General features: G+C 39.9%; 53 protein-coding genes and 1 tRNA gene (1 of these 54 running past the window's edge). 25 read left to right on the top strand and 29 right to left on the bottom strand.

The window, feature by feature from the left end; translation table 11 throughout:
* On the top strand, nucleotides 1–475 hold the 3' portion of the coding sequence (locus QQK00_RS00270) for a PqiC family protein (RefSeq protein ID WP_284215470.1). 116 nt of this gene lie to the left of the window's left edge; the window shows 475 of its 591 coding nt (coding positions 117–591); its start codon lies off the left edge, out of view; its stop codon occupies nucleotides 473–475.
* Nucleotides 476–594: 119 nt separating this feature from the next.
* On the opposite strand, the gene QQK00_RS00265 is transcribed toward QQK00_RS00270, so the two are convergent.
* The 3 genes from QQK00_RS00265 to QQK00_RS00255 form a co-directional block, all read right to left on the bottom strand.
* Nucleotides 595–1,389: a peptidylprolyl isomerase gene (locus tag QQK00_RS00265; RefSeq protein WP_348521131.1), complete on the bottom strand. Its 795-nt coding sequence runs from the start codon at nucleotides 1,387–1,389 to the stop codon at nucleotides 595–597.
* 55 nt (nucleotides 1,390–1,444) lie between these two features.
* Nucleotides 1,445–2,965, bottom strand: a complete 1,521-nt coding sequence (locus QQK00_RS00260; protein WP_284215469.1) for a tryptophan halogenase family protein — start codon at nucleotides 2,963–2,965, stop codon at nucleotides 1,445–1,447.
* A 288-nt stretch (nucleotides 2,966–3,253) separates the two neighbouring features.
* The gene (locus QQK00_RS00255; protein WP_284215468.1) at nucleotides 3,254–3,598 is read right to left on the bottom strand and encodes a SemiSWEET family sugar transporter; all 345 of its coding nucleotides are present in this window, start codon (nucleotides 3,596–3,598) and stop codon (nucleotides 3,254–3,256) included.
* A gap of 160 nt (nucleotides 3,599–3,758) precedes the next feature.
* On the opposite strand from QQK00_RS00255, the gene QQK00_RS00250 reads away from it, so the two are divergent.
* On the top strand, nucleotides 3,759–4,598 hold the full coding sequence (locus QQK00_RS00250; protein WP_284215467.1) for an AraC family transcriptional regulator: 840 nt from the start codon (nucleotides 3,759–3,761) through the stop codon (nucleotides 4,596–4,598).
* 26 nt (nucleotides 4,599–4,624) lie between these two features.
* Here the strand turns inward: QQK00_RS00250 and QQK00_RS00245 are convergent, their stop codons facing one another.
* Nucleotides 4,625–5,971 (bottom strand): hypothetical protein, encoded by a 1,347-nt coding sequence (locus QQK00_RS00245; protein ID WP_284215466.1) that lies wholly within the window; start codon nucleotides 5,969–5,971, stop codon nucleotides 4,625–4,627.
* A gap of 212 nt (nucleotides 5,972–6,183) precedes the next feature.
* Between QQK00_RS00245 and QQK00_RS00240 the strand changes: the two genes are divergently transcribed.
* Complete coding sequence (locus QQK00_RS00240) at nucleotides 6,184–7,404, top strand: glycosyltransferase family 2 protein (protein WP_284215465.1); 1,221 nt, start codon at nucleotides 6,184–6,186, stop codon at nucleotides 7,402–7,404.
* Nucleotides 7,405–7,409: 5 nt separating this feature from the next.
* Here QQK00_RS00240 and QQK00_RS00235 read toward each other — a convergent pair whose 3' ends face one another.
* Nucleotides 7,410–8,015, bottom strand: a complete 606-nt coding sequence (locus QQK00_RS00235) for a thioredoxin family protein (RefSeq protein WP_284215464.1) — start codon at nucleotides 8,013–8,015, stop codon at nucleotides 7,410–7,412.
* A gap of 194 nt (nucleotides 8,016–8,209) precedes the next feature.
* On the opposite strand from QQK00_RS00235, the gene QQK00_RS00230 reads away from it, so the two are divergent.
* The 5 genes from QQK00_RS00230 to QQK00_RS00210 all read left to right on the top strand — a co-directional run bounded on the left by QQK00_RS00230 (nucleotide 8,210) and on the right by QQK00_RS00210 (nucleotide 14,125).
* Nucleotides 8,210–9,244, top strand: coding sequence for an HD domain-containing phosphohydrolase (locus tag QQK00_RS00230; protein WP_284215463.1), 1,035 nt, complete (start codon nucleotides 8,210–8,212; stop codon nucleotides 9,242–9,244).
* Nucleotides 9,237–12,410 (top strand): response regulator, encoded by a 3,174-nt coding sequence (locus tag QQK00_RS00225; protein ID WP_284215462.1) that lies wholly within the window; start codon nucleotides 9,237–9,239, stop codon nucleotides 12,408–12,410. Before QQK00_RS00230 ends, QQK00_RS00225 begins: the two co-directional genes overlap by 8 nt.
* Nucleotides 12,385–12,543 carry a hypothetical protein gene (locus QQK00_RS00220; RefSeq protein WP_284215461.1) on the top strand — a complete coding sequence of 53 codons (159 nt, stop codon included), beginning with the start codon at nucleotides 12,385–12,387 and terminating at the stop codon, nucleotides 12,541–12,543. Before QQK00_RS00225 ends, QQK00_RS00220 begins: the two co-directional genes overlap by 26 nt.
* Nucleotides 12,544–12,782: 239 nt before the next feature.
* Entirely contained in the window at nucleotides 12,783–13,295 is a 513-nt protein-coding gene (locus QQK00_RS00215) for a hypothetical protein (RefSeq protein ID WP_284215460.1), read from the top strand.
* Between the two features lie 551 nt (nucleotides 13,296–13,846).
* On the top strand, nucleotides 13,847–14,125 hold the full coding sequence (locus QQK00_RS00210) for a hypothetical protein (RefSeq protein ID WP_284215459.1): 279 nt from the start codon (nucleotides 13,847–13,849) through the stop codon (nucleotides 14,123–14,125).
* 47 nt (nucleotides 14,126–14,172) lie between these two features.
* Here the strand turns inward: QQK00_RS00210 and QQK00_RS00205 are convergent, their stop codons facing one another.
* From QQK00_RS00205 to QQK00_RS00195, 3 genes are all read right to left on the bottom strand, one after another.
* Complete coding sequence (locus tag QQK00_RS00205; RefSeq protein ID WP_284215458.1) at nucleotides 14,173–14,544, bottom strand: hypothetical protein; 372 nt, start codon at nucleotides 14,542–14,544, stop codon at nucleotides 14,173–14,175.
* A gap of 21 nt (nucleotides 14,545–14,565) precedes the next feature.
* Entirely contained in the window at nucleotides 14,566–15,075 is a 510-nt protein-coding gene (locus tag QQK00_RS00200; protein WP_284215457.1) for a hypothetical protein, read from the bottom strand.
* Nucleotides 15,076–15,308: 233 nt separating this feature from the next.
* A tRNA-Arg gene (locus tag QQK00_RS00195) sits at nucleotides 15,309–15,385 on the bottom strand.
* Nucleotides 15,386–15,642: 257 nt separating this feature from the next.
* On the opposite strand from QQK00_RS00195, the gene QQK00_RS00190 reads away from it, so the two are divergent.
* From QQK00_RS00190 to QQK00_RS00180, 3 genes are read left to right on the top strand one after another with little or no spacing between them, the layout of a single operon-like run.
* Nucleotides 15,643–15,999 (top strand): c-type cytochrome, encoded by a 357-nt coding sequence (locus QQK00_RS00190; protein ID WP_284215510.1) that lies wholly within the window; start codon nucleotides 15,643–15,645, stop codon nucleotides 15,997–15,999.
* Between the two features lie 48 nt (nucleotides 16,000–16,047).
* Nucleotides 16,048–18,642 (top strand): sensor domain-containing phosphodiesterase, encoded by a 2,595-nt coding sequence (locus QQK00_RS00185; protein WP_284215456.1) that lies wholly within the window; start codon nucleotides 16,048–16,050, stop codon nucleotides 18,640–18,642.
* A 34-nt stretch (nucleotides 18,643–18,676) separates the two neighbouring features.
* Nucleotides 18,677–19,789: a phosphorylase family protein gene (locus QQK00_RS00180; RefSeq protein ID WP_284215455.1), complete on the top strand. Its 1,113-nt coding sequence runs from the start codon at nucleotides 18,677–18,679 to the stop codon at nucleotides 19,787–19,789.
* A 34-nt stretch (nucleotides 19,790–19,823) separates the two neighbouring features.
* On the opposite strand, the gene QQK00_RS00175 is transcribed toward QQK00_RS00180, so the two are convergent.
* Nucleotides 19,824–21,251: an adenosine deaminase family protein gene (locus tag QQK00_RS00175; RefSeq protein WP_284215454.1), complete on the bottom strand. Its 1,428-nt coding sequence runs from the start codon at nucleotides 21,249–21,251 to the stop codon at nucleotides 19,824–19,826.
* Between the two features lie 24 nt (nucleotides 21,252–21,275).
* The gene (gene rep, locus QQK00_RS00170) at nucleotides 21,276–23,291 is read right to left on the bottom strand and encodes a DNA helicase Rep (protein ID WP_284215453.1); all 2,016 of its coding nucleotides are present in this window, start codon (nucleotides 23,289–23,291) and stop codon (nucleotides 21,276–21,278) included.
* A gap of 118 nt (nucleotides 23,292–23,409) precedes the next feature.
* On the opposite strand from rep, the gene ubiK reads away from it, so the two are divergent.
* Nucleotides 23,410–23,661, top strand: coding sequence for a ubiquinone biosynthesis accessory factor UbiK (gene ubiK / locus QQK00_RS00165; protein ID WP_284215509.1), 252 nt, complete (start codon nucleotides 23,410–23,412; stop codon nucleotides 23,659–23,661).
* Nucleotides 23,662–23,720: 59 nt separating this feature from the next.
* Here ubiK and ubiA read toward each other — a convergent pair whose 3' ends face one another.
* Nucleotides 23,721–24,608 (bottom strand): 4-hydroxybenzoate octaprenyltransferase, encoded by an 888-nt coding sequence (gene ubiA, locus QQK00_RS00160; protein WP_284215452.1) that lies wholly within the window; start codon nucleotides 24,606–24,608, stop codon nucleotides 23,721–23,723.
* 33 nt (nucleotides 24,609–24,641) lie between these two features.
* Nucleotides 24,642–25,190: a chorismate--pyruvate lyase family protein gene (locus tag QQK00_RS00155; RefSeq protein ID WP_284215451.1), complete on the bottom strand. Its 549-nt coding sequence runs from the start codon at nucleotides 25,188–25,190 to the stop codon at nucleotides 24,642–24,644.
* Between the two features lie 122 nt (nucleotides 25,191–25,312).
* Between QQK00_RS00155 and QQK00_RS00150 the strand changes: the two genes are divergently transcribed.
* Nucleotides 25,313–25,768 carry a flagellar basal body-associated protein FliL gene (locus QQK00_RS00150; RefSeq protein ID WP_284215450.1) on the top strand — a complete coding sequence of 152 codons (456 nt, stop codon included), beginning with the start codon at nucleotides 25,313–25,315 and terminating at the stop codon, nucleotides 25,766–25,768.
* 22 nt (nucleotides 25,769–25,790) lie between these two features.
* On the opposite strand, the gene glpE is transcribed toward QQK00_RS00150, so the two are convergent.
* The 5 genes from glpE to QQK00_RS00125 form a co-directional block, all read right to left on the bottom strand.
* Complete coding sequence (gene glpE / locus QQK00_RS00145) at nucleotides 25,791–26,114, bottom strand: thiosulfate sulfurtransferase GlpE (RefSeq protein ID WP_284215449.1); 324 nt, start codon at nucleotides 26,112–26,114, stop codon at nucleotides 25,791–25,793.
* 15 nt (nucleotides 26,115–26,129) lie between these two features.
* Nucleotides 26,130–27,158: an L-threonine 3-dehydrogenase gene (gene tdh / locus QQK00_RS00140; RefSeq protein ID WP_284215448.1), complete on the bottom strand. Its 1,029-nt coding sequence runs from the start codon at nucleotides 27,156–27,158 to the stop codon at nucleotides 26,130–26,132.
* A complete protein-coding gene (locus QQK00_RS00135; protein ID WP_284215447.1) occupies nucleotides 27,155–28,354 on the bottom strand; it encodes a glycine C-acetyltransferase in 1,200 nt (399 codons plus the stop codon). The genes tdh and QQK00_RS00135 overlap by 4 nt, the downstream gene beginning before the upstream one ends.
* 198 nt (nucleotides 28,355–28,552) lie before the next feature.
* Nucleotides 28,553–29,590, bottom strand: coding sequence for a glycosyltransferase family 9 protein (locus QQK00_RS00130; protein WP_284215446.1), 1,038 nt, complete (start codon nucleotides 29,588–29,590; stop codon nucleotides 28,553–28,555).
* Nucleotides 29,591–29,659: 69 nt separating this feature from the next.
* Nucleotides 29,660–30,742 carry a glycosyltransferase gene (locus QQK00_RS00125; protein WP_284215445.1) on the bottom strand — a complete coding sequence of 361 codons (1,083 nt, stop codon included), beginning with the start codon at nucleotides 30,740–30,742 and terminating at the stop codon, nucleotides 29,660–29,662.
* Between the two features lie 54 nt (nucleotides 30,743–30,796).
* Here QQK00_RS00125 and QQK00_RS00120 point away from each other — a divergent pair, with 54 nt between their 5' ends.
* Nucleotides 30,797–31,531 (top strand): 3-deoxy-D-manno-octulosonic acid kinase, encoded by a 735-nt coding sequence (locus tag QQK00_RS00120; RefSeq protein ID WP_284215444.1) that lies wholly within the window; start codon nucleotides 30,797–30,799, stop codon nucleotides 31,529–31,531.
* Nucleotides 31,532–31,533: 2 nt separating this feature from the next.
* Here QQK00_RS00120 and QQK00_RS00115 read toward each other — a convergent pair whose 3' ends face one another.
* Nucleotides 31,534–32,322 carry a glycosyltransferase family 25 protein gene (locus tag QQK00_RS00115; RefSeq protein ID WP_284215443.1) on the bottom strand — a complete coding sequence of 263 codons (789 nt, stop codon included), beginning with the start codon at nucleotides 32,320–32,322 and terminating at the stop codon, nucleotides 31,534–31,536.
* The gene (locus QQK00_RS00110) at nucleotides 32,312–33,775 is read right to left on the bottom strand and encodes a capsule assembly Wzi family protein (protein WP_284215442.1); all 1,464 of its coding nucleotides are present in this window, start codon (nucleotides 33,773–33,775) and stop codon (nucleotides 32,312–32,314) included. The genes QQK00_RS00115 and QQK00_RS00110 overlap by 11 nt, the downstream gene beginning before the upstream one ends.
* Before the next feature lie 169 nt (nucleotides 33,776–33,944).
* On the opposite strand from QQK00_RS00110, the gene coaD reads away from it, so the two are divergent.
* Nucleotides 33,945–34,439: a pantetheine-phosphate adenylyltransferase gene (gene coaD, locus QQK00_RS00105; RefSeq protein ID WP_284215441.1), complete on the top strand. Its 495-nt coding sequence runs from the start codon at nucleotides 33,945–33,947 to the stop codon at nucleotides 34,437–34,439.
* Between the two features lie 9 nt (nucleotides 34,440–34,448).
* Here coaD and QQK00_RS00100 read toward each other — a convergent pair whose 3' ends face one another.
* The 5 genes from QQK00_RS00100 to rpmB form a co-directional block, all read right to left on the bottom strand.
* Nucleotides 34,449–35,165 (bottom strand): glycosyltransferase family 25 protein, encoded by a 717-nt coding sequence (locus QQK00_RS00100; protein WP_284215440.1) that lies wholly within the window; start codon nucleotides 35,163–35,165, stop codon nucleotides 34,449–34,451.
* A gap of 38 nt (nucleotides 35,166–35,203) precedes the next feature.
* Nucleotides 35,204–36,016, bottom strand: a complete 813-nt coding sequence (mutM, locus tag QQK00_RS00095; protein ID WP_284215439.1) for a bifunctional DNA-formamidopyrimidine glycosylase/DNA-(apurinic or apyrimidinic site) lyase — start codon at nucleotides 36,014–36,016, stop codon at nucleotides 35,204–35,206.
* A 40-nt stretch (nucleotides 36,017–36,056) separates the two neighbouring features.
* Nucleotides 36,057–36,527, bottom strand: coding sequence for a hypothetical protein (locus QQK00_RS00090; protein ID WP_284215438.1), 471 nt, complete (start codon nucleotides 36,525–36,527; stop codon nucleotides 36,057–36,059).
* Nucleotides 36,528–36,663: 136 nt separating this feature from the next.
* Nucleotides 36,664–36,819 (bottom strand): 50S ribosomal protein L33, encoded by a 156-nt coding sequence (rpmG, locus tag QQK00_RS00085; RefSeq protein ID WP_136252789.1) that lies wholly within the window; start codon nucleotides 36,817–36,819, stop codon nucleotides 36,664–36,666.
* An 11-nt stretch (nucleotides 36,820–36,830) separates the two neighbouring features.
* Entirely contained in the window at nucleotides 36,831–37,067 is a 237-nt protein-coding gene (gene rpmB, locus QQK00_RS00080) for a 50S ribosomal protein L28 (protein ID WP_284215437.1), read from the bottom strand.
* A 375-nt stretch (nucleotides 37,068–37,442) separates the two neighbouring features.
* Here rpmB and QQK00_RS00075 point away from each other — a divergent pair, with 375 nt between their 5' ends.
* Entirely contained in the window at nucleotides 37,443–38,102 is a 660-nt protein-coding gene (locus QQK00_RS00075; RefSeq protein WP_284215436.1) for a hypothetical protein, read from the top strand.
* A 93-nt stretch (nucleotides 38,103–38,195) separates the two neighbouring features.
* Here the strand turns inward: QQK00_RS00075 and radC are convergent, their stop codons facing one another.
* A complete protein-coding gene (radC, locus tag QQK00_RS00070) occupies nucleotides 38,196–38,870 on the bottom strand; it encodes a RadC family protein (protein WP_284215435.1) in 675 nt (224 codons plus the stop codon).
* A 79-nt stretch (nucleotides 38,871–38,949) separates the two neighbouring features.
* Here radC and coaBC point away from each other — a divergent pair, with 79 nt between their 5' ends.
* Together coaBC and slmA are read left to right on the top strand one after the other, a co-directional pair.
* Nucleotides 38,950–40,203, top strand: a complete 1,254-nt coding sequence (gene coaBC / locus QQK00_RS00065; protein ID WP_284215434.1) for a bifunctional phosphopantothenoylcysteine decarboxylase/phosphopantothenate--cysteine ligase CoaBC — start codon at nucleotides 38,950–38,952, stop codon at nucleotides 40,201–40,203.
* A 13-nt stretch (nucleotides 40,204–40,216) separates the two neighbouring features.
* Entirely contained in the window at nucleotides 40,217–40,804 is a 588-nt protein-coding gene (slmA, locus tag QQK00_RS00060; protein WP_284215433.1) for a nucleoid occlusion factor SlmA, read from the top strand.
* An 89-nt stretch (nucleotides 40,805–40,893) separates the two neighbouring features.
* Here the strand turns inward: slmA and QQK00_RS00055 are convergent, their stop codons facing one another.
* Entirely contained in the window at nucleotides 40,894–42,552 is a 1,659-nt protein-coding gene (locus tag QQK00_RS00055) for a M28 family metallopeptidase (RefSeq protein ID WP_431307711.1), read from the bottom strand.
* Nucleotides 42,553–42,828: 276 nt separating this feature from the next.
* Between QQK00_RS00055 and QQK00_RS00050 the strand changes: the two genes are divergently transcribed.
* The 7 genes from QQK00_RS00050 to QQK00_RS00020 all read left to right on the top strand — a co-directional run bounded on the left by QQK00_RS00050 (nucleotide 42,829) and on the right by QQK00_RS00020 (nucleotide 52,558).
* A complete protein-coding gene (locus QQK00_RS00050) occupies nucleotides 42,829–43,392 on the top strand; it encodes a TetR/AcrR family transcriptional regulator (protein WP_284215432.1) in 564 nt (187 codons plus the stop codon).
* A gap of 116 nt (nucleotides 43,393–43,508) precedes the next feature.
* Nucleotides 43,509–43,832 (top strand): DUF1820 family protein, encoded by a 324-nt coding sequence (locus QQK00_RS00045; protein WP_284215431.1) that lies wholly within the window; start codon nucleotides 43,509–43,511, stop codon nucleotides 43,830–43,832.
* A gap of 12 nt (nucleotides 43,833–43,844) precedes the next feature.
* Complete coding sequence (locus tag QQK00_RS00040) at nucleotides 43,845–45,623, top strand: DUF885 domain-containing protein (RefSeq protein ID WP_284215430.1); 1,779 nt, start codon at nucleotides 43,845–43,847, stop codon at nucleotides 45,621–45,623.
* Between the two features lie 23 nt (nucleotides 45,624–45,646).
* Nucleotides 45,647–47,050, top strand: a complete 1,404-nt coding sequence (locus QQK00_RS00035; protein WP_284215429.1) for a DUF945 family protein — start codon at nucleotides 45,647–45,649, stop codon at nucleotides 47,048–47,050.
* Nucleotides 47,051–47,239: 189 nt separating this feature from the next.
* On the top strand, nucleotides 47,240–47,956 hold the full coding sequence (gene imuA, locus QQK00_RS00030; protein WP_284215428.1) for a translesion DNA synthesis-associated protein ImuA: 717 nt from the start codon (nucleotides 47,240–47,242) through the stop codon (nucleotides 47,954–47,956).
* A 23-nt stretch (nucleotides 47,957–47,979) separates the two neighbouring features.
* Nucleotides 47,980–49,455 (top strand): Y-family DNA polymerase, encoded by a 1,476-nt coding sequence (locus QQK00_RS00025; protein ID WP_284215427.1) that lies wholly within the window; start codon nucleotides 47,980–47,982, stop codon nucleotides 49,453–49,455.
* Nucleotides 49,439–52,558 (top strand): error-prone DNA polymerase, encoded by a 3,120-nt coding sequence (locus QQK00_RS00020; RefSeq protein ID WP_284215426.1) that lies wholly within the window; start codon nucleotides 49,439–49,441, stop codon nucleotides 52,556–52,558. The genes QQK00_RS00025 and QQK00_RS00020 overlap by 17 nt, the downstream gene beginning before the upstream one ends.
* Nucleotides 52,559–52,577: 19 nt before the next feature.
* Here the strand turns inward: QQK00_RS00020 and QQK00_RS00015 are convergent, their stop codons facing one another.
* The 3 genes from QQK00_RS00015 to QQK00_RS00005 all read right to left on the bottom strand — a co-directional run bounded on the left by QQK00_RS00015 (nucleotide 52,578) and on the right by QQK00_RS00005 (nucleotide 57,502).
* Entirely contained in the window at nucleotides 52,578–54,668 is a 2,091-nt protein-coding gene (locus QQK00_RS00015; RefSeq protein ID WP_284215425.1) for a winged helix-turn-helix domain-containing protein, read from the bottom strand.
* 671 nt (nucleotides 54,669–55,339) lie between these two features.
* Entirely contained in the window at nucleotides 55,340–55,570 is a 231-nt protein-coding gene (locus QQK00_RS00010; protein ID WP_284215424.1) for a calmodulin, read from the bottom strand.
* A 249-nt stretch (nucleotides 55,571–55,819) separates the two neighbouring features.
* On the bottom strand, nucleotides 55,820–57,502 hold the full coding sequence (locus QQK00_RS00005) for an SWIM zinc finger family protein (protein ID WP_284215423.1): 1,683 nt from the start codon (nucleotides 57,500–57,502) through the stop codon (nucleotides 55,820–55,822).
* Between the last annotated feature and the right edge of the window lie 169 nt (nucleotides 57,503–57,671).

Genomic DNA, 57,671 nt, shown 5'->3' with positions numbered 1-57,671 from the left:
TTTTGACGCAAATCCCTTACCACAAACAACTGAGCATGCGAGTAATCTCACTCCGGTTAACATTGCAGCGGTTAAGCTGCCACGCTACTTAAGTGGGGATCATTTAATAATGCAAAGTCAAGATCATAGCTTTGTGCGTGCAAATTATCATAGTTGGGCAGACAACTTAGATGCTGCTATTAAGCGCGCGATAATTAGTGATGTAAACCAAGCAAACAGTAAATTTTATGCCGTAAATAAATGTCAAACTTGCACAAGCATTACAGTACATATTGAACATTTTTATCCAACCGATGGCGGAGACATACTGTTATCGGGTTACACAGAGCAAAACTCAGGGAATTCAGAGAACAAAATAACGCGTTTTTACTACAAAACTGCGCTGGAAAGTGCAGGTTATGCCAATGCAGTTAAGCAAATGCGAAAACAAGTTTCGCTGTTAACTAAGGATGTATTAAAGAGTTTAGACAAGTAACACGAGAGCTTTACGATATTCAATGTTGCTGGCGTATAAAATGAAAAAGCAGGCCACATGTGCCTGCTTGATATCACTTAAATCTTAGCTTTCGTCAAAAGGTCATCGCAATCAACTGTTTATTTGGACAAGCGCCTAAAGTAGGCAATAGAGAATAAAGCAAACAATCCCCAAAACGGCACGCTGCCGCCGCCTGAAGAACCACCAGAGTCACCGCCATTGGATGGCGGAGTTGAAGGCGGGTTTATTCTTGTATTAACAACAGGGTTTACTTCGGGATTAGAATCTTCCGCATCGTTTACGATGATGATGTCTGTAACAATAATGTAATTTTCATTATCAGGTTGTCTACCAGCATTAGCATCAGCTTGAGTATAGTCGCGCACAGGTATTTCATTGAAAACACCTCCGTTCTGTAGAATAGGTAAATTAGCAATTGCATCAACTACAGCCATGCCATCTCCAAGCACTTGCCCAAATACAGTGAAACCACCGTTGTTGGCATCTAAACTAATACTATTATTGTCTAAATTGATAAACCACTGAGATGTTGCACTATTTGGATCACCGTCTAACTTTGCCATCGCAATAGTACCGCGCACATTCGAAAAGCGCGGTTCATTTTGTACAGCTGGATTTGTTTCAATAGCGAGTGGACGCTCTATACTATTCGCCGTAAACCCACCACCTTGAACAACAAACCCAGGCACCGAGCGATGAAAAATGCTATTTACGTAAGTGCCGGAATTTACATAAAGCAGAAAGTTATCGACGGTTTCTGGCGTTTGCTCATCAAAAAGGGCGACATTAATATTACCAAGTACTGTTTGGATTTGTACTTCAGTCGCAAATGCTGCACTGTTGGATAGGCCAATTAAGGCGGCTGATAGTAATAAATTTCTTAGTTTTTTCATTATGTTGTTTACTTCTCTAATAATTGTATAAGTTACGTTTTTATGTAGTGTGTATTCACACAACTGCTTGATTAAAAATGCCTTCATTGATTGGAAAAAAACGTGCGTGCTCTTTTAGCTGCTGTCGTATTTGCTTAAGCGCGTCATCTGCCGCGGCATGTTTTTGCAATTGTTTTGCAGCGCCAGAGGGAAAAACACCAACCCCAGACAATAATACATGCCATGACATCGAAGAATAATATTGCGTAATTTGTTGCCGCTTGAGCTCAGCATCTAAATCGCCCCCTTGACACCACACTTCCATAATTGCCTGCAGTGAATCAGAAATTTTTATGTCATTGCGGCATGCCAACCAATAGTTAGAATTTTGGCGACTATTCGTCAAGTAGTGCAAGACAATGTAATCTCTAATATGCTCAAACACAAGATTGACACCGTCGTTGTAAAAGCCTTGATATTTAGGTGAATAATCCCCCTTTTCGTATTGCTCAATAAATTGTTCGATGCTTAATTGGACAATATGTAAGGCGGTTGCTTCTAGTGGTTCAATAAAACCTTGAGACAAGCCTATCGCCACACAGTTTTTATGCCAGTGCTTAGTGGTGCGGCCCACACGCATCTTGATGTGCCGGGCTGATGCATCAGTCAATATGCTGTCACCAAGACTACGCCGTAATTCGGCTTCCGCGTCGTCAGCAGATTGAAAATCGCTACTATACACATAGCCATTGCCATTGCGCGTAGTCAAGGGAATATCCCAGCGCCAACCGTTGCTCATTGCCGTCGCAACAGTTTGTGGCGAATATTGTGATTTAGGCGCAGAAGGGATAGCTACTGCAGCATCATTATACAAATTGTCTTTAAAAATCGTAAAAGGTACACCGAGTGTTTTTTGAATCAATAAAGCACTAAACCCCGTACAATCTACAAAAATGTCTGCTTCAACCAATCCATTCTTTTTAGTCTCTACATGAGAGATATCACCAGATGGCGCTAATTTCACTTGAGTTACACTGTCGACTATGTGCTTTACACCAAGGCTGGCCGCATGTTTTTTAAGGTATTCGCCCAACTTGGATGCATCAAAATGATAGGCATAAATGGTGTCAGATTTTTGTTTATCCAAGGACAAAGGTAAACGTTTTTGTTTTACCAACTCTGTTTGTAAAAAATAGTCATTTGGATGCGCATTTACTTCGTAACCATGATGGCGCAATGTAGTGACTTGTCTGAAGACGTTAAAGCATTCACCGTCGACACTGCTCAAAAACGGATGGAAATAACTCGTATGCCCCGGAATCGTCGACCAATCAGCAAATGTAATCCCGCCTTTGTAAGTAGCACAGCAAGCCGACATCCATTCACTTTCTTCGATATCCAACGCATCAAAAAATCGCTTAATATATGGTGTAGAGCCTTCACCAACACCTACCGTAGGAATGTCGCTAGATTCTAGTAAGCTAATTTCAAACCCTTTATTTATGAGCTTTTTAGCAAACAAATTTGCTGCCATCCAGCCTGCCGTGCCACCACCGACAATTAGGATTTTTTTTGTCTCACCGTTATTTGTTTGCATTTAGATAGATACCGACTTAACTCATACACCGTTTACGAAACCAAACGCGTGGGCGATTAGTCCATGTCAAAATAATGTTAACAGTTGTCAGAATGGGTGTCAGCTTAATTTCCGCTACAAAACGTAACAATTTGATCACATTTTAATAGGAAGATTCAGTACTGTTGCAGAAAGGGGATTTGCAGATAGAAGTTATAAAGATTGAGGAAGGCTTAAAAATTTGCAGGCCAAATTAAGGCCTGCTTTTTTATGGCATTGTTTATCCGCGTACCATAAATAAGTAGATGGTTAGCTAATACACTCGTGTGTACAACACTTATCTTGCAATGCTAGTGCGCTATCATCCAATTCCTGTGAATTTTCGGTCTTTTTTGTAGCAAAGTCGTTATACAACTTCATCGATAATATACAAGCTGATAACAACAATGTAACCATGTTCGCAACTATCACTGCACTATCTTGTTTAAATATTCCATATGCTAACCAACCAGCAACACCCACTGTAAAAATGCTATACATAGCCAATGACAACGAAGCGGTATCACGTGTTTTGATCACCTGAATAGCTTGTGGCAAAAATGAAAAGGTCGTCAAAAATGCCGATGTAAAACCAAGTATTTCAATAGTTGTCATAATATTCACCTTAATAGTTCATTACTTTCAGTTTTCGCAGAAGGCCTTTTTTATGTTTTAGGCTTCTTCGAAAAGTTGCGGCAAGTTTACGCACATTATTTCCAATTGGTTATGTTTTAAGCTATCATATTTTTTATCCATTACTATCATTTATAATTCCATGCTTACTCAAAATGAATGGTTAGATACACTCGAAATTGGTCCGGAATGTGACGAGCGTTTTGTCGATTGTGACAAAACGCCACAGTTAAGTTTGCTTAAGAGTTCGCTGTCTGGTGTGTCAAACCTTAAAGGAAATTACAAAGTTGCAAGGTCAAATCCACAATGGCATGCCCTTATATATATCATCGACGGTGAATTAGATTTAAAGACAAAGGATGGACATCAAACGGTAAGTAAAAGCCACCTTGTCACCCTGCCCGCACACAAGCCGTTTATTATGGAGTTAAAGGCAAAGCATTTAGACATGGTATGGTTTCACCTAGATGAAGATGACAAATGGAATGCATCGATTAATGGGCGTCCAGACGCAGAATTTTGTGAAGTAAATCAACAGATTTATCATTTACTCAGCATGATTTACTACGAATCTGAAGCCAGTTTGCAACGCCCAGCTTTTGAACATCTAGATGCATATATTGCGAAAAGCTTGCAAGTACACCCAACTCGTTCACAAGAGTCTCAGCGCATTTGGCAGCTCCAGCAAGCACTAGAGCAACGACTGCACTACAATTGGACAGTAGATGCAATGTCAAATATTGCTAACTATTCGCCGCCGCATTTACATCGATTGTTCCAGCAAAATTTTGGGAAAAGCCCACTTCAGTATTTAATACATTTACGTATGGAGCGGGCTAAATATCTATTGACGCAATCTAACTGGTCAATAGAACAAATAGGTGAGCAAGTAGGCTATAGTGACGTGTTTAATTTTTCAAAGCGTTTTAAAAAATCCGTGTCACTTGCGCCGGGGCAATACCGTAAAAAGTTCGCAAATTAAATGCTATTTATTTGAACGTCTTAATCTTAGCTTTCATTGAGTTTTTGTATTTGTGAGTATAAGCGTTTAATCACAGGGCCACCTGCACGTAGCCGTTTGGCTTCGCTAATCAACAACATTGCATTTTTATAATCACCTCGTTGCATTAGCAAACGGGCAGTTTCACGTAAGAAATCAACTCTATCGAACCTTGCCATTTTTCCGAGCTCTTTGTCAGTAAAAAATACGTTCTTTTCTCTGGCTTGTAACACATAATGGCAATCAAACAATTCACATAGTTGTTTGTGGTCTGCGTCATCACTGAACCACGTTTTGGCTAAAATACGCTTTCTTAACCTTTTATACAGTGTGTTCTCTTCACTAATGAATAAGCGCATGATTTCTATCATTTCTGCACTTATCTTTAACGAAGATACACTTTTATTGCATTGCGATGGCTTAAAACACATATCAATTGCAAAGGCAGATTCAAGCTCAGTGATATCCGCTTGAAATTTTTTACACAGTCTGTCATATGCGTCTTCACTGATAAGGCTGTCGGAAGACGACGCGTCATACGTCTGAGCATCTGAAATCCGCTGGAAAAATAAATCTAATCGTAAATTGATACGTTCGTCTTTTTCAGTAAGCACGAGGTTCATCAAACGTTTTAACTTTAGTGCAGCGAGGCAATAGCCGCTATTTATACGAGCGACAAAAGTATCACTTGGGAAACGGGCAGGTTGTATCCCAAGACAGGAGAAAAACTTATGAACAACATTATGCTCAATTTTATCACTGGACAAATAAGGGAAAAGAATAAAGTTTTCTGCAAACAACTGCTGCCAATCAAACAAATGCCGTCCAGATAAAAATGGTTGTACATTTCTTATCGCACGCTCGGCATAGTCATCAATTTTCTTAGTAAAAAAGTGTCGTTTTACCATTTGGTTATACGCAGAAAAGAATGCTTCAACCGGGTGCCTAAAAAAAGCAATAATAATCACATTAAGCCCCTTTGTTGCCTCATGAAGCTCCTCTGGGTTTTGTGATAAGCCCTCACTTGAGAGCAACAAGATTTGATTTTTCTGTTTTGCCTTTATTAATAATGTATTAAGACTTTGTCGAAACGCATCAACGCCATCATCTCTCAGTGTTTTGAATAAGCTTGAGTGCCCCCCAGAAACCCCGTTTTTATCAATGGCATGTTTTGGGTAGCAGTAACTATGCTCAGCCAATACTGCTTTGTTCTCCAAACATAATTTTTGGATGGCGGACGACCCTGTTTTGGGTAAACCTATATGAATAATTACATCTATATTGCGAGACGGGATTGTTCCCATACCTGCGTCGAAATGCCCACTGCGAACTTGAGCTTCCAATTTACCTGACATGTAACACTAACTTATAACGTAGAAGACAATAATCAGCGGAGTATACATGAGAACAATAATGAAGTCTTAAGATGATTAAGCATTGCCCATGTTGTAAAATACACCGTCTTTGGTGTCATATTTTACTTACACCTTACTCAAATTCATTTATATTACCTACATTCATTTTTTGGCACTACACCTTCTGCCGTACTTCATGAGAAATTGCTTAGATGTTGTCTTTGTTTAAGAAAAATAAACCAATAAAAATCAAACTTGTTGCAATTGCAAAAGACGAAGCGGCGTATTTACCTGAATGGATTTACCACCACCTAAAAAGCGATTTCGATTCAGTCGATATATATGTAAACCATACCTCAGATAATACTTGGGAGCTTGCTGAGTGTTTAAAGGATGAATCAAGGGTACAATTTATAGACGGCAACGAATTTTTTTATGAAGGCAATAAAAACCCGCAACGTACCGTTTATGAGCACGCCTACAAATCCATTGATAAGAACATATTCGATTATTTGATGTTTCTAGATATTGACGAATTTTGGGCAAACAAACACAAATTTGTATCCGTAAAAGAACGCCTTAAACAACTGGGACACCCCAAAGTACTTTGCTTAAATTGGTTTAATAAACATAACGAGACGGAATTTTGCGATATATATGACACGCAACAAGTAGGCGCCACGTCTGAATGGGTAAAAACACTGTTTTCAACACACATAAAAGTTAAGCATGTTGAAATACACAATATTAAAACAAACAAGAATCATCATGTGTTAGGGGACGGTAAGTCATGGGAGCTGGCAGATTTTAAAGGACCCGTGGGCTATCTTCCTGAAGACTTGAGAACAGCAATAGCAAGAGATTCATTTATTTTACACCGAATGAATCGTAGCCAAATGGAATATATCTCCTTACTTTCACGTGGCGCTGCGCGACAAAACCAGAAAGGCTTAAATCGGCTGAAAACCAATCGAAGCGGGTATTGTTTCGCGAACAATGAGCAAGAAGTGATTTCCTACCCCGAGGCGGATTGCAAGCAGTATCGACAAGGGCTATTGCAGTTTATTCAGGACAATAAACTCGAAGTGCCATTAAAAACGGCAAGAACATTTATCAAGAAACGTTTTATCGCCACTCTCGACAATATAAAAAATAGTCCAATAGAAGACATCAAATTAATAGAACGAATAACAAAGAACGTGACAATTTGTGAAGTAGTCGCGGCGCGAAAGGAATTCTTGCAGCCGGTAATAAAAGAAAAGAAACACGAAATTGCAGACACGCTTAGACAACTCGCCATATCGATGGAAAAGATTGATACAAAAATTGCCGAAGATTTAATGGCTAAGGCCCTAGAGTATAAACCTTCAGGGCCCATGATAAAACGCAAGTTAGAAGAGTATCGGCGTAAGCTTAACAGCGAACTTGATTAAACCCGTTAAGCAAAATAGTCAGGCGTATTGCCTGCTTTCCATTTAATGTTACACCCCATGGACGGGATCTGATTTTCTTCAATACTGCCGTCAGTTAATAGTTTGTCGAGCGCAGACGCTAAAGCGTCGCCCGACGCTTGCGCTTTTGATGAATCATAATTGCCTGAAGAAATACGATGAGGACGTGAAGCATCAAATTGCCCGCGATAAGCAAGCTTACGAGATGCATTAAACACATATATGTCGGGCGTACACGCGGCATTGTATGCCTTTGCTACCGCTTGAGACTCGTCAAGTAAGTAAGGGAAACTGTAACCACGCAATTCACGTTCTTTTTTCATCGCATCAAAATTATCAGCCGGATACATGTCGACGTCATTGCTGTTTATCGCGACGAAGCCGACGCCCTTGTCTTGGTATTTTTTTGCTAATGCAGATAGGGCGGGTGCGATATGAATGACGTAAGGGCAATGATTGCAAATAAACAATACGACTAGCAATTTGTCTTCATCAAAATCACTCAATGACGTAATACCACCACTAGTATTGGGTAAACAAAAATCAGGGGCCGGACTGTGTAAATCAAGCATGGTAGATTCGGTAAGTGCCATAAAAACTAAAAATCCAATGTATGCGCAATAAGAATGCAGAAAGTATGCTGTAACGGAGCTGCAAAGTCACGCAGCATCATATAAACACGCCTAAATGAACCGTTAGAATGCGTCTTTCTAATATTTTCTACAAATGTAATTTTTTGGTCTACACTTCTTATTACATCGAAAGTAACCAATAGTTGCAAAGCTCAATGGGTAAAGCGACAGTTTTAGTAGTAGATGACACTCCTGACAATATCGAATTAATAAAAAATATTCTTAATCAAGAATATAGAGTAAAGGCCGCGACCAATGGGCAGCAAGCGTTAAAAGTATCCCGTTCAAATAACAAACCCGACATAATATTGCTGGATATTATGATGCCGGATATGAACGGATACGAAGTGTGCAGAAAGCTAAAATCTGACCCTTTAACGATGCATATCCCAGTCATGTTTATCTCTGCAAAAACAGAATTGCAAGACGAAGCCTTAGGTTTTGAACTTGGTGCTGTAGATTACATAACAAAACCGATAAGTCCCATGTTAGTAAAAGCCAGAGTAAGGGCGCAATTGGCACTTGTGAATCAACACCGTGAATTAGAAGTGCTCGTAAAGTCGCGTACGCACGAACTTGAGAAAACCCGTTTAGAAATAATACAAAGACTGGGCATTGCGGCGGCATATAAAGACAACGAAACCGCCTTACACGTGACTAGAATGAGTCTATTTACGAAACTCTTGGCGGAACGATACGGCGCAAACAAGGAATGGGTCGAACTAGTGCATCTAGCAGCCCCCATGCATGACATTGGTAAAATAGGCATTCCTGACAACATATTGCTTAAGCCAGGAAAACTGGATAAAGATGAATGGGAGATCATGAAGCTACACAGTCAGTACGGCGCAAAGATTTTGGGGAATCATGATTTTCCACTGCTTCGTATGGCAACTGATATTGCACTGTATCACCATGAAAAATGGGATGGGTCAGGCTATCCAAAAGGACTCATCGGAGATAGCATTCCTTTAGCAGCAAGAATGGCGGCAATCGCCGATGTATATGATGCCGTAACGACAGCCAGACCATATAAAGAAGCGTGGCCTGAAGATCGCGCAATCAAACTGCTTGAGGATGGCGCGGGAGCGCACTTTGACCCAGAGTTAGTCAAACTATTCTTAAGCTGCCTACCTGATATCCGCAAAGTCCAATCGCAGCACGCAGAAAAGCACTCTGCCCATGAATAACACCTCACAACTCGGTCATCTCGTCCGTGCTTTGGCCCTACTATTAGTGCTCTTTAGTCTGTCGCTAGCCATTGGTGTTGTGATAGACGTTCTTTATGGCGTTCTGTTTTTTTCCGCAAGTATTGCGCTCTACTGCATATATTTATTCAATCAAATTAGACACAAATCTGCGGCGCTTGAATTGAGTGATAGCGACAAAAAAAATCTCTATAGATTACTCAATAAAATTCCCAATGTTTCTTATAGTTGCAGATTGGATGAAAACTGGACAATGCTGTATATCAGTGACTATTTCGAAGATTTAAGCGGCTATCCAATAGGAGACTTTCTTGGTCCAAGTAAACGTAAAAACTATATCGATATCATTCATACAGAAGATAAAGATAAATTTTCTGGAGAAATACTGAAAAGTATTGCCAATAAACAAACATTTTCAGTTGAATATCGAATTCATTGCGCCGATGGCACTATTAAATGGGTTCAAGAGAATGGACAAGCAAGTTTTAATGATGACGATAATACGTCCGTAGAATTATTGCACGGTTCGATATTTGATATTTCAGAACGAATAAGAATCGAGCATCACTATCAACAAATGCTCGAATCAGCGCCTGATAGCATGATCGTTATAGATCAGCATGGAAAGATAGTCTTTGTAAACAATCAAACATGTCGAATGTTTGGGTACAGCATTAGCGAAATGATTGACCAGTCTGTCGATTTGTTACTCCCCCATCGATTTCAACAAAAACATGGTCAGCATATACAAGGTTTTTTCCAAAAACCTAACGCTCGCCAAATGGGCGCTGGCGCGGAGTTGTGGGCCAAGCGTAAAAACAACAAAGAATTTCCTGTTGAAATTAGTTTAAGCCCATTTAGTGGTTTGGATGGGATTTATGTGTCAGCCGCAATACGTGATATCACGCAAAGAAAAGAAATCGAAAAAGAACTTAACATTGTCAAGAATGAAGCAATCGCGGCAAATAGGGCCAAGTCCGACTTTCTTGCCAACATGAGCCACGAGATTAGAACGCCCATGAATGCAATATTAGGAATGAGTCAATTAGCACTAAATACAACGCTTGACGAAAAACAGCGAAATTTTATTGACCGAGTGCATCGCAGTGCAGAATCTCTATTGGGCATCATAAATGACCTACTAGACTTTTCAAAGATAGAAGCAGGCAAGCTAGATGTTGAGGCCGTTCCCTTTCAGCTAGAAGACACTATGGAGCACTTGGCCAATTTAATCGCTTATAAGGCCGAAGAGGCACAAGTTGAGCTCAATTTTTATGTAGATCCCCAAATAAATACTCACTTGATTGGAGACCCTCTTCGTTTAGGGCAGATTCTAGCAAACTTAGGAAATAATGCGGTTAAGTTTACGCAGGCAGGCGGTGAAGTTGTGGTATCTGTCTTTTGTCTGTCAGATACACTAAAAGATACGACCCTACAGTTCGAAGTAACTGATACCGGCATAGGCATCAGCGATGAGCAACAATCTCAGCTTTTTAAATCATTTTCGCAAGCTGATTCATCTACTACCAGAAAATTTGGTGGTACAGGACTCGGTTTAGTTATTTCAAAAAGTTTAGTTGAATTACTAAATGGCGAGATATCACTCAAAAGTAAATTAGGTTTCGGCAGCACATTTCAATTTACACTTACTTTTGACAAGCAGCATGAGGTGCCTACTGAGCAACAGAAAATAATTGAAGATATTAATGACATCCGTGTATTGATCATTGATGACAATGCTACGGCGCGAAAAATTCTTTGCAATACCCTCAACCATTTTAAAATACATGCTGATACTGCAAATGATGGTCGACAAGGACTCGACAAGATTATATCTGCAGACGATACGGCACCCTATGAACTTGTACTGATGGATTGGAGTATGCCGGATATGGACGGTATTAAAACGACAATCGCTATCAATGAACTCGGATTAAACCATACCCCTAAAGTAATAATTGTCACTGCGTTTTGCCGAGATGAATTGGCCCATGAAGCCCGCAACTTGCCAATAGCAAAAATTCTTACTAAACCCATTACGGCATCGTCACTGTTGGATGCAGTACTCGTGGCATTGGATTTTTCTTCTGTACCAAATCAACGTGCACAAAAACGGTCATCACAACTAAATGCAGTGATTGACTCATTACGGAATACTTCTGTACTGCTCGTTGAAGACAATGAAATGAATCAAGTACTAGCAATGGAACTGCTGATATCTAATGGCATTGAGGCCACCCTGGCACGAAATGGTCGAGAAGCAATAAAAATGGTGCAGGAAAACGCGTTTGACTTGGTATTAATGGATTGTCAAATGCCTGTAATGGATGGGATTGAAGCGACACAATACATTCGAAAAACACTTGGGAATACAAATTTACCAATCATTGCTATGACTGCCAACGCTATGATAGGCGATAAAGAAAAAGTGCTTGAAGCAGGGATGAATGATCACATAGCAAAACCAATAAACGTCGATAATATGTTTAACACAATTGCAAAGTGGATTTCGTCTTCTACTCCTAGCGTTTCACCTAAAAAAGAACCAATCAACACGTCGTTCCCTAAAATTCCGGGAATAAACACAAATGCAGGCTTAGCTAGGACAGAACAAAGCGCTGATTTGTATTTAAAGCTGATGCTCAGTTTCAATCAAAGTATTCACGATTTTGAAGCTGATTTTAATGCTTCAAAAGATCGTAAAACGCAAGTGCGCCTTGCACATACCTTGAAAGGCAACGCCGCGAGCATTGGCGCTGACGTGGTTTCAAACAAAGCATTCGCGCTTGAAGAAGCCCTCCAACAAAACATAGATCACACTGGAATCTTGAGCCACTTGCTTAATAGCCTTACGTTGCTAGAAAATGACATTAATCACGCACTCAAAGCTTACGCCAAGCCAGATTCCACAGCACCTACAATTTTAGATAAAGAGCAAACCAATAGGCAATTGAGAAAAATAGAACAACTACTCGATGAATCCGATACAGAAGCGAGTTATCTCTTGAAAGAATTAGCGGCATCAATAGACTGCATTGATCTGCAGTTTAATTTAAAGCGTGCGAGTAAAAAGTTAGAAAAGTATGACTTTGATGCCGCCTTAAAAATATTAAGGAAAGCGATTGCCAATTATTCAGCCTCACATTGAGCATAGGCGAGCACGGTCACCAAAAGTGTTCGATGTTGGCATTAAAACAGATAGAAAATTGGCGTACCTAGTCCTAGAAAGTTCGAACCGTTTGTTTGAAGAATTAGCTAAATGGGAAAGTGTATTAGAGTAGTTTTAACTCTCAAATGTTGAATAGGAATAAGTCTGGATGTTTTTGAAAAAGTGTCATATTTTTTTACAAAAAGAAACTAGGTAATTAAAAAATCATTATGTAGCAGAGTTTTAAATATTGGATCAAAATTTGCTTTAGCTCATCCTTCAATATGGAATGAAGTAATTGGATACAAAATGTTTAAAACGTTGTTATTTTTGATAGTTGGGCTTATGTCCTTTTCATCTTATGCGGGTTTGATGAGGGTTGACATAAATTTTGAAGCTTCTGGCTTCGTTCAGGACAGTCCACTTAATGGACCGAAAATACCCCCTCCAATAGATTTCATATCAGGTTCTTTTAGTTTTTTAATTCAAGATCCTGAGCAACACTTTTCTTTTTTCGTTGCTCACAATGTAACACCAGTTAATTTTGACTTAACTCTTGGGGGAGTAACATTTTCTGCGAGTGATATCGCCATTCAATATAGACTGTTCAGAAATCAGTTTGTTTCGTTTAGTGCAGGTGCAGACCTTGATGGCCCTGGAAACAGAGACCACTCCTCTTCAATTACCTCCGGCACTACTGACTTTTGGATCGGTAACCATAATAATTCTAGTGATTTTTCGTACTGGTTGAGCCATGTCAATGCTCTTTACAGTACCGACAACATAATATTCGACACCCAGATAACTAATGTCGATGAACCGCATATTGGAATGGCGTTTCTATTGCTAAGTATTATGTTTTGCAGAAGGAAGCTTTGTAGGTAGTTAGATTTTAAAAACGCACTGGTTGATGTATTTCAAGCGCAGAAAGGAGTTATTCGCTGTTTTGCGCTTTAATATTCCTCACAGTTTGTATTTAAATCGCCAGCAACATTAAGGCCTACTAAGTTAATCTTGCAACGGTATAAAATTTACACCTAAAAGGCTTCGGACTTAAAAGTTTTTAGAATCAATAAGTTAATTAAAAATAGTTTTCCACCAATTTATGCTGAAAATAAGAATACACAATAAAATCAAAGGATTATAAAAATAGCGCACCAACTCATAGAGAATTCGAACTCTTTGTTTGAAGAACTGGCTTATTGGGAAAATAGTTTGAAATAGAAAATCTGCGACTGCAATATCTAACCAAACAAACTAAATAAGAGGTGTTATGCCTCGCGATATTACCGTTATCTTAGAAAGGAAATCTGATATTGGCTGGCAGTTAGTTTTGTCAATGATAAGGAACGATTATTTCAACAGTGAAAGGCCACAGGAAAACTGGCTTAATAGTTCGATGTATATAAACGAATACTATCCTAAACCTATATACATTGGAATATGATCCAATAGTTTGGGAGCTATTTGGCGTTTGCGGAAGGTTTGCAGAAAGCCTTCGTGGTATACCCCTAGATTGTTGTGAAGAAATAAAAGAGGAGCACAAGTCATTTGGTGATGAAGCTTTTGATGAGCATTGGATAAGTTGTTCAGATTTTATATCTAACGTTAATGAGAGTGGCCGAAAGCCAGCTGAAGCCCATAAGCTAGCAGATTATATTAAGGGGTTAGGCAACTCAGAAGAGACAAGACTAATAATGTGGTTCAGCCAATAGTAATCAAAAATTAAGTAGTAGACAAAAGGTTTAAACTTAAACTTTTATCAAACTCTGTTTGCATCCAAATGATTTAGCATATTTTCCTTAATTTCTTCTGGGTTGCCATATATCCCCTTGTTAGCCAAATCTAAAGCGTCCCAGTAAGAGGTTAACTCTTCGAAACCATGGAGGCTTGTCTCGTATGCAGACCACAAAAATATTCGCATTGAGACTTCTTCGTCATAGCTGCTAGACGATAAACTCAGCTGAGCTATTGTTTCACTCCCTTTTGTGCTTCCGGCCAATTCAATAACTTCGATGTTGGGTTCATCCTCTTTTACAATAATTGAATCAGCCCAATTAATAATCTCTTTTAAGCTGATAACGTTCAAAGGAAGAGCTTGGACATATGCATATGCTAGATCATTTATATTCATAGTTTGTGTGTTTTAAAATGCTTAAAACTGTAATTTTTCCACACCTATTTCAGAAAGCAGGTCGCTACCAACCCCGTGATAAAACCCAGTATTATCCTTACGGCAATTCTTGCGAATATTTCTGCAGCAAGCTTGGTAAAAATTTAAAACTTTTTTCTCCTCATCTTTGAATTTTTCATATACACCATCTTTTCGCTTTTCGTTGGGTTTAAGAAAACTAAAAGTACTGAATAGACCCATATATATCCTTCCCCGATGCAGTCCTTTTTCATCTCGCCATGAGGGGGAGTAAAGCATGCCAGGCCCATGAGTAAAATAGCCATTTTGATACGGAGTAAACCATTCCAAATCGAGAAAATTGCTTTTCGGAAAAATATCTTCCTTAAAAATGACTAAATCGTCGAACGAGATTGGGATGCTGGAAGGACACTGGTATATAGGCGCTGGCTTAGTCTTGGCTACACTAGGTATGATATAACCGCCCCTACTAAATATGTACTCATGAAACTCAATACGGTCGGGTTCGTCCATATAGAAGTTAATCTGAATTTTCCCTTTTCTCCAGCAAGTATTAGCTAACAGTGATTCATGAGATTACAGCAATAGGTTGAGCATTTAAAATGCTTACCTCAAGCAACCTCATGACACCTAAAAGGATTTCGAACCCAAAACCTAATCAAATCAGGGAGTTACATAGCGTATTGTTTTTAAGGTAATTTAACGAAATGAAAAATTATTGAATTGAATCAATGGGATAGTGAAAATGGCGCACCCTGCAGGAGTCGAACCTGCGACCTCGGCCTCCGGAGGGCCGCGCTCTATCCAGCTGAGCTAAGGGTGCAATTTTGAATCGCTTGCATAGACCAAGCGCGGCGTATTTTACATTATCATGCCATTGATGCCAGTGGATTTTGGCAAAAACAACATTTAAATCAATTTGTTCACATCTATCTACACAATATTCCGGCTTGTTTTAACTAGTAGTTGTGCTGCGTGTGTATGTGGTTATAATTGTGCAGTTAATTTTTGAATCCGGTATCCGGGGAGAATTGAGTGAAAATCAAAGTAAGCATTGCAGCACTTATTGCCTGTTTAGGCATGACGACAGTTATTGCTCAGGAAATGACTGAAGAAGAAATTGCTGAACGCATCAAACCCATAGGTAAAGTAAAAGTTGCAGGTGCAGTGGATGAAAGTGCTGCAGCGGCAGGACCCAAGTCTGGTAAAGACATATACAATGGCGCATGCATTGCGTGTCATGGTTCAGGTGTACTTGGCGCGCCAAAATTACACGCAGCGGCTGATTGGCAACCCCGTTTAGACGAAAAAGGTTTCGACCTCGTATGGAAAAACGCGGTTGATGGAATTAACGCAATGCCGCCAATGGGTACTTGTGGTGATTGTACTGAAGATGATATCAAATCAGCAATTGAGTATATGATAGAAGGCATCTAAGCTAAGCCAAATAGCTGCCGAAAGATGTCGAGCAAGGGTAGCTTGTAAATGGCGGATTCAGAAATAATTGGTGAATTATCAGAATTGGAGTTGCGCGCCATGGTGCCGCAGCTTCAACAGCTTACAGAGCGTTATAAACGCGCGGAAAACATCCAAAAAGCGCTATTTAACATTAGTGAACTGTCCAGCTCTGTTGTCAACCTTGATTCTCTATATGCAGAAATTCATAACGTCGTACACTCGTTTATGGCGGCAGATAATTTTTATGTCGCCTTTCACGAAAAGGTAGATGATCGGATACAATTTGCCTACTTTGTCGATGAATTAGATGAGGAAGTGCTGTCATCAATTTCCTATGAGAAAATCAAAAATGGGGTCACTGCGCACATTTTGAGCTCGGGTGTGCCCATTGTCCTCACACAAGAAAATTACCAAACGATATCGCAGAACAAGGGATTTGAAATACTCGGGACGCCACCTGTCGATTTAATTGGTGTACCTCTAACACGCGACGATGAAGTAATGGGCGCGATGGTAGTACAAAGCTATCATGAGTCCGTCAGATATAATCAAGATGACTTAGAAATTCTTATCTTCATTTCCAGACATATCGTAACCACAGTAGATCGCGTTAAACGCAGAGAATATACAGAGCAAATCATTGATTCTAGGACACGAGAACTTCAAATAATCAATGAAAAACTCACCGCAGAAGTCAGCGAACGAAAACGTGTTGAGTCACTTCAAAAGGCCTTGTTTGAAATCAGTGAAACATCTGCATCGTCAGACGGTGATATTGTCATTTTTTATGAAAAAATACATGAGATCTTAAAACGCCTTTTACGTGCACCGAATTGCTATATAGCGGAATTAGACGACAGCAAGCAAGTGCTTTCCTTTCCCTACTTTGTTGGATCTAACAACGATACAAATACACAACGCCAGCTCAAAAATGGCTTAACTGAGTACGTGATTCGATTGAAGCAGGCCGTATTGCTAAATCCTGCCACAATATTAGCTCTCAAAGGTACCGGAGAAGTCGAAGGTAGTACCGCCGATGTGATGATAAAAACAGGAAATTCATGGCTTGGGGCCCCTCTTTTTATCAATGATGAGGTCCGAGGCGTTATCGCAGTGCAAACTTATGGCGCGGTTGAAAACTATACCGAAAATGATTTAGAAATATTACGCTTTGTATCTCAACATATTGCCGTCGCAATGGAACGCAGAAAGGCGTCGGAAGACTTACTGAGTTATAACCATCAGTTAAGTCAGATGGTGACAGAAAGAACGGCAGAATTAAATCAATCCAATCAATTTTTGAAAAAACAAATTGAACAACGCAAAGAAGTAGAATTAAAACTTATCCATGAGGCACATCATGACAGTCTAACTGGGCTACCCAACCGCGTGATGTTTAATGCCAGACTTGAGCTAGCAATTGCCAGTAAAGCCCGCCACCACGATTACAACTATGCCCTGCTTTTCATTGATTTAGATAGGTTTAAAATAATTAATGATACCCTAGGTCATCATGCGGGTGACGAATTCTTGATTGAAGTGGCAAAACGCATCACTGAGTGCAAGCGCAGCCATGACTTATTAGCCCGTTTAGGCGGTGACGAATTTGTTGTATTGTTAGATAGCTATCTAAGTAACAAAGATGTTGAGCAAATCGCGCAACGAATTGTTGACTCAGTAAGTGCCCCATTTTATATCGACGGAAAGGAAATGTATTCAGGTGCCAGTATCGGCATTGCGGATATTAACACTAGTTACGATAACGCTGATCAAGTCCTACGAGACGCAGATGCAGCGATGTATCAAGCGAAAAATTTAGGGCGCAACCGATTCGTTTTCTTTGACATCAGCATGCGTAACCAATTGATTGAAGAAGTGGGCCTTGAGAACAAATTCAGAAAAGCCTTCAGCCTACAGCGCTTTTCATACTATCTGCAAGCCGTTGTCAGTGCTGCAGACGACGACGTGTTGTACTATGAATATACGATAGCTTGGTTACCCGATGAACATACGACTATACGAAGTACAGCTTTTTGGGAATTAGCAAGTAAAACCGGTTTGACACATTCAATTAACAAACACCTAATTGAAATGGCCTTTGTACAATTGAAAGCATGGAAAAAAAATAAGGCTTGGGCCGAACATAAACTGGGCTTGACCTTATCCGTCGAACATTTATTACATAAAACCTCTTATGAAGCACTCTTACAACAACTTGAGTGGTCGGAAATAGACAGTAGTTTGCTTGTCATTGAATTATCAGAGCATGCCATAACTAAGTTTCCAAAATACTTACCCTCAGTACTCACTAAACTTCACTCACTGGGTGTCACCCTAGTACTTGACAACTTTGGCAATGAGTCGGGTTCTCTTACTCATCTATTTAAATATGATTTTGATTTTATTAAACTAAATGCTGCGTTAGTCAATACATTTAGTATGTCTTACAAATACCATAAACTGGTCGAATCAATCATCTTAGTGGCAAATAACATGGGCATCCAAGTAATAGCAGATGGCGTTGCCGATGAAGCAACACAGCAAGAACTAATGGTCGTTGGCTGTCACTATTTACAAGGTGAACTTCTTGCTTGCATCGAGCAAGCTGAACGCACAATATAGTCACATATTGTAAGCCTAAAGCAGAGGATCGATTTTGATTCGTTTTCAGTTATTGCGTAAATTAACCCTTTTCATGCTATGCACGCTATTGTTAGTGAACGCGCTACAGGCGGCTACTAGCGCGCCTCTGTCGACAGCCTCCCCTCAACCAGTAGAAGTAAAAGTGTTCATTGCCGCAATGTTTGAAATTGGCGAGAACAGTGGCGATAAACCAGGCGAATTTCAGTTTTGGTACGAACGATACTTTGCAGAAACAAGCAATACGTTTTCAATTGACGTGCCTGGTGCGCTGAATAAAGTCTTTTGCAATGAAGATGGAATATGTGGCTCAGTGTTAGGCATGGGGAAAGTCGGCTCTTCCTCGTCATTACAGGCAATTTTATTACATCCCGGTTTACAGTTTAACAATGCATACTTTTTGCTTTCAGGTGTCGCTGGCACACCACCATCCAAGGGCACTATTGGCGATGTGAGTATTGCCACTTACGTTATTGATTATGACTTGGGTCATCGTTGGGCAAAAGGAGAAGTACCTGATGGCCAACCGCTATTTATGCCACGCAAGGGATATGAAGCAATACGCTGCTACGCGATGCCTATAACATTAACAAAACTCGCAAAGAATGTAATTTCTAATGTGAAACTCGAAGATGACCCAACAGCTAAAGCATATAGACAGCGTTATGGCAGCGCTCAGTCAAATAAGACGCCATCAGTAATATTTGGTACTCACGTTACCGGCGATACGTTTTTTCATGGTCCAGGCTTGTCTAACGAGGCACAGTACATAAGTGAGTTATATCAAACTGATGACTATGTCATTACAGAAATGGAAGCCTCAGCGTTGATGCAAGTTTTGAGTCGTCATCAACTTGAGCACCGCGCAATAAGTTTAAGAGCAGCGGTTAACTTCGATCAAGGCCACAGCGAAGAGTCAACATTAGCGCATTTGGATCCCGCACCTGGCGAAACCGCTGGCGGTTTTGTGCAATCATTACGTAACATGTATGTCGTTGGTGAGGCGATGACAGATGCCCTTTCAAAAAATTGGACACACTGGAAAACCTTAAGCCCAGAACAACTAATGCAAAAAGGCGCCGCGACAACAGCTTGTAAGATTGACACATCAAAACTAGTGAAACAATGAGTGTGCGGCATGCTCGCAGTATTTTACATTGTAATTATTTATAAACAACGTAATCGCAAATCTTGAACTTCTTACACGCAAATTGAAAAGTGCTCACTTGGGAGTTTCTCAAAATTGCGCCAACATCATTCGATGCGTCTTTTTCAAAAGACGCAATCTTCGCATTAAAATTTGTCAATAAGATATTTTTTAATTGCTGATCAGCAAAGCTATGAAGTATTGAATTTCGGCCGATTGAAACGATCTCTGACCAAGATAAATTGAATTCTGACACCGCAATATAGTACTCATCTGTCATTGTCGAATCCCACATTCCGCGGTCGTCTGTAGATAACGCGACAGGTATACCAATACGTAAGTACTCTGGGAAAGGGTGCTGCGCATAGGTATCAACGTATTCCAATAAGTAATTGCTGACTAAATTCACTTCAACTAAATAGTCCGAATTACGCATTAACAATAGCGTATCAGGATCTGAAATAAGATTTAAACCGTGGCCGATACGTTTTGCACCCAATAACAGCGTATCTTTTACATGGCTATTCGGCTCGTCTACCTCTCCTGCATGGAATGCTAAATTCATCGCAAATTTACGCCGCAATTTACGCAGTACCGGCAAAAACCGTTTGGGATGACCTTTATCATTGTCTTCTCTCCCGACCATGTTCACACCAACATATAAATCGCGGTTATCATTCACAAAATGATATGCTGCTTCCATTGTAGATTCAGCATTCTTCATAAATCGCAAAATGGACGCCTGCATTTTTACAACCACACCCGTACGCGTGGCATCGTCTTGTGCTAAACGTGAACGAATAATATTAGCTACCTCATTGGGTGCTATTTTGTCTCCCTTAGGGTTGATGTAGTTAAACACACCATGCTGAAATTCAATGTATGAAAGCCCTTCATCACCAAATGCCTGCATATTCTTTACCATTATTTCAGCAATGATATAAGGGTTAGATGAAAGGTCATTTAAACGTTGCCAGTGAGTCTCAAAAAACTCATTGCGCCCTTCATGCTGCTTATCCAATCGAATGCTCTCTAACCACGCGCTTTTTTCGTTTGGCGTTAACTCTGTCAGCAGCTTATATTCACTTCTTTGGCACTCGTTCAATTTTAAATAGCTGGACTCTTGCTTGTTCACAAATAGCAATAAATAGGGAGAAAAGCCAAACTGATTGGCACCATAGCCACAATTATTGATGCTTACTTTTGTATAGTAACGGTAACCACCATTCTTTGATTCGTCGATAGCAAGTTCAAACCACCACTCACTTATACCCGCCCCACTGAGGTGATTGTGCAAATCACCTGCCTTAGGCAATGCATATAAAAAACGGTACATTTCATCCGGGCTAGCATTGCGCTTGAAGGTATCAAACCAGTGCTCAGTAGCAACAGTAACGTGAGAAATTAATAATAATAAACTGCAAAAAAAAGCGCGTTGTAACATTCTATTCTCCATCTTTATGGCCATTTACTCAGTACCAAAAATATTACGCAAACTCGCGATACCTTTTTGCGCCTTTGCTTTTTGCTCCACCTTATCTGGCTTACGTTTTTCCCACTCCCATTCAACATCATCCTGAGGCAGTTCATATAAAAAGCGACTCGGTTCAGGCTCATACAATTCACCCATTTGTCTGCGTTCTCTGGAAATAGAGAAGAATAATTCAGATTGCGCACGTGTTATACCAACATAGGCTAAACGCCTTTCTTCTTCTACGTTATCTTCGTCGATGCTGCTTTGATGAGGCAGTAAACCTTCTTCCATTCCCACCAAAAAAACATAAGGAAATTCAAGTCCTTTCGACGCATGTAGGGTCATTAGTTGCACTTGATCAGCATCGTCGTCATCCTCCCCGCGTTCCATCATATCCCGTAGTGTCAGTCGTTGAACAATTTCAGGTAGCGTCATTGGTGGCTGCAAATCATCCCCCTTAAGCATATCTTGCACCCAACCAAACAATGTAGACACATTCTTCATTGCCATTTCGGCTGCTTTGGGTGTTTTGCTCTGAGAGAACAACCATTCTTCAAAGCCTAATTGTTTAATAAAATCTCGTAATACTGCCGTTGCATCTCCTCGCTCAGTATTGTCAGATGTTTCAACAATCAAACGAACAAACCCCTCAATTTTTACATGAGTAGCATTGCCAAGGACTGACGCTAAGCCTTGATGACACATGGCATCAAATAGACCAACCCCATTGGCGTTCGCAAATTCGCCAATTTTCGCTAAGGTTGCACGACCAATTCCTCGGGTAGGCGTATTAATAATACGAAGCAATGCGTTGTCGTCCTCTTGATTTGTCAACAATCGCAGGTAAGCCATAATATCTTTGACTTCTGCACGTCCAAAGAAAGACATACCACCGCTAATTTTATAGGGAATACGGTTTTTCATCAGCAGTTTTTCAAAGACACGGCTTTGATGATTTCCACGATATAGAATCGAATATTCTTTATATTGTGTATCTTTCATAAAGCGGTGAGCAAGCATTTCAGCAATCACTTTTTCTGCCTCGTGCTCTTCGTTCTTCGCTACCAAGACCTTAATAGGGTCACCATACGCTAATTCCGAAAATAAACGTTTATCAAATACGTGCGGATTGTTTTGAATCAGAATATTTGCACTATGCAAAATTCTACCCGAAGAGCGGTAATTTTGCTCTAGCTTAATGAGTTTTAATTGCGGAAAATCTTTCTGCAATAATATAAGGTTTTTTGGCTGTGCACCTCGCCACGAATAAATCGATTGGTCATCATCACCTACCACGGTAAATCGTGCTCTTTCTCCGACTAGCAGCTTCACTAATTCATATTGGCTACTGTTGGTATCCTGATATTCATCCACCAGCAAATAACGCAACTTCCGCTGCCAACGTTCGCGTATATGTTGTTTATGCTTGAGTAATAAAGTGGGTAGCAGTATTAAGTCATCAAAATCTAAAGCGTTGTACGCCTGAAGGTGGCGTTGATATTCAGCATAGTAGTTGGCAAGCTCCTGTTCATACTGATCTTTAGCCTCAGTCAATGCTTGTTTTGGTATAATAAGCTCATTCTTCCATGATGAAATACGATGCTGTAACTGCTGCAATGCATCCTTGTCCCCGTCATAGTTCTCTTCAGTAAGATCCGTTAACAAGGCCATTGAATCTTTATCGTCAAATAGAGAAAACCCGGGTTTATAGCCAATGTCTGCTGAATGCTTTTTAAGTATATTTAATCCCATGGTATGAAAAGTAGAGACTTTCAACCCACGTGAAGCCTTTTTACCTAGGGTTTGCCCCACCCGCTCCTTCATCTCGCGAGCAGCTTTATTGGTAAACGTCACTGCCGCAATTTGCATGGGTTTATAACCACATTCGTTAACCAAATAAGCAATCTTATTAGTAATTACGCGGGTTTTACCACTGCCAGCACCGGCGAGCACTAAGCAAGGGCCAGACACATGTTCTACAGCACTTTGCTGTGCGGGATTTAATTTCATTGCATTTAGTTATCCGAAAATTGGCCAAAAATTATAGCAAAGAATCTAGCTGATTTCTGTTAAGAACAAGGCTAGAATGAAAGTGAAAAAATATAATGAGTCACCTAAAGAGAAAGCCATGATAGATCCTAAAAAACTTGAAGAAATAGCAAAAAATATTTCTGCCGCTATTCCGTCTGGCGTAAAGAATGTTGCCGAGGAAGCCGAAGGCAAAATAAAGCAAGTATTGCAGTCTCAATTAACGAAGCTCGATTTTGTCAGCCGTGAAGAATTCGATATTCAAAGCCAGGTACTTATCAGGACAAGAGAAAAGCTTGAAGCACTCGAAGCCAGATTGGACGCAATAGAATCTAAAGAAACAACAGAATAAAATTTATATAGTGGCCAAGCTGAGTTATGCGGTAACTCAGCTACGGGCGGGAATTTGCGTTACCATTGAATAAATGTTGCAGCTGCAATACTCGCCGCAATGACCATACCTACCCAATGATTGTCTAAGAAAGCCTGAAAACATGCATCCCGGTCTCTGTTCTTAGTATTTCGCCACTGTTGGGAAAATAAGAGTAAGGCGGCAATTAAACCCGCATATGCAGGCCAAGATAGGTCAAGTAAGTGGTATGTAATCGCCAGTAGTACTAACGCAGTAATTTGCAGTATCATTACGGCAAGCAAATCAAAGCGGCCAAATAAAATCGCTGTGGATTTTATTCCCACTTTTACATCGTCATTCCTATCAACCATTGCGTACTGTGTGTCGTACGCGACTGTCCAACATAGATTGGCTGCGTACAATAACCAAATCCAATAAGGTAAGGATGACATAATCGCCATTGCCGCCATAGGAATTGACCAACTATACGCAGCACCCAATACTACTTGCGGAAGATGCGTATATCGCTTCATAAACGGATATAAACTTGCTAGACCAACGGCAGCAATCGATAAAACGACGGTTTGCCAATTGAGCTGCAAAACCAAAATAAAGCTGCTAATAATGAGCAGTGCAAACAATTGTAACGCTTCGACCGTTGTGATTTCGCCGGTTGCCAATGGTCGAGTTTTTGTTCGCTCCACTTGACCATCAAAGTCTCTGTCAGCAAAATCATTGATCACACAACCAGCACTGCGCATAAGGATCACGCCAAATATAAACACCATCGTAATCGTTATAGGCGGTAACCCTTCACCAAACGATGTAAAGCTTGTAATGAAAATTGACCACAAAGTAGGCCACAAGAGCAAGTAAATCCCGATGGGACGATCGAGTCTCATGATTCGAAAATAAGCATGAATATTGTCGATTTTGAGCTGGAGCATATGTATTTGTGAATCCAGTACCAATTCTTGTTTTCAATCAAATCTTGTTTTATAACAAGGACAATCCGGCAGGAAAGCTTCAGCTACCAATACAGAAGACCCATCAAATGTAAACAACGAACGACGTGCATAAAGCGTTTGATCGTTAGACGATCGCTGCGTCAATGGATGAGTTTTTAACTCCCCAACCTCAAACTCACTTCGCAAAAAGCTAGGATCATTAAAAATCCGTTTTCCTAAGGGTTTATTGCCCAAATTAGCAAGCGAAGTACTGCATAATTCGACCGGCAATACCGAACGTGCAAACACCCACGGCACACCGTCACCATACAGTATGACTTCTCTAATCTGCCATTGTTCCGTGTCTTCAGAATTTAACAGTAATTTTTCTGACCTATCTAACGGCAATTTTCCTTGTCCCAGTAATTCTACGGAGAACTGTGTACTTATCGCTTCAAGTCGTTCAGTCAGGCTTCCAGTATCGAGTAACCAAGTGCTTAGTTCCTCGTTTTTACACTGCAATTGAGCAGCATGTTGCCAGCTGACGGATAGCCCAAATGGAAAGAATGTTTTTAACAACAAAGGTGAAGATTTTCTTAAATTAACCGATATATAAAGTCTAACATAGACTGCAGAGCTACCGAATCAAGAATCGGATAAATATCTTTGCTTACTCCTGTAAAACGCTAACAATAGGTAAAACAATGCGACAAAACAAATCCATTTGGCACGCGACTCAAGGATGGTGTGTGTTGTATATGTTAGCGCTTGCAGTATTAACAGTCATCAATACACAAGCATATGCACAAGAAGAAGGGAGCAGCACGCCATCCTACGCATATATTGCCTTAGAACCTGACATTGTCGCGAATTATGTGGGCGACAACTCTAAGCGTTTAGGTTATCTGCGCGTTACCGTAGAAGTCATGCTACATGAACCTGATTTTATCCCAGACATTGAGCATCACATGCCCTTACTGCGGGCGACTGCGATCGAAATCATTGGTGCGCAACCCGAGCAAAAAGTAAAGTCACTGACAGGGCGAGAAGAAATCCGCAGGGCCATGGCAAAACGATTTAAGGATCTTATGCTAAGAGAAACCGGCGACGAAATTATAAAAGATGTCATATTTACTGCGTTTTTGCGCCAAGGCGGTTAACATTCGCTAGTATTATGTCTGCCTATTCTTGACCAGAGTCAAATGCATAATTCGCACGCCAAGCCTCAAATCCGCCGTCCATGCTATATACTTCTTCAAATCCTTGATGAATTAAATACTGGGCAGCTTGTTGGCTACTAATACCGTGATAGCAACACACCACAACCGGTGTATCAAAGTCATTCTCATTCATAAAATTCACCAAGCTTCCATTAGTAAGATGGAATGAATTTGGAATATGTCCCAACTCAAAAGATTGGTCATCCCTGATATCAACAATTTTAATTTCACCCTTGTCTAAACGTTGTTTTGTTTGCTCAGGAGAGATATGTCCGAATTGCTCCATGTATATATTGCCCTTTTAGTTAGTCCAATTAAGTAACACTTTTCCTGATTTACCTGATCCCATTGTATCAAAGCCTTTTTGAAACTCATCAATCGAAAATTGATGAGTAATGATAGCAGATAAATCCAGGCCGCTTTGTATTAACGATACCATTTTATACCACGTCTCGAACATTTCTCGACCGTAAATGCCTTTAATGGTAAGGCCCTTAAAAATCACTTTTGTCCAATCAATCGTGACGTCATTTGGGGGAATGCCTAACATGGCAATTTTGCCACCGTGGTTCATTTTGTCTAGCATGTCTTGCAAGGCTGACGGTACGCCGGACATTTCAAGCCCAATATCAAACCCTTCACTCATACCCAACGCCGCCATTACTTCGGTTAAGCAATTTTCGCGCACGTTTACAGCAGATGTCGCGCCCATTTGTTTGGCTAATGCTAGGCGATAAGGGTTGACGTCGGTAATAACAACATGTCGTGCGCCGGCATGCTTAGCAACGGCGACTGCCATTATGCCAATTGGCCCTGCGCCAGTAATTAAGACATCTTCACCCACAAGGTCAAAAGAAAGTGTTGTATGTACCGCATTGCCAAAGGGATCAAAAATCGCCGCAATGTCATCACTTACATCATCAGGGATTTTAAACGCATTGAACGCAGGAATTGAGAGATATTCAGCAAAGGCGCCATCTCTATTGACACCCACTCCTGTTGAGTTACGGCATAAATGGCGACGTCCAGCCCGACAATTTCGGCAATGTCCGCACGTAATGTGACCTTCGCCGGATACTCTGTCACCAATACGATAGCCTTTTACTTCCTGGCCGAGTTCGACCACTTCACCGACAAATTCATGGCCAATGATCATCGGTACAGGTATCGTATTTTGCGCCCACTCATCCCAATTAAAAATATGCATGTCGGTGCCGCATATCGCCGTTTTCCGAATTTTTACCAAAATATCATTGTGCCCAGGCGTCGGTGCTTCGCTCTCACATAGCCAAATACCTTTTTCAGCATATTCTTTCTTTAAAGACTTCATGGGATCACTCGTAACGCTTTTCCGACTTTGATAAACGCCTGCACAGCATGATCAATTTGCTCAGTTGTATGAGCTGCAGACATTTGCGTACGAATTCTGGCTGCGCCATTGGGTACCACTGGATACGAAAAGCCAATCACATAAATACCCTCTTCAAGCAAGCGTTCTGCCATGTCGTTGGCAATTTTTGCGTCGCCTAACATCACGGGAATAATCGGGTGGTCTTGCCCTGCCAATGTAAATCCTGCAGCTGTCATTTTGCTTCTAAAGCGAGCAGCATTTATGTGCAATTGGTTTCGTAAAGCGCCACCGTCAGCCATCATATCAAATACTTTCAAAGACGCCGCCACAATCGGTGGAGCAATAGAATTAGAAAACAGATAGGGCCGAGAGCGTTGACGCAACCATTCAATCACGTGTTTGCGGCCCGACGTGTAGCCGCCGGACGCCCCTCCCAAAGCTTTGCCTAAGGTCCCGGTAAGTATGTCAACTCTGCCAATGACATCACAGTATTCATGAGAGCCACGACCGCCCTCACCAATAAAGCCTGTCGCGTGGCAATCATCAACCATGACCATTGCGTCGTATTTGTCAGCCAGGTCACAAATACCTGACAAATTTGCAATCACGCCATCCATTGAAAATACACCGTCGGTGGCAATTAACTTAAAACGTGCGCCGTCTTCACTTGCCTTTGCTAGTTGCGCTTCTAATGCTTGCATATCATTGCTCGCGTAACGATATCGTTTTGCTTTTGACAGCCGAACACCGTCAATAATACTTGCGTGATTTAAGGCATCTGAAATGATGGCGTCTTCGTGAGTTAAAATCGTTTCAAATAAGCCGCCGTTAGCGTCAAAACATGACGGGTACAAAATAGTGTCTTCCATGCAAAGGAAGTTAGAAATTTTATTTTCCAATTGCTTATGGATGTCTTGAGTGCCACAAATAAACCGTACCGAAGCCATACCAAAACCGTGGCTATCGAGGCCCTGTTTGGCTGCGTGAATCAAATCTGGATGGTTAGCTAAACCCAAATAATTATTCGCGCAGAAATTTAGTACTTGTTCATGTCCATTAACACTGATATTTGCCGATTGTTGTGAGCAAATTAATCGTTCAGTTTTAAATAGTCCGCTCGCCTTGGCGTCTGTAAGTTGGCTACCTAAATGATGTACAAATGCATTTTTCGACATCTGCCGTCCTTTTCAATTAATTGTTGTTGAGACTACTCTGGTCAATACAGAATTGAAATTATCTAATAATAATAACTGAAAAATCGTATACAAATATTTTTACAAAGATCATGAATTAGTAGTGTTTTTATAAAAACGTAAAGTAGAAAGTACACCTTATATAAAAATTGCTTACCGCTAATAGAAAATCAATCAGAGTCATATATTGTGTAATATATGCTGAATTTGAGATTTTACTGACTGGACGCTTACTTGAGACATTAAATCACCGCCTTTTGCGCGCACTCCCCAAGGTAATTTTCGCCAGTCTTTCCCTTTTTGTGTTTGAATAATATCGTCATACATAGATACTGTTGTATGCAAAGATAAGTATGGGCCTGTTCTACGTGGATTGCTGTGGGCATATAGACCGATCACTGGTACGCCTTGAGTCGTTGCCATGTGCGCAGGGCCGGTGTCTGGCGCAATGACCATTCTAGCCTTTGATAATACGGCTAACATTTGCTTTAAACTTGTTTCACCCACTAAGTTAAGCGCAACATTTGACGTATGAGACATAATATCGGATGTTATTTGTTGGTCCAAGTCGCCCGGCCCACCACAAATAACCACGGCAAGGCCTTCTCGATGTATATAGTCGACGATTTTGGCATAACGGTCAGCTAACCAGTTACGCTCCGCTTTTGATGCTGCCGGGCTAATTACGACATACTCATCAAGTCCATTTAAATGCTCATCAACCCACAAACGATCGTCGTCGGGAATAGGAATATTCCATTGCGGTTTTTCTAATGGTGGAACGCCTAAAGATTCGGCAAACCCCATAAACCCTTCGAGCACATGCGCATACTTGCGCGGCGCTATCCGAGTATTCGTAAACAACCAATGCCCCTCTTTACTACGATGCCAATCAAATCCAACACGTTTTTTTGCTCTTATCATCCTAGACACTACATTAGCTCGCAATGCCACCTGCATGACAAACAATGCATCAAACTCGATATCTCCAATTGCTTGTTTAAGTGAATCCTTAGATGCGCGACCACCCTTCTTGTCATAAATCACAAAGCGGACATTTGGCATACCAGCAAGCAAGGCGTACTCAATTTTTCCGATTATCCACGTAATTTCAATGTCAGGACGGTGGCGCTGGATAGCATTTACCATAGCAGCGGCATGGCAAACATCACCAATCGCGGACAATCTCAATATACATAACTTAAAAGGTGAACTCACAAGCCGCTCTCAACGCAGGATTTGTTTGATATTATTCATGTAAGTAACTAAAAAATAAAGTATTAGAGTCTAACAAAGTGCTAAATAAGCATTTGCAATTGACGTTTTACCGAGTTTAGGTAGCAACGGGCTTTGCAGATTGATCGACTGTCTGGCAAGTACAGTATTAATTGCACCAGCCAGTGCATCCGGATCTCGCATAGGCACTAGATTCGTAATGCCCTCTTCGCCTACGATTTCACGCGGCCCAAAAGGACAATCTGTTGACACGATTGGCGTACCGCATACTTGCGCTTCTATTAAGACTGTAGGCAAGCCTTCAAAATCGGAACTAAGGACAACCGCAGCAGCATGTTTCATCCATTGATATGGGTTATCTGAAAACCCTGGCAGTACAACTCTATCTTCAACGTTTAACCTATGACTTAACTTACGTAACTTTTTAACTGACACACTCAAACAAACTAATACATATTCTTTATCAACGTTTTGCAGAGCCTTAAATAATACATCATGACGTTTTGCCTTTGCCGCCCTGCCCACATGCAATATAAACTTAGGCGGTATCTTTTCTGTTAGTGGTTTTGCCGCCATTGATTGAATAAAGTTGTGGTCTGTGGGGTTATATATTTGGGAAACCTGTTTCGGCGTAAATAAATGTGTTGTTAATAGAGCATTCGATATGCCTTTTGATACAGCTATCAAACGTTTGCCGGTAAGCCCCCGTAATATTTTACGCATGTAAAAATACTTGATTGGGCCCATTTTCGCCTCGCGCGCTAGCTCACTATTAAAGTCGTTGTGAATAACATAATGGCAACGCGCAAAGTTGCAGGCTTGAACAATACGATATGCCTCATATAAATTCACTAAGAACATATCAAAGCGTCCATTCTGTTCAGCGTTATTTACCGCATCTGTCAGCATCTTTGCCAACTTTTTGCGGTTAAACCACCCCCTCACCGATGCATTGTATTCAGCGAAAGGAAAGACCAATTTTAACGCTTCCGGTATTTGATATGTGACGTGCTGCTTTAATGAGAAAATGGTGACGTTGTGTCCCATTGATAAAAACTCACTCGCAAGTGTCAGCATGACTCTTTCGGCACCACCACCTACAAGTGAATCAATAACAATCGCGATTTTTTTCATTTATTCCCTGCACTCTGGTATGGTGGTATGTATTCATTACAGCATAAATTTGTCATGACATTACAGTTACATAAGCGCAATTGCAACGAGCAAAATGAAGTTATCATCACAACGGCTACATCAACTGCAATCCACCTAAACCATCATCACTTCGCTAAGGATTTCTTACAACAAAACCAATTGATTCAGCAAATTCGTACTGGAAGAGGCGAGGTGTTTTTTTTTAATTTAGAGAATACACAATGTGTATTGCGCCACTATCGACGAGGGGGCTTGGTTGCTAAATTATCTGACGATAAGTTTCTTTGGAAAAATATTGAATCTACCCGAGTATATAAAGAGCTGAAACTGTTACAAACAATGCAAAAAAATGCCTTGCCTGTGCCAATGCCAATTGCAGGTAGAGTAATTCAACGCGGCATATTTTATACAGCAGACATCATCACTCAAGCCATTCCAAATACACAAGAACTCCATGCCTACCTACAAAATCAGAAGTTACATGAATCTTTATGGGAAGATATAGGTTATATGGTAAAAAGAATGCATAATCTCAACATATGTCACGATGATCTTAATGTTAAGAATGTTCTCATTAATGATACTGATCAGGTTTTTTTAATTGATTTTGATAAGTGTTATGTGCGTAAAGACGGGGATTGGAAAAAGCAGAATATTTCCCGATTCAGGCGCTCTATTGATAAGCATCATGACCGATTGGGTAGTAGTTACCAATTCGCCAAATCAGACTGGGATAGTTTTTTATTAGGTTACTCTCAAAAAGTGTAATGCTACCGAGTTTGTATTGAAGATACCTTCGACGCCTCTCCTCGTAAAAACAGTGGCTCTTTACATGCTAAAACATTCAAATTTGTTTTTTCTTGGAAAGCATAAAATATTCTATCTGGCTGAAGTACAACAGGTGTTTGTAACTCTAGATATTGCTTTGCTGCATCAAGCGTTAGGCAGTATGCATGAGACCCTGAAAACTTACCAGCATGATAAAAATATTCACTATGGTGCCGCATAAGTAAATTATTTATTCGACTCACAGGTACATGCTGCCAATTTGCGATATGAAGTTGACGATACACCTTATACAAAAATTGTTTCAAATAACCTGAGATATTTTCATAGTAACAATCATAATAATCTAGCATTAGAACATCCCAAGAAACAGGTAAACTATTGATACAAGATGAAAAATTATGCAATACATCAAGATTAGGAATAGCGTCATCTTCAAAGATCAACACTTTCTGTAAACTGTTTTGAACCATGTGTTGATGTATACAGCGGTGAGAGTGCGCACAAGCATACTCACCTAAATTCATTGAACGATGCGTACGCTTTAGTTTTCGGTGTGTTTCATCATCATACTGGGATTTATCATGTAGTACACTCTCATGTAATTTAGATTTGTCGGTTGCTGGCCAAAACTCATAATCCAACCCTGACATATTCTTCTTGATACTTTCTTGACGATCTTTCGCTCGATCTAGCGTAATAACAAAAATACCGTCGAAAAAATCATTTAACGGTTTGAAGAGTGAATGGGCATTAATTGAGTCAGTATGCATATTGCGCTTTAAAATAGATTAATGAGTCAGTACTTGTTTTTTCAGAAAATTCTCGGCGAGCAATACTTCCACCGGCTTTTAATAACCACTGACCATAAGGATGCTGGTAGAAACCAGATAATTCAAGGACGTTTTCACTGTCACTATCTATTAGTAAGGGTGATGGCCTAACGCCATCTCGATTTAGCTCTACATCCCGAAGTAACAGCTCTGCTACAGCGCCGTTTTCAAAACGAAAATTTGCACCTGCCGTCATTTGCTTTGCATCACTATCAAAGGTACTGCCTAATGCTCGGCCATATGTTCTGTAACCAGTTTGATAAGTGCCATTTTCATAAAAGCAATTCAAATTATTTGTTGCGTTGCCATCACAATTGACATTGGTATCACTCGTTTCGACAAATACTTTTACCCCTTGAACATAGGTAGATATACCAAACAAATTGGCATTATCAGTAATGCGATAACCGTCAACAGAGTCTTCTCCTATACGCTGTATATAAAATGACACGGGTCTAGCAAACAACCTTGCGGTGTAACTGAGATCAAAGCCCGCAATATGATTGCCACGTTTGGTTAACTGGGACTTGGTACAAACACCGGTGGGACGAATGCAGACACTTTGAAAAGTAACGGCCTCAACAAAGGAGTCTACGCTTTCATCTTGGCCCTCACCTCCCCACATCAACACCCAAGACGCACCAAGCTCAAATCCATCAAAAGGCCTCATTGTAAAGCGGTTAAGCAATATTTTAGTATCCGGCACAACGCGCGTGCGTTCAAGTTGACCAATTTGAGATGTAAAATACCAAGACCCTATCCAAGATAACCAGGGATGTTCTGGCGCAGCAGTGCTCGAGCGAGAAAGCGCTAAAGCTTTAATTGGACGACTGTTGTTAGACAGGATTAGACTACTAGACTGCGCTGGCCCCCAAAACTGCTCTATAGAACCAAGCCGTAAATTCCAATTACCAAATTGATAGGCAAGGAAACTATTGTCTATATTTTTTTCGCCGCCTTTTGAATAATTAACACTCACTTGAGCTGACCAAGGGCCTACATACAACTCAGTCAATAGCGTTGCTTTTCCGGTGCTATCTACACCGTCGTCAAGGCTTCGGAATCTGACATCATCAGATGCCCCTTGCAGCATTAAATACTGACGCGCCTTCGCTTGTTTTTGAATAGATAAATAATGCTTAAGGCGCAACAACGCTTGCCGAGGCCTATATGGCATGGCATCAATCGACAAGTTATCTACTTGCGACGAAATACCTCGCCAAGGTACCGGATAAGTATTCACTGTCGTATCCAAAAATCCCCACTCGACGAGCGTCTGGAGATCATAGTGTAATTGTTTATCTACCGTACCAACCCAAGGTGAGGCCTTAGTAAAGAACGGTAAAAACAAACAACAACATAGCGCGATTAACGCAAAAGGCTTAATTTGCATTGCATCCTTTCATAAAGATCATGTATAACATCCGCGATCATATAGTAAAATACTGTAATCAACAGTGTTTTTTATGTGATTAATTGTTAGATAATGTAGTGTATGCTCAGTTCCAAAAAATAGTAATAAATACACACCTACTATACATCCAAAAATTCAGGACATTTTGATGGCAGAAATTAAAGCTATTTATCCAGGGACGTTTGATCCAATTACCAATGGGCATGCTGACCTAATAGAACGCGCCGCAAGTATGTTCTCACACGTCATGGTAGCGATCGCATTTAACCCCAGCAAACAACCGTTATTTACATTAGACGAGCGTGTAGACTTAGTACGCGGCGTTACGTCACATTTACCAAATGTGACAGTAAAGGGGTTTACCGGTTTATTGGCAGATTTAGCCAAGCAAGAAAACGCAAATATTCTTATTCGAGGTTTACGCGCAGTATCTGACTTTGAATATGAGTTTCAACTAGCGAACATGAACCGACGTTTAAATCCAGATTTAGAAAGTGTGTTCTTAACGCCTTCTGAAGAAAACTCGTTTATATCCTCGACCTTAGTAAAAGAAGTAGCACTCCACCGGGGCCGAGTCGATGAATTTTGCGCACCCAGTGTTATGGATGCACTAATGAAAAAGCTTGCTCTTCAACAAACTTAAAACGACAATTCACTTATAACAGTGATTCTTGAATTTGAATGCTATCTGCTGAAATATGCGCCTAATTCGGCGCTTCTCTACTTTGTCGCGACTTTGTACTTGTGAGATATCACTTTCTACATTAGGGTTTGGTGCAAATGGGAAAGGCAACAAACCGATAACCTTAATACCTCGTTCCCACCAATATTGTAAATCCACATCGACTGGACGAGAGAACTTGTTTGAGCTATTTAGTAGTTTTTTAGCGCCTTCAAAACTCACAATTTGAGCACAAGTACCTGCAGGAATTTTGCTGAATGTAACCACACTGCCACCAGCAATACTCTTAACACTTTTAACTTTTCGCTCTCTATTTTGATAATTAGATAATTTAATGTAATCAAAAGTATCCTGCTTATCTAGAAATTGCGTCACTAACTTTAAATCGGTTTGAAGAATAAAGTCATCTTCTAAAATAAGCGCATAAGGCAAATTTCTATCAACAATCGTCTGCCAAGCTTTCCGGTGGCTTAGGTAACACCCAATTTCGCCTCTTGTTAGTGGTTTGTAATAGTCTTTTACGTTTTTGTCGGCAGAATAATAGGTATGTAACTCTTGTTCGGAAAGCGCTTTACCGTTTACTGCTGATAGCCTCTCAAACTCGATGCCCATCGAATTTAGCTGGTCACATGACGATTTCAGGCGTGCTGTTGAGCTATCCAAATTAATCAGGAAAGTAGGGAGCATATTGTCCATTGTAAGAATGTCGAAGCCTTATTATATATCTATCTTTGACAGCCTATGCAATAAAATGTATTCCGCTGTCCAATAACTTTTGATTTAATGTTTTTTTTACACACTTCACAAGGCTCTCCCGCCCTACCATACACTCTTAAATGCTGCGCAAAGTACCCCGGATTGCCATCTGCTTGAGCAAAATCTTTTAACGTGGTTCCACCCTGCTCAATAGCTAATGCCAACACTTTTTTAATGTTCTCGCTTAAACGTAGATATCTAGCTTTACTTACCTTCCCTGCGGCTCGCCGAGGATCAATGCCTGACAAGAATAATGATTCGTTTGCATAAATATTACCAACCCCCACAACCACAGAGTTATCCATAATAAAAGACTTTACGGGCGTTTGTTTTTCCCGAGAGAGTTGATGTAGCCTATTCCCGTCAAAAGCCTCTGTAAGAGGCTCAGGGCCCAAATTCGAGATTAATTTGGACTCCGGTTCATTTGCTCCTCGCCACAGACAACTACCAAAGCGCCGAGCGTCATTCAACACTAACTTATTACCTGAAGTAAACAGGATTTCTATATGATCATGTTTTTTGCGAGGCAACGCAGATTCAACTACCCGCATTTTCCCAGACATTCCCAAGTGCAACATGATGTCACCAACACTAGTATGTAAAAATAGATATTTGGCACGTCGTGACACTTTTTCGATAGTTAAACCTTCGACCAGATGCACTTCGTTTGGTACTAACCAACGAAGTTTAGCTTGATGTACGAGCACTTTTTGTACTTGTTCTCCTTCAACATAAGGGGAAATACCTAATCTAGTCACTTCCACTTCGGGCAATTCAGGCATGTAAACTCCACATAACAGGGTCAGAATAGAAAATATGCTACTACGGCATTAATTGGGATAAGCTCGGAAAATCCAATAAATAGTAACGTGATTCATGCACAAAATAGGTTTGTTCAGCGATAGTTTTAATGCTGTATACCAACCCGTTTTTTTGACCGGCAATCCAAATAGTAACCACATGATCTAAGGGATAAAATGCCGTCGGTTCAACTTGTTCAAGCGGAAGGCGGAGCAAAGCTCTTTCCCATTTACCAATAATCTCTGCAATAGCTTTACTCGTTAAATTAGGCCTTAGTTTTGATTCTGGGCCAACGACACGCCAGCCGGTGCCAACACGCTCAAAGTTCAACTCATCGATTTCTACATTTAAAATCACTGCACCTTCTGGTACAACAGAGATCACGGATAGCTCACCCTCACCAAAAAGTTTGTCCCAATTTAAGACCACTATCAATATCAGCATGGAAAATATAAGCACATTATTCCAAGCTTTTTGTGACAAGCGACGCATGACGACTTCCCAAAAAGATTACAATCAAGAATAGCTAACTTAACACTATGACAATTTAAAGGCATCAAAAAACCCAGCATTTGCTGGGTTTTTAATGGAGACAAAGTCACTCACTAAGTGAGCGCAAGCAAAATCTTTACTTGATTTTTGCTTCCTTGAACATCACGTGTTTGCGAACTTTAGGATCGTATTTTTTGATCTCCATTTTGCCCGGCATGTTACGCTTATTCTTATCTGTGGTGTAGTAGAAACCAGTACCAGCAGATGAAACCAATTTAATTTTATCACGCATGATAGATTCCTTTAGATTTTCTCACCACGAGCACGCATGTCAGTTAATACTGAATCAATGCCCTTTTTATCGATGATACGCATACCTTTAGTAGATATACGAAGTTTTACAAAACGATTTTCACTCTCAACCCAAAAACGGTGAGTTTGTAAATTCGGTAGAAAACGACGACGAGTCGCGTTTCTAGCGTGCGAACGATTGTTACCAACTGCTGGACGCTTTCCGGTAACTACACATACTTTAGACATTATTGTCTCCAGAACAATTAGTTTGCCGTTTAACTTCAGCAAACATATTTTGCCGTTAAACGCGGTTAATTAAGAGGGCGCATTTTATACAGTATTTCAGATTAAAATACAAGCTAAAATTTACTCTTTAGCTTTTCATTAAACTCAATTTTTGTTCAATCTCATCAGTTTTAATTGCAATTGGCTAAAACGCCTCATTACAATTGAAGAGCATATGCCTTATATATCTCTTTAATAATATGAATCTTTTATTAAAATTCATCAGTATGCCTTGAATAGAAAACACTTTTGTATAAAGTCCAGGAAGCCCATGGAGGGTGATGTACGGTGAAAACCGGTTAATTTATGTTATCTAATATTTAAGGAAAAACGTTGATGAACAAAACAAAAAAATTAATTGTAAGTTTAGGAATTACTTCTGCTTTACTATCGTCAAATGCATTTTCAGCAGTATTTGGGGATTATGATAGGACTCAAAGAAATAACTTCTCACCAAACAACACTTCATATGTTACAACACCTCTAAAAGATGCTCATGGTATAAAAGATGGATACATTTGCACAGATACAAGATTAGTGCCTGGAAAACTAGTAAATGGATATTGCTATGTAGAACACAATGGCTCCGGTTTTAAAAATAGTCAGTATTATGCTTTAGAAACTCCCAGTTTCTCAAGTGGTTTAGCGTTTGCATTGTTTGATATTACACTTTCTGGAAACGTCCATACCGGATACCTTGATTTTATAAGAGAATACGGTGTTACGTTAGGAGGCCAAGATTCTGGCGATTATTTATATCACTGTTTCGTTAGAGAAGGGCATACTAAAAGAACAGCATTCGGCAAATATGTTCCTGCGCACAATACTTGCTATTACGAATTACATGGAGCTCGTAGTGTAAGCCCTACGACAGGTTTAGATGACAAACTTGCTTGGGGAGAATGGGAAGTATCTGTTGTAGTTGCTCCTGACAATTCGGCAACGCTACCACCATTCACAAAATATAGCTCTACAGTCTTGGATTATTCCAACTAGCAGAAACACTGCGTCAGTTTAACTAAGTGTTAATTAAGTGCCGAGAAATAACTCGGCGCTTTTTCTCTCTAAAGAGACTTCATCATCTAATAATTACAACAAGCCTAATCCTGCAAATGAAGCAGCTGTGCAGTCACCCACCACAAAATGGTCTAACACAATAATATCAACCAACGCCAAGGCTTGCACAATTTTATCCGTAATGTACTTGTCGGCATCGCTAGGTTTCGTATGCCCGCTTGGATGATTATGCGCCAATATAACAGCGGCAGCATTGTCTTCCAGCGCTTGCTTAACAATTTCCCTGGGGTATACCGCTGCGCTGTTTATAGTGCCTGAAAACATTTCTCTGTTCGCAATTAATTGATGTTGGCTATCTAACATTAATACAACAAACACCTCTCGCTGCTTATCTCGTAACTGAGAAACTAGATACTTAGATGCGTCATCAGCCTTGGTAAAACTACGCTCCTTAACCATCATTTCCGCCATACTTCGATGATGCAGTTCAATACTCGCTTGCAGCAACACATAACGAGCTACACCAATCCCCTTGGTGCGTAATAAGCGTTTTCGCGATGCATTGACTATACTTCGTAGTGACCCGAATGTTTGCAATGCTTCTCTCGCTAACGCTACAGCATCACTGCCTTTTGTGCCGGTATTAATGAATATAGCCAACAATTCTGCGTCGCTGAGTTTATCTGCGCCGTAATGCAATAATTTTTCTCGTGGACGCTCTTGCACGGGCCATTGGGTGATTTTCATGTTTCCATCCTTGGTGAACAATGGTTTAATTAAGCTTATTGATTGAATGACAGGGTATCTTCTGCCCAATAAGAGCAATATGCAACTTGAACAAAAGAACGTTTTATTAGGTATTAGTGGCGGAATTGCCGCTTATAAGACGCCAGATTTGGTTCGTAAACTAAAAGCCCAAGGGGCAAATGTACGTGTTGTCATTACCGAGTCTGCTTCACATTTTGTAAGCACCTTGTCTTTACAAGCCGTGTCAGGTGAAAAAGTAAGTACTCACCTTCTCGACGAGCAAGCTGAATTAGGTATGGGCCATATAGAACTTGCACGTTGGGCTGACATATTTTTAATCGCACCAACAACTGCAAATACAATTGCGAAGCTTGCCCATGGCCTAGCAGATGATTTGCTGACGACACTAGCACTTGCAACTAAAGCCCCTATGCTCCTTGCACCAGCCATGAATCAACAAATGTGGGCCGCGCAAGCAACTATCCATAATGTACAAACACTGGCAGATAGAGGCGCAGTACTATTAGGCCCAGCGGCAGGGGAGCAAGCATGTGGTGATGTTGGTTTCGGAAGAATGCTAGAACCAGAAGAGATTGTCACTGCATTAGACAGCTTTGTTGCCTTGAACATGGCATGTTCACCGATAACGCCAGCACAAAATATCAGTAAAAATGCATTGTTGTCTGGCAAACGGATAATGATTACGGCTGGGCCAACGCGAGAAGCTATCGACCCGGTCCGCTACATTAGCAACCATAGCTCAGGTAAAATGGGCTATGCCATCGCAAAAGCTGCCGTAGAACTAGGGGCAAAAGTTACCTTAGTCAGTGGCCCGGTAAACATATTACCACCAGAAAATGTAGAGGTAGAATCTGTTGTAAGTGCTCAACAGATGTATGATGCCGTAATGAGCGATATTGGTTCGCATGATATTTTTATTGCTTGCGCTGCAGTGGCAGACTATCGAGTAGATAATGCCAGCAATCATAAAATGAAAAAGAATAAGGACGATGGTCTAACGCTTTCATTTATACAGAACCCTGATATCCTCAAGTCGGTTGCCGCTTTAGATACAGCCCCATTTACGGTGGGTTTTGCCGCTGAAACACAAGATATGATTGAGTACGCAAAAAGTAAGCTAATACGAAAAAAACTGAACATGATTGCAGCAAACGATGTATCAAAACCGGGTTTAGGCTTTAATTCAGATAAAAATGCGCTTATAGTCATTACCCCTGAGAAAGAATATGAACTGGCTCAAGCTAGTAAAGACTCACTAGCAGTGAATCTTCTTAGATTAGTAGAGCGAGAATATCAAGAAACACAGAAGTAGAGACTAATTTACTATGCCTGCAACAAAAAAACCGAATAGAAAGGCACAAATATTACAAGCACTTGCGGGTATGTTAGAAACCAACAATGGTCAGCGAATTACAACAGCGAAGCTCGCACTCGAAGTTGGTGTATCTGAAGCCGCTTTATATCGTCACTTTCCTTCTAAGGCTCGAATGTTTGAAGGCCTTATCGAATTCATTGAAGAAACCCTATTTTCACGGATTAATAAAATTGTAGCGGAAGAGAAAGACGCCGCCAATCGATGTCAGCTTATATTGCATTTGCTACTCGGTTTTGCAGAAAAAAACCCAGGCATTACACGCATATTAAATGGTGACGCACTAACTGGCGAACAAGAACGTTTACGAGAACGAATTGCTCAGTTGTTTGATCGTATAGAGGTTCAATTAAAACAAATACTTAGAGAAAGAAAGCTAAGAGAAGGAAAAACCTCCGCCATCGATGAGGGGATTCTTGCAAACATTTTAGTCTGCTTTGTTGATGGTAGAATTAATCAATTCATCCGTAGTAAATTTGATCGTAAGCCTACCCATCAATTTAATGAGCATTGGTCATCTATAAAAACTAATTTTTTCTGAATCAGTTATTTCCAGCAATATATGTCAACAATAATAAAAAGCCTGCAACGTATTAAACTAGCAGGCTTTTTTATTCACAAAGATATTGCTTATTTATCGGTTAAGTGCTTGCCAAAGGTCTTGCCGAAAAAGCTATCACGATACCACGCTGGCTTAGCAGGTTGATTCGCCAGTTCTAAGCCAATTTCATAGTTAACACGCGTAAATGTATCCGCGGCAGCCCACACAAAATCCTGCTGCATATCATCTGACGGTTTATGATAATTTGTTGCTAAAAAATTATTTAGCACTTGACTACCATCAATATCAGGCGATTTAGATTCAATACCTGTCACTAAAAATATGGCCGGTACACCTTGTTTTACAAAAGAATAATGGTCAGAACGAGTAAACAAATTAAGCTTAGGCCACGGATCCGCCGTTAATTTAATGCCGGCGTTTTGCGTGGCGTTATCAACCGAAATTCCCATAGTGCTATGTGACGCACCGAAGGCAATAACGTCGGCAAACTCATAAGTTAGCAATGGCATATCTAGGTTAACATTAGCGACCATCTCACCGTCAATTGTTGGGTTCTGCGCAAAATAGTCTGCACCGAGTAAGCCCTTTTCTTCTCCTGTTACGGCTAAGAATAAAATTGAACGTTTTGGTTTTTCTGCTAAGGTAGAAAACATACGCGCTGTTTCTAACATAACTGAAACGCCACTCGCATTGTCCATCGCGCCATTATTGATACGGTCTTTCTTTACCGACTTCGAGATGCCAATATGATCTGAATGCGCAGTAAAAATAACAAACTCGTCTTTTAGTACCGGATCGCTACCTTCTAAAATACCAGCAACATTTGGACTCGTTAAATCATTATGCGTAGACTGATAGGCTAAGTTTACCGATAAAGGCAACTCAAACCCTTTAGGTGATTTATCATCATCAAGATCAGTAAAAATGTCCTCCAATGTTCGCGGTGCATTTTTAAACAAACGTTTACCTGATGCTAGGTTTAAATAGGCCCCAGCTTTGATTTCAGGCGATACATTGCCAGGAATACCATCATCACCAACCCAACGCATTCTAGGTACATGAATATAAGAAAGAGACCGTTGATAAGGCCTTACCTCTTCATTGGACGGCGTTTGTAATGAAATAATCCCCACTGCCCCCCGCGCAACTGCATATTTACGCTTCTGTGTTGTTGACGCAATATGTGCGCCCTCTTCGGAGGGGAATGATGCAGGCTTACCACTCAAATACACCACAACTTTCCCCGTGACATCTAAGCCCTGATAATCGTCATGCGCTAACTCCTCAGACACAATGCCATAACCGACAAACACAAGCGGAGCTTCTATTGCTGCGTCTTGATAGACTGCATTAGGGCTAACCAAATAGTCTTTCGGATAATCCAATGAAAACCCATCTTCACCTTCAAAAGATAATGAAGGAGACTCCTGTACGAGTAAGCTTTTACGAAACTTAATTCGTTGAAAATAACTATCGTCGGCACCGCCAGGCATTAAGCCATATTTCTTGAACTCACTGGCAATATACAAAGACGCAATTTCATGTCCTTGAGAGCCGGTATCTCTACCCTCAAGTAAGTCATCTGCTAAAAAGTGCATATGCCCTTTTATGTTTTCGATATTCGGTTCCGTCACACCAGCTAGCGGCGCTTCATGCACCTGATATTCGGTAGTACCACAACCTAGTAAGCTTAGTAAAAAAGCGCCCGTCAGCGCACTTTTTCTAATTGAAGTGTTAAATGATGTTTTATATGTGTGATTCACAATGTTTTCTCTGTCGTTATTTTTATAATCTTATCTGCTCAAAAATAGCAGTGATGCAAGCGCTTATTACGCGCAGTCCTAATGACCATCTCTGTATGCTTTTTTATAGAAGCAAGGCCTTTATACCACAAATTAACAATGGCTTGTCGATCTTTGCAGCCCTTTACACTTGCGCTTCTTGTCAGTATTGCGTATAAGAATTAGGCAATGGTAGTTTGCCTTTGTAAACCATGGTGCTGAATGCCGAGAAAACCTAAATATACACTCGATCTTATATTCGAATACGCGATTCCAGTAGTATCTGTACGTGGCTACCGTGGTTGTAATATGCAAGATTTACTCACTAAGACAGGCTTTAATCGGCGTGCATTCTATTTAGAATTCGGTAATAAACAGGCCTTTTTTGAAGCATTGCTCGATCACTATATAGCCAAACATTTAGTGCCATTAGAGTCTCATTTACAGGATGGTGAGAAAGCGCACGCCGGTATACTTGCATATTTTTTAGCTTACGAAACACTGATCATGGACAAAGGCTGTTTGCTCGTCAGTCTCTTGTTAGAAATGGGGCGACATAGTGACCATATTCAACACTCAGGGCGACTGCATTATGATCGCTTACAGCAATTATTTATTGGCTTACTCGAAAAAGCACAAGAGAACGCAGAGCTATCTATATCGGTTGATATTGAGCGTGAAGCACTGCAACTCAGTTTTTTGACCCAAGGGTTTGCAGTATCAAGCGCTTTACAACAAGGTAAAGAAGATATTCAAACTGTTTTAGACGCATTATTTAAATCATGAGAAGCCAATTTTGCTTATCTACTGTCTGGCATTTACAATATGGCAAGAGCATAACCTCCTAGTCTTACGCGAAAGCGTTTTATTTCCTGTAATTATTTAAAAGTGTAGATGTAATAATGAGCAAAGAATCCCCTATTTATCGAGTTCAATTTATTAGCAACGGGGAACGTTATGAATTGTATGTTAAAGAATTAACCACCAGCAGCATTTTTGGATTTGTTGAAATTGGAGATTTTGTCTGGGATAAGCACACTGAGCTAGTATTAGACCCAAGCCATGAAAAATTGAAAGATGAGTTTGCTGACGTAGACAGAACATATCTGCCCATGCATCATGTTTTACGTATTGATCAGGTGGCTAAACAAGGTAGCGCTAAAATCACGCAATTATCTGACAAAGTAACGGCACTTAATACCCCCATATACACGCCAAAAAAATAATAAGGGCAGGCTATGCTAAACCCCCAAAGGCAATCCATTTATCGGATAAAACTTGATAGAATTTTAGTCATATTATGTAGTGCCTTTGTCTTACTTCATAGCACAAAGACACAGGCAGAGAATAAAAACTTTGAGCTACTTTTGGATGACATTTGGCAGTATGAACTAGCGCAATTCCCAAGTATTGCGCGCAGTGAAAACCTTCGCCCCAGTCGTCCTTTAATAGATATCTCAATGTCTGCAATCGCGGCAAGACAAGCTAAGTTCACAGAATATCTACATCGACTCGATAAGATAAATGCAGACGATTTAAACGCATCTGAAAAAATTAGCCTGTTTATGCAACGCTACCGCCTTCAAAATTATCTGGATGAAATAAAATTTAAAGCATACCGTGTGCCACTGACATCTGAGTATGGCTTTCATAGCAGCCTAGCGTCAACCGTTAGCAATTTTCGCATTAGTACTCAAAAAGACCTTGAAGATTATCTTGCATTATTAGATGCCATACCTGCTTATATTGCTCAAAATATTGACTACATGCGTAAGGGAATGGCAGTTGGACATGTTCAACCTGCGTCAGTATTGATTGATTATGAAGATACAATCAGTCCATATACCAACAAAGAAATAAAAGAACACCCATTCTTTATATACAAAAATACTACAAATGAAGCAATATTCTCTACTGAAAAAGAAACGTCCTTACAGGCATCTATCGCAAAGGTGGCAAACGCATACCAAGACTTTTACACTTTCTTTGTAAATGAGTATAGACCGGCAGCTAAGCGAAATATTGCCGCGACAACTTGGCCATCTGGCGAAGACTTTTACAATAATCGAATTCGCTATTACACCACCACAGATATGTCTGCTGAAGATATTCACAGTGTAGGCCTGACTGAAGTCGCAAGAATACGAAAAGAAATGCAATCAATCATAGATGCACTAGATTTTGATGGGGATATTGCTGATTTTATTCATTTTTTACGTAACGACCCGCGCTTTTACGCAAAGACGCCTAAGGAGCTCATTGTTACAGCCTCGTATATTGCTAAACAGATGGATGCTAAGTTACCTCAACTTTTTTATAAAATGCCACGAACACCCTATGGCGTCGCACCTGTACCAGACAACATTGCACCCAAATATACCACCGGCCGATATATTTCACCGCGACGCAATGATCAACCAGGCTATTATTGGGTAAATACCTATGCGTTAGATAAGCGCCCTAAATATGCACTCCCTGCACTAACACTGCATGAAGCAGTACCGGGGCATCATTTTCAAATTTCTTTGGCAACAGAAATGAACAGCCTCCCTAAAGTTCGCCGCTCTACATATATTTCTGCTTTTGGGGAAGGTTGGGGTTTATACGCTGAATTTTTGGGTCTTGAAGTGGGCATTTATGAAGACCCTTATGATAATTTTGGCCGATTAAGTTACGAAATGTGGCGTGCTTGCCGCCTAGTCGTCGATACAGGTATGCATGTATTTGGCTGGTCTCGAGAAAAAGCAATAAACTACATGCTCAAGAACACGGCGCTTAGCGAACACAATGTACGTACTGAAATAGACCGTTATATTTCATGGCCTGCGCAAGCTCTATCTTACAAAATTGGGGAAATCAAAATTAAAGCCTTACGCGCTAAAGCAGAAAATGCGTTAGGAGAAAAGTTTGATTTACGTGCCTTTCATGATGCTATACTAGCAAATGGCTCTGTTCCACTCTTTGTGTTAGAAACACACATTGACCAATTCATTGAAAAGCACAGATTTACCGAGTAAATCCATAGCACAAGGAAGTAAACATGAAAAAAATCATCATAGCACTTATCGTAGTACTCGTATTATTTGGACTTATCGGGCCTAAGTTTACGGGCAATATCTTCAATAACGAATTAGACAATATTGCCGAAGCAATTAGCCAACAGCCGATGTATAAAGCAAGTATTGAAAAGCGAGAACAACATTGGTTTTCAAGCACAGCAGAGCTGATTGTAAGTATGGATTTAGACGGTATGCCGGAAGCTCAATCGTTTGATGCTTTTTCGCTAACAATCCCAATTGAAGCTCAACATGGGCCTTTTTTAACACAAGGCGGTGTTGGTATTGGTTGGGCTAACTGGCAAATTAATATTGAAACACCGGAAAATTTTGAAGGCTCAGTGTTAGATACCGACACAAGCATAATTTATCAGATCAGTGCACGCATGGGATTACTCGGTACAACACATTATGCAGATAAAGTACCCGCATTGATGTATAACGACCCAGCCTCTGGTGCAGAACTTACCTTTACAGGTTGGGCTGGCGAAGGTCGATTTAATCAAGATTTAATTGAATATGAAGGCGATACCGAAAGTTTTAAAATCAATGTAAATGGTAAAGATGTCTTAGACTTATCAAATATGAAAATTGATATGGATATTGACGCAGGCTTAGCGCAAATATTAGAAAAAACCTTATATGCCAGTGTGAGTGAAATTAGCATCGATAATCTGACGTTTAATGATCCTGAGTCTGATGATACGGGCAAACTAGATAATCTACTTTTTACGACCACATCAAGCTACAATGAAAAAACGGATTTAGGTGACATTTTAATGTCTTTTAAAACGCAATTAATAGAAAGCCCTTACGCTAATTTTAATGACATAATATTGGATATTGAAGTACGCAATTTACAAGGTGCTTTCTTTAAAGCCTATCAGGATATGACTAATCGTATGCTTGAAAGCCCGCAAGCATCAAAAGACAGCATCAATGATTTATTCGAAGCGCCATTACTTAGTCAATTACAAGTAAATCCTGAGTTCAACTTACCAAAACTTAGCGGTAAGGTGAATGACAGCGCTTTTGAAGCTTTCATCAATACTACGTTAGCAGATGTACAAGCATTACCATCCCCGCTAGAAGACCCTGCATTTTGGGTACAACATGCATTAGTGGATGCTAAAACGACTATTGAGGAAACTGCAGCCTTGTTCTTTGCTGAACAGAGCGTTAAATCTCAGCTCACGAATAACCCCCAATTTGCTCAAATGTCTGAACAAGAAATTACACAGATCGCGAACCAACAGGCTGGTGCGACCTTAGCAGCATTAGTACAACAAGGAATGTTGTCTAAAACAGACTCCGGGTATGAGTTTACATTTACGTTAAAAGACGCAAAAGCTGAATTAAATGGTAATCCAATGCCCTTACCTTTCTAAGGTATTAGGCCTATGAGTCATCGAAATAGGCCTAGCTTGAAATAAATATCTAAAAAGCACAAGGTAATAGAAACTGGCAAATGATGTCACACTGTTGATACTCATTAGTCGGTTTTTTTATTTGTGGTAGTTGATCAAATACTCAGAATGATTATACTGTGTTTTTATACAGTACAATTTGAATTGCATATGAATCCTATTCTGCATGAGTTAGCACGTAAGCAGTGGGTGTGGTCAGCAACAAGTGCAAAGCAACAAAAGCAAAAAAAATGCATATCAACTGGCTTCACCGAATTAGATAAGGCCTTAAATGCCGGCTTTCCTAACGCCGGTATGATCCATGTACAAACGATAACAGGCTGCGGCGAGCTAGATTTATTTATTAATATCCTAAAGCAACAAAACGTTCAGAATGAACAATCAGGTAACAACAAATTTTGGGTGTTTGTTTCACCACCAGGCGTACCAAATGCAGAATATTTACTTGCACAGCATATCGATATAAACAATCTATTAGTCATTCATAAAACCACTACCGAAGAAGCGCTATGGAGCGCTGAACAATGTGCCAAAAGTGGGGCTTGTATTGGTGTATTTTTATGGCAAAAACGACTTAGCCAATTACAAGTACGGAAATTAGAGTTGTCGGCACAACATGGCCAATCTTATTGTATTTGGTTTACCGATAGCAAGGTTAAACAAGCAAACCTTCCTCTCAGTTTGTCGATATCTATGACTCGGCACAAAAATGACATAGCGATTCAAATCAATAAGCAAAGAGTTGGCTGGACACAGCAAAGTATTACATTGCATAGACCATTTAATTGTCATACTTCGATAAAACGAAATAAACAAGCTCACCGCGCTGCAAAGATTATTAACTTGACTCAACAGTCGCTTAATTAAATGGTAAACAGTAGGTAGAGACAATGCAATTCGATACTCAATCGCTTTGGCTATATATTTATTTTCCTTCGCTTCAACTCGACCTTATCCAAAAACAATATACTGGTATTACTGAGCATGACTTTGCGCATACATCAGAGCTAAGAGCTAAGAAAAATGCCCCTCAAGCTATCTATCAAAGTAGCAGTAACCAGTTAATTCAAATAAACAACGCAGCTAAAGTAAAAGGAATTAAGTGTGGCATGGGCTTAGCAAAAGCAAGCTTACTCTATGGCGATCTCCAGATATTCGAATACAAACGCAGCCTTGAAGAAAATGCACTTGAACAAATAGCACAGCAATTATACATAGTGACTTCAGATATTGTGCTAGCACACCCTAATGGCTTGATTTTACGCGCACAAAATATGTTAAACCTTTACGGAGGACTAGCAGGATATTGGCGAGTTATTGAATACTGTTTAATAAAAACAAATTATCGTTTTATTGCTAGTGCTGCGTACTCAGTGCACGCAGCTAAACTTATTGCATTACATAGCAAGCAACATTTCATTACCAAAGATAGATCTAAGATTCAGCATATCCTAGATAAGTGTTCATTAGCTTACTCAGATATTGAGCCTAAAGACCTCCAAAAACTTGCTCGTGTTGGTATGCACACAGTCAAAGACTTAAGGCGAATCCCATCAGCTGAGGTTGCTGGTCGAGTTAATCGCTATAGTATGAATACCATTAATGAGCTACTAGGCTTAGCACCAAGCAAAGTAAAATTTTATCAACCTCCCTCAAGCTTTCATGAAACGATAGAACTACTTTATGAAATCGAAAATACCGAAAAACTACGCCCAATACTAACGCACACCTTACGGAATCTGGCTCAGTTTTTATGTATACGTAATGCACGTACATTACAAATAAAAATCGATTTTTTGCAACGTGATGCCCCCTGTTTATCCCTTACTTTCAACAGTGCATTACCTATTTATACGCACCTAGACTGGATAGAAATAATCAGCTTAAAGTTAGAAAGCGTTACACTTATCGCGCCTATATACGGTTTGTCGTTACATTGTGAAAAACATGAAACAACGCAAGCAAGTAACGATGATTTATTTGCCCAGCGGTCATCACAAATAGCAGGCTTATCATTGATTTCTCGACTAATGAGTAAATTAGGAGAAAGCAAAGTACAAGGCCTATCTTATGCGCAGGATTTTCGGCCAGAACGCGCTAATCAATTAGTACCATTTACTTCAAACACAAAAAAAGTCACTGGTGTAGGCTTTAACCATGACCAACCAGGCATATTACTAACATCACCTGAAGTACTGACACAGCAAGTCTCTATTATTAAAGGGCCTGAGCGTATCAATACCGGCTGGTGGGATGCACAGGCAATAATTCGAGACTACTACATCGGTCAAAGTCAAAATGGGCAGCGACTGTGGATTTACAAAACACCTAATGATCAGTGGTACTTGCATGGCTTCTTCACCTAATCATAATCAAGATTTTTGCCACAGCTTTGCAGAGCTAGTTTGCCAATCTAATTTTTCTTTTTTAGATGCTGCCTCGCATCCAGAAGAAATGGTTAGACAAGCCTATTTTTTAGGCTATCAAGCCATCGCGATTACTGACGAATGTTCAATGGCTGGGGTTGTACGTGCGTATAGCGAAATTAAAAATAATCATTTACCCATAAAGCTGATTGTTGGTAGTAAGTTTATATTTCAAGGACAAACCTTAGTACTACTTTGCCCTAACCGTAAAGCATATAGTGAATGCTGCAGAATCATCACTAATGCTAGACGACGTGCAAGCAAAGGCAAATACGAATTAGCAGAATGGGATTTAAAAACCATAAAACATTGTTTCTGTTTATGGTTGCCATCCCCTAAAGGGATTAAAGAAAATATAGAATGGGGAAAATGGCTTAAAACCTACTTTAAAGAACGACTGTTCTTGGTTGTTAAACGATGGTTAACCAGTAATGAAGAAGATAAAATTGTGACAGATCAAACGATTGCAGACAGTTTATCTTTAGATATTATTGCTAGCTCATGTGCCTTAATGCACGACCCTGGACGACTTCCTCTTTTACAATGTTTGCAAGCGATCAAGCGCGGCTGCACCATAGCAGAATTGGGTAAAAACACACTTGCTAATGCAGAAGCTTGCTTACGCCCAATTCATAAGTTAAATGTGATTTTCGACACCGAATGGCTTTCGAATGCTTGCCTGCTTGCTGCAGCTTGCGAGTTTAGCTTGTCTGAATTAGCATACGAATATCCAGCTGAAATAGTCCCTCAAGATTTAACACCCACCGAATATTTACGCGCACTCGTCGAAAAAGGAATTAAATACCGGTTTCCTGAGGGGGTATCACATCGTATTCATGAGATCATTGAAAAAGAACTTCACTTAATCCAAACGCAAAATTATGAACACTTCTTTTTAACTATTTATGACGTGGTTCAATTCGCAAAATCACAGAACATTTTATATCAAGGCAGAGGCTCCGCGGCTAACTCTGTGGTCTGTTATTGCCTAGAAATAACCGCAGTTGACCCTTCTCAAATTGATGTTTTATTTGAACGTTTCATTTCAAAAGAGCGTGATGAACCGCCAGATATTGATGTCGATTTTGAGCATGAACGGCGTGAAGAAGTTATTCAATACATATATCAAAAATATGGTCGTCAACGCACTGCACTAGCAGCTACGGTTGTTTCTTATCGATTTAAAAGTGCCTTACGAGAAGTAGGTAAGACATTAGGTGTAAGTATACTTGATTTGGATTTTTTCATTAAAAACATTAATCGCCGAGATGGTGCACTAAGCTGGCAAAGTCAATTATCAGATTTAGGCTTGGATCCTAATTCTCATCAAGCCAAGATTTTTATTTCCTTAGTTGAACAACTTATTGGTTTTCCACGACATCTTTCACAACATGTGGGTGGTTTTGTTATCTCAGATGGCCCACTCTACGAACTTGTACCAGTAGAAAATGCTGCAATGCCAGAACGCACAGTTATTCAATGGGATAAAGATGACTTAGAGAGCCTTAAACTACTAAAAGTCGATGTGTTAGCACTGGGTATGCTAACGGCAATACGCAAAAGTTTTGATATGTTGCGTGAACAATATGAACAACCATGTTCTATCCCATTCATAACTAAATTAGGCGATGACCCTCAGGTATATGCACGCATACAACGCGCCGATACCATTGGCATTTTCCAAATTGAATCACGTGCACAAATGTCGATGCTGCCACGATTAAAACCCGCCTGCTACTACGACCTAGTTGTACAAATCGCCATTGTCAGACCAGGCCCTATTCAAGGCGATATGGTACATCCTTATTTGCGCAGACGAGACGGTAAAGAAAAAATTGACTATCCATCAGAAAAAGTAAAACGTGTACTTCAACGTACAAATGGCGTACCTATTTTTCAAGAGCAAGTCATTCAACTAGCAATGGTCGCGGCTGGTTTTAGTGGCGGCGAAGCAGACCAATTACGCCGTGCAATGGCAACATGGAAAAAAACGGGAGAATTAACGAAGTTCAGAGCAAAACTTATTACTGGCATGACAGAGCGTGGATACGAATCAGCATATGCTGAACGAATTTTCGAACAAATCACAGGCTTTGGTGAATATGGTTTTCCTGAGTCACATTCGGCATCATTTGCTGTACTTGCCTATGTTTCTTCGTGGTTAAAACACTACTATCCAGCGGTTTTTTATGTAGGTTTACTAAATAGTTTGCCCATGGGCTTTTATAGCCCGTCTCAAATCATACAAGACGCAAAGCGCCACAATATTCAGATATTACCTGTTTGCGTCTTGGCCTCAGAGTACGATCACAAATTAAGCTTCATAGGTGGCAACTATGTTATTCAACTCGGTTTTCGTTTAGTCAAAGGTTTCAAGCAATCATCCTCTGAAGTTATTACCTGTTACCGAAGTACAACTGTCATTACAAATATTCAGCAAGTCAGAAATTTAGGTTTACCTGATACTTGCTTACAAGCATTAGCCAGCGCTGATGCACTATCAAAACTAAGTGACAATAGATATGCGGCGCGATGGCAACTACTTGATAATGTGCCTAGTTTACCTTTACTAAGAGATACACTTAAAGAGCAGCCCGCACCTACCTATTTACGACAACCTAGTCTGTTTGATGAACTCATTGAGGACTATGCGAGCACCGGACTATCTGTTAAACAGCACCCAATTGCATTGCTTTTAAATAGTCGCTTGTTACCTCGATTTACCTTAGCGGCTCAATTACAGCAGTTGCCTCACAAATCACTGGTATCTGTCATTGGTGTAGTTTCATGTAAGCAAAGCCCAGGCACTGCCGCAGGCGTTACATTCATTACTTTAGAGGATCATACTGGCAACAGTAATGTGATCGTATGGCAAGCCTCTGCAAGAGCGCAGAAACAAGCCTATCTAAATGCCAAGATACTTCAAGTAAGAGGAATTTTAGAAAGAGGCGATGGTGATGTCATCCACATCATCGCCGGAAAACTTATCGACTTAAGCTATCGTCTAGATGAGTTAAACACTAAAAGCCGTGAGTTTAGGTAGATTGGGTTATAGAAAATGGCTAATATGCTTTCGTTAACCCTTCGTACTTAATAATTTGATGTTGAGAATTTATTGTCACCGGTAAGATAAAACTATCTGATTCAGGCAAATAAAGAAACTCAGAGAGCCTTGGCAAAGTAGGTAATTGCACCTTAGTCACGTCACCATTTGATAAGTTTATTTGACTTAAATATCCGATGGCGTTGATGCTTAGTACTAACAACTTATCATCGACTAGCTGCCAACTGACCGCACTAGAAACACGTGTTTCAAAAATGACCTCTTCACTATCTGACGTGCTATCAAGACTAGTTTTTTTGATAACAGACAAACGCCCTAACTGATCTACAGTAAGATACATACTTTCGCCAAGGGGCACTTTCTGTAATAAGCCGCCTTGCAAACGTTCATATGTGCTTTGTGAGAGATCATACTCAAACACCGCTTCGCCGTTGAGGGGATCTGCAGCAGAAAAATAAAGAATGTTTTCGTTGTTAGGGTGAAAAACAGGCACTCGCATTTTTACCATCGGGACTTTTAACAACGAAAACGACTTGTCTTCTAGATTGAATATAAATACTCGTCCATTCAAAATACCAGCAAGTAAGTTTCCGGATTGATTGATACTTAAATACGATAGCTCATTTTTACCCTCAAATGTATATAAAACGACAGCCTGTGCGTCAAGAGAAGAATACTCAATTAATTGACTTTGCTCATCTGCGTTTTCGATAAAAAACACACGATTATCGTGAGCCACAGGATACCTAGGATTTCCAATCTGATGCAAGACGCTACCATCTGCAAAGTAGGGCTTTTCAATCCATTTATAATGCGCGAGCCCAATATCGGTTTTCAACGCGCGTCCAATAAAACAACCATCGCCACATACACCAAACAATTCACTTACATCAAGCAATGGCTCGTTCCAACTTATAAGTGAATCACTGGACAATTGATATGCTAAAAGATAACCATCTCGACTTCTAAATATGATTTGTTTGGTATCGTCAGCCCATAAGGATTGAACAACCGATACCGGTAAACTTTTTTGCTGTATCAAAACATTGTCATCAATGGAGAAGAGAAGAAAATCACTGTGACTAATTTGAGGAACAATTACTGCGACATATTTGTTATCAGGAGAAATTTCTACAGATAATTCAGAATTTAGTGTGCTTGGAGAAGTAAAACTAAGCTCTCTTTCAGTAGCATTTATTAATCCATAAAGGTGCAGATTTATTGTATTTTTCGATAAATCAATTGTAGATTCGACCACAACATTTTCGTCGAAATTAAAGTTAACAAAATTCCCATTCACTTTAGGCAACTCAAACTCTAGTGCTTCAATTAGCGCTAAGTTGGCACCCAAACTCCAATAGTTGATGAACCGCTTCTCTTGCCGCATAACAATCGCATAAAATGCTTTTTTATCGTTCGAAATACCAAAATGCTCAATTGCCCCGCCTGGAAACGCCAGAAAGTTATTTAGGTCCTCTGGTTCTAAAGATACTTTTACCACCTCGCCGATTTCATCGTATAACTTCTCAAGCCTTAAGTAGCTTTCACCACTCTGATAGTAAACATTTACTTCTTTACTTACACTCCCATTAATTACTGATGCAACTACAGTGTTTTCGACGGGTGGTAAAACGTCATCTTTTGGCGACGTCGTCAAAAAAGCAATTGACATAAACAAAATGGTTACGCATAACATACCTAAAAACAAAAAATACTTTAGCTTACTTTTTTTACTAGAAATGGATATTTGTTTAAAATCAACTGGGGGAATAAACAAATAGCCCTTTGTCGGCATTGTCTTAATATATTGTGGGGAACGCGCATCGTCTTTAAGTGATTCTCTTGTTTTTTTCACCAACGCACGAATCGCTTCATCTGATGCACTTTTACCGTTCCACAATTTTTCGATAATAGTCGGTTTGGTTAATATCTCTCCTTGGTTTGATATTAACAACAACATGAATTGGAAAACTTTTGGCTCCAAATGATATGATGCTTGCTCATCGGAAAGTACGCCTGCGTTGCAGTCTAAGGTATACTGCTTAAAGGTTGCGACTTTATTTTTTGCTTCAATATTTTCGGTATTCATGAAAATAGTTACCTATTTAGCATCACTTAAATTTACTAGTTATTACCAATGTGATTTTTTGTGAACATATATTTTAATATATTTATCATATACCTATAGTATATAAATTGGAGAGAAATGCGACTGTTAACTTATAAAATGTACAAAGTTCACTTCATAAAAATTTATGAAATTTGATAATCGACGATAACCTCTTATGCATATTGTCTTAGCTTCGAGGTTAAAAAGCTATCCGTTATATTTTTAAGGACCCTTGAAAACCTTAGATAATTATGCCCCTGAGTATTTGTATCAATTATGAGACTTCACAATTATTCACACTAAGGTATCTATATTTTCTTCGCATATGGTAAGAGCTTGCAGCCATTATAGGTATGCATAGATGTTGAAATTTCTTATCGATGTCTTTAGCTTTCATAGTGAGATATAGATATTTAATAATCACCATATTTAAAAGAATAAACATGCCGAATTTACTTATTACGTAGGTAAAAATGAGGTACTTTTAGAATAAAATGATTGCGTATTTACGCCGAGGATTCACATCAAAATATCACTATTGCTAGTGCTTACTTACATAAAGAATTCATGGGTAAATATATTGGCGCGATTGCATTAGTAACATCGGTAGTTAGACTCGCAACTAACTACCGATACTTTAATATGCGAGGTTACTCTAAACCAGCCTTAGCAAACTCGTCATAACTAAGTTCACCGTCGGCATTTTCATCAAGAGTAGCGAACATTTCACTTAACACAGAATGTACACTCGCTTCACTGCTAGAAATTGAACCACTTTTATCTACGTCCAATGAATCGAATAAATCACTTGATGCAAAACTTGCAGCACTCGCGACAACTAGAAAACTACCGATTAGCGTTTTTTTTGTAAATATTGACATAACTATCTCCATTATTAGTTAGATGACAGTGCTTTAAGTAGCCCTGCTAAACTTACTAGTACACATATCATGCCAATAGATTTAAATACTTATATATCAAACACTTAATACAATCACTTTATTAGAAACAGGCAAACTGCAAACAATTCTGTTACTTGATTCATACACCAAAGTACATAAAAATAAATTGAACTAAATGTAAATATTGAAGTTGACTTGGTGAGACGCACAGATTCATATCACGGAAATTTATAGCTCGCTAAAATTAAGTTGTAACAACTGAACAAACGTCAACCTGTCACCATTAACACTTATAAGCTCTTGATATAGCTTCTTTATTTCTTTTTTCCCATCTGGCATAAATGATGATTTTTCTTCCAACTCTAACATCAAATCAATCGCTATTTGATAGTCATTTTTTGTACCTTTAGAGACATATTGATGGATTAATTTTTTATATAAAATAAGTGCTTTGTGTGGCATATCATTCGTTAAGCAGGTGTAGCTCAATACATGCAGTTGATTTTCTGACACTGACTGCACATCAGCTATTAAATATGCCTTCTCGAATTGACCTGTCTCTAAATAGAAGCTGATAATGGGCTCATAGTTACGTAATCTTTCCGGTATATCAGTTTGTATGGAATTTAGGATCAACTCTTCAGCATTTGCCATTAGGGCAGTTACATCTAAACCTGTCTTGTTGTACAACGATAATAATATCTGGTAACTTTCATTAGAGAACGATTGCTCAAATGTTGACCAAGCAAGTGATATTGCACTTTCGTAATCTTTCTGTTTAATCGCAATATTCAATGACGCTTTAATCAGTAGATCTCTTTCCGCTGGGTGTTGAGCGAAACCCTGTGCTCTTTTTATATACTTTGAAGCGAGCGACAATTCGTTGTTTGATACACATTCATCAATGATGACCTCAAAATCTTTAACAGTTGAAGCTACGCTGGCCTTAATTTCCGCCGCTTTCTTTAGTTGCGCCGAATCAATCAAATATCTAACCAAAGAATTTGCAATGCGCTTCTTATTTGCTGGTGACATCGTTGACTTAAGTGTTGCTTCTAACGTTTTATAATACTGTTTTTCAAGCATTTTATTTTCGGGTTTAATGAATTTTAGTCCGATATCTCCAAAGTCAACACTCAAGAACTCTATGTTGTTTAATTGGTTAAGAAAGTCGACTTTGCGGTCTACATCCCACGCTAACTTATGAAATGTATCTACTAATGACCTTTCTAATAAATAATATACGCCAAACCTAAAGCCCCCAGAGTCATCAATACGCTCCATTACCTTATCGTACCTTAATAGGCCATATTCTATTAGCTCAATGCCAACATCGGCCTCTAGCTTCTCAATGACTGCCAACAATCTTTGTACTTTTAATCTAGCGTTAGAAAAATAGTTTCTAACCTGTTCATACTTCCAAAGATCTTTTAGCGGCAAAGATTTTGTTATTTCTTTCTTTAAATCCTTAATCTCAAATATGCCCAAATTAATATCAGCAAACATTACCCATTGCGAAAGAGTTTCTTGGTCTTTTTTTACAAACTCGAAAAGTGCTTTCTTTAGGTCTGCTGCAGGTAATGTATTAATATAACCTTCAACCCTTTCTGCTGGACCTTCGTTCAACAGACTATCAAGTTCACTTATACGCTGCTCATATTGAAGTAGTACTGCAACGCAATGCTTGCAGATATCAAAACCTTCAGAGGCAGGGCATGAACAGCCGCCATCAAATGTTTTGCCAATGATAGTCAGAGATACATCGTATACAAAGGAGCCTTGAACTTGCCCCCTTATTTGTTCATTTTCAACTGAAAAATCAAGCACAGCATTTGACTCAAATAGGCTTTTGCCTTTTTCGAACGCTGCTTGGCCGGATAGTCGCTGAATGATCGATTGAATTTCTGACATTTTATTTTGGTGGGCGTAAAAGGAACAATGGTATCAATAAGCTAAGGGCTTTAAAAGCCATCAAGCTACTTACTTGAATTGAATTTATTTTAGCCATAAAACGCAAGCATAAAAAAACCCGCAGCACGTGCGGGTTTCTGTCTCTTCTCAGAGAATTAGGAGTCTGGCG

Origin of the sequence: Agaribacter marinus (assembly GCF_030160655.1) — a bacterium.
Lineage (GTDB): Bacteria > Pseudomonadota > Gammaproteobacteria > Enterobacterales > Alteromonadaceae > Glaciecola > Glaciecola marina.
Note: the sequence above shows the minus strand (reverse complement) of the source record. Positions and strands in the feature narration are given on the sequence as shown.

Bases quoted from the DNA above. Each gene is read 5' to 3' on its own strand.
- QQK00_RS00175 (WP_284215454.1), bottom strand. From the start codon at position 21,251: ATGTTACAACGCGCTTTTTTTTGCAGTTTATTATTATTAATTTCTCAC.
- mutM (WP_284215439.1), bottom strand. From the start codon at position 36,016: ATGCCTGAATTGCCCGAAGTGGAAGTGACTAGATTAGGTATTTCCCCT.
- QQK00_RS00135 (WP_284215447.1), bottom strand. From the start codon at position 28,354: ATGTCGAAAAATGCATTTGTACATCATTTAGGTAGCCAACTTACAGAC.
- QQK00_RS00040 (WP_284215430.1), top strand. From the start codon at position 43,845: ATGCTAAACCCCCAAAGGCAATCCATTTATCGGATAAAACTTGATAGA.
- rep (WP_284215453.1), bottom strand. From the start codon at position 23,291: ATGAAATTAAATCCCGCACAGCAAAGTGCTGTAGAACATGTGTCTGGC.
- QQK00_RS00075 (WP_284215436.1), top strand. From the start codon at position 37,443: ATGAACAAAACAAAAAAATTAATTGTAAGTTTAGGAATTACTTCTGCT.
- QQK00_RS00090 (WP_284215438.1), bottom strand. From the start codon at position 36,527: ATGCGTCGCTTGTCACAAAAAGCTTGGAATAATGTGCTTATATTTTCC.
- QQK00_RS00185 (WP_284215456.1), top strand. From the start codon at position 16,048: ATGGCGGATTCAGAAATAATTGGTGAATTATCAGAATTGGAGTTGCGC.
- QQK00_RS00125 (WP_284215445.1), bottom strand. From the start codon at position 30,742: ATGAAAAAAATCGCGATTGTTATTGATTCACTTGTAGGTGGTGGTGCC.
- QQK00_RS00240 (WP_284215465.1), top strand. From the start codon at position 6,184: ATGTTGTCTTTGTTTAAGAAAAATAAACCAATAAAAATCAAACTTGTT.
- QQK00_RS00265 (WP_348521131.1), bottom strand. From the start codon at position 1,389: ATGAAAAAACTAAGAAATTTATTACTATCAGCCGCCTTAATTGGCCTA.
- QQK00_RS00115 (WP_284215443.1), bottom strand. From the start codon at position 32,322: ATGCATACTGACTCAATTAATGCCCATTCACTCTTCAAACCGTTAAAT.
- QQK00_RS00020 (WP_284215426.1), top strand. From the start codon at position 49,439: ATGGCTTCTTCACCTAATCATAATCAAGATTTTTGCCACAGCTTTGCA.
- QQK00_RS00230 (WP_284215463.1), top strand. From the start codon at position 8,210: ATGGGTAAAGCGACAGTTTTAGTAGTAGATGACACTCCTGACAATATC.
- QQK00_RS00150 (WP_284215450.1), top strand. From the start codon at position 25,313: ATGCGACAAAACAAATCCATTTGGCACGCGACTCAAGGATGGTGTGTG.
- QQK00_RS00005 (WP_284215423.1), bottom strand. From the start codon at position 57,502: ATGTCAGAAATTCAATCGATCATTCAGCGACTATCCGGCCAAGCAGCG.
- QQK00_RS00100 (WP_284215440.1), bottom strand. From the start codon at position 35,165: ATGCTCCCTACTTTCCTGATTAATTTGGATAGCTCAACAGCACGCCTG.
- rpmB (WP_284215437.1), bottom strand. From the start codon at position 37,067: ATGTCTAAAGTATGTGTAGTTACCGGAAAGCGTCCAGCAGTTGGTAAC.
- rpmG (WP_136252789.1), bottom strand. From the start codon at position 36,819: ATGCGTGATAAAATTAAATTGGTTTCATCTGCTGGTACTGGTTTCTAC.
- QQK00_RS00015 (WP_284215425.1), bottom strand. From the start codon at position 54,668: ATGAATACCGAAAATATTGAAGCAAAAAATAAAGTCGCAACCTTTAAG.
- slmA (WP_284215433.1), top strand. From the start codon at position 40,217: ATGCCTGCAACAAAAAAACCGAATAGAAAGGCACAAATATTACAAGCA.
- QQK00_RS00215 (WP_284215460.1), top strand. From the start codon at position 12,783: ATGAGGGTTGACATAAATTTTGAAGCTTCTGGCTTCGTTCAGGACAGT.
- QQK00_RS00235 (WP_284215464.1), bottom strand. From the start codon at position 8,015: ATGGCACTTACCGAATCTACCATGCTTGATTTACACAGTCCGGCCCCT.
- QQK00_RS00225 (WP_284215462.1), top strand. From the start codon at position 9,237: ATGAATAACACCTCACAACTCGGTCATCTCGTCCGTGCTTTGGCCCTA.
- QQK00_RS00035 (WP_284215429.1), top strand. From the start codon at position 45,647: ATGAAAAAAATCATCATAGCACTTATCGTAGTACTCGTATTATTTGGA.
- QQK00_RS00120 (WP_284215444.1), top strand. From the start codon at position 30,797: ATGACATTACAGTTACATAAGCGCAATTGCAACGAGCAAAATGAAGTT.
- QQK00_RS00205 (WP_284215458.1), bottom strand. From the start codon at position 14,544: ATGAATATAAATGATCTAGCATATGCATATGTCCAAGCTCTTCCTTTG.
- tdh (WP_284215448.1), bottom strand. From the start codon at position 27,158: ATGAAGTCTTTAAAGAAAGAATATGCTGAAAAAGGTATTTGGCTATGT.
- QQK00_RS00010 (WP_284215424.1), bottom strand. From the start codon at position 55,570: ATGTCAATATTTACAAAAAAAACGCTAATCGGTAGTTTTCTAGTTGTC.
- QQK00_RS00045 (WP_284215431.1), top strand. From the start codon at position 43,509: ATGAGCAAAGAATCCCCTATTTATCGAGTTCAATTTATTAGCAACGGG.
- QQK00_RS00110 (WP_284215442.1), bottom strand. From the start codon at position 33,775: ATGCAAATTAAGCCTTTTGCGTTAATCGCGCTATGTTGTTGTTTGTTT.
- glpE (WP_284215449.1), bottom strand. From the start codon at position 26,114: ATGGAGCAATTCGGACATATCTCTCCTGAGCAAACAAAACAACGTTTA.
- coaD (WP_284215441.1), top strand. From the start codon at position 33,945: ATGGCAGAAATTAAAGCTATTTATCCAGGGACGTTTGATCCAATTACC.
- QQK00_RS00050 (WP_284215432.1), top strand. From the start codon at position 42,829: ATGCCGAGAAAACCTAAATATACACTCGATCTTATATTCGAATACGCG.
- QQK00_RS00245 (WP_284215466.1), bottom strand. From the start codon at position 5,971: ATGTCAGGTAAATTGGAAGCTCAAGTTCGCAGTGGGCATTTCGACGCA.
- ubiA (WP_284215452.1), bottom strand. From the start codon at position 24,608: ATGCTCCAGCTCAAAATCGACAATATTCATGCTTATTTTCGAATCATG.
- coaBC (WP_284215434.1), top strand. From the start codon at position 38,950: ATGCAACTTGAACAAAAGAACGTTTTATTAGGTATTAGTGGCGGAATT.
- radC (WP_284215435.1), bottom strand. From the start codon at position 38,870: ATGAAAATCACCCAATGGCCCGTGCAAGAGCGTCCACGAGAAAAATTA.
- QQK00_RS00260 (WP_284215469.1), bottom strand. From the start codon at position 2,965: ATGCAAACAAATAACGGTGAGACAAAAAAAATCCTAATTGTCGGTGGT.
- QQK00_RS00025 (WP_284215427.1), top strand. From the start codon at position 47,980: ATGCAATTCGATACTCAATCGCTTTGGCTATATATTTATTTTCCTTCG.
- QQK00_RS00200 (WP_284215457.1), bottom strand. From the start codon at position 15,075: ATGGACGAACCCGACCGTATTGAGTTTCATGAGTACATATTTAGTAGG.
- QQK00_RS00190 (WP_284215510.1), top strand. From the start codon at position 15,643: ATGACGACAGTTATTGCTCAGGAAATGACTGAAGAAGAAATTGCTGAA.
- QQK00_RS00255 (WP_284215468.1), bottom strand. From the start codon at position 3,598: ATGACAACTATTGAAATACTTGGTTTTACATCGGCATTTTTGACGACC.
- QQK00_RS00250 (WP_284215467.1), top strand. From the start codon at position 3,759: ATGCTTACTCAAAATGAATGGTTAGATACACTCGAAATTGGTCCGGAA.
- ubiK (WP_284215509.1), top strand. From the start codon at position 23,410: ATGATAGATCCTAAAAAACTTGAAGAAATAGCAAAAAATATTTCTGCC.
- imuA (WP_284215428.1), top strand. From the start codon at position 47,240: ATGAATCCTATTCTGCATGAGTTAGCACGTAAGCAGTGGGTGTGGTCA.